53 protein-coding genes, 2 tRNA genes, 1 pseudogene and 1 riboswitch (2 of these 57 only partly in view) are annotated in these 57671 nt (G+C 67.1%); of the genes and pseudogenes, 37 read left to right on the top strand and 19 right to left on the bottom strand.

Translation table 11 applies throughout. The features are described 5' to 3' along the window. Together PW843_17905 and mutL are read left to right on the top strand one after the other, a co-directional pair. Positions 1-389, top strand: the 3' portion of a protein-coding gene (locus tag PW843_17905; GenBank protein ID MDE1148463.1) for a pentapeptide repeat-containing protein. Its footprint begins 967 nt before the window's first position; 389 of the gene's 1356 nt are visible here — the last part of the coding sequence; its start codon lies off the left edge, out of view; its stop codon occupies positions 387-389. A 95-nt stretch (positions 390-484) separates the two neighbouring features. Continuing rightward, positions 485-2410: a DNA mismatch repair endonuclease MutL gene (gene mutL / locus PW843_17900; protein ID MDE1148462.1), complete on the top strand. Its 1926-nt coding sequence runs from the start codon at positions 485-487 to the stop codon at positions 2408-2410. 350 nt (positions 2411-2760) lie between these two features. Here mutL and PW843_17895 read toward each other — a convergent pair whose 3' ends face one another. Further along, entirely contained in the window at positions 2761-3054 is a 294-nt protein-coding gene (locus PW843_17895) for a hypothetical protein (GenBank protein ID MDE1148461.1), read from the bottom strand. 179 nt (positions 3055-3233) lie between these two features. After that, complete coding sequence (apbC, locus tag PW843_17890; protein ID MDE1148460.1) at positions 3234-4367, bottom strand: iron-sulfur cluster carrier protein ApbC; 1134 nt, start codon at positions 4365-4367, stop codon at positions 3234-3236. Positions 4368-4573: 206 nt separating this feature from the next. Between apbC and hflK the strand changes: the two genes are divergently transcribed. The 4 genes from hflK (at position 4574) to PW843_17870 (ending at position 8834) form a co-directional block, all read left to right on the top strand. Further along, positions 4574-5929 (top strand): FtsH protease activity modulator HflK, encoded by a 1356-nt coding sequence (gene hflK / locus PW843_17885; protein ID MDE1148459.1) that lies wholly within the window; start codon positions 4574-4576, stop codon positions 5927-5929. A 15-nt stretch (positions 5930-5944) separates the two neighbouring features. Next, positions 5945-6823, top strand: coding sequence for a protease modulator HflC (locus PW843_17880; GenBank protein MDE1148458.1), 879 nt, complete (start codon positions 5945-5947; stop codon positions 6821-6823). Between the two features lie 22 nt (positions 6824-6845). Continuing rightward, positions 6846-7031: a DUF2065 domain-containing protein gene (locus PW843_17875; GenBank protein ID MDE1148457.1), complete on the top strand. Its 186-nt coding sequence runs from the start codon at positions 6846-6848 to the stop codon at positions 7029-7031. A 324-nt stretch (positions 7032-7355) separates the two neighbouring features. Continuing rightward, on the top strand, positions 7356-8834 hold the full coding sequence (locus tag PW843_17870; protein ID MDE1148456.1) for a DegQ family serine endoprotease: 1479 nt from the start codon (positions 7356-7358) through the stop codon (positions 8832-8834). Between the two features lie 7 nt (positions 8835-8841). On the opposite strand, the gene PW843_17865 is transcribed toward PW843_17870, so the two are convergent. Together PW843_17865 and PW843_17860 are read right to left on the bottom strand one after the other, a co-directional pair. After that, positions 8842-9339 carry a PIN domain-containing protein gene (locus tag PW843_17865; GenBank protein MDE1148455.1) on the bottom strand — a complete coding sequence of 166 codons (498 nt, stop codon included), beginning with the start codon at positions 9337-9339 and terminating at the stop codon, positions 8842-8844. Continuing rightward, positions 9339-9551: a type II toxin-antitoxin system Phd/YefM family antitoxin gene (locus PW843_17860; GenBank protein MDE1148454.1), complete on the bottom strand. Its 213-nt coding sequence runs from the start codon at positions 9549-9551 to the stop codon at positions 9339-9341. The genes PW843_17865 and PW843_17860 overlap by 1 nt, the downstream gene beginning before the upstream one ends. 142 nt (positions 9552-9693) lie before the next feature. Between PW843_17860 and PW843_17855 the strand changes: the two genes are divergently transcribed. From PW843_17855 to PW843_17840, 4 genes are all read left to right on the top strand, one after another. Then, positions 9694-11061 (top strand): cation:proton antiporter, encoded by a 1368-nt coding sequence (locus tag PW843_17855; protein ID MDE1148453.1) that lies wholly within the window; start codon positions 9694-9696, stop codon positions 11059-11061. 7 nt (positions 11062-11068) lie between these two features. Further along, positions 11069-12607 (top strand): tryptophan 7-halogenase, encoded by a 1539-nt coding sequence (locus PW843_17850; GenBank protein ID MDE1148452.1) that lies wholly within the window; start codon positions 11069-11071, stop codon positions 12605-12607. Between the two features lie 131 nt (positions 12608-12738). Continuing rightward, the gene (locus tag PW843_17845) at positions 12739-13332 is read left to right on the top strand and encodes a peptidoglycan recognition family protein (protein MDE1148451.1); all 594 of its coding nucleotides are present in this window, start codon (positions 12739-12741) and stop codon (positions 13330-13332) included. Beyond that, on the top strand, positions 13326-13733 hold the full coding sequence (locus PW843_17840) for a hypothetical protein (protein MDE1148450.1): 408 nt from the start codon (positions 13326-13328) through the stop codon (positions 13731-13733). The genes PW843_17845 and PW843_17840 overlap by 7 nt, the downstream gene beginning before the upstream one ends. A gap of 34 nt (positions 13734-13767) precedes the next feature. Here the strand turns inward: PW843_17840 and serB are convergent, their stop codons facing one another. Beyond that, complete coding sequence (gene serB / locus PW843_17835; GenBank protein MDE1148449.1) at positions 13768-14688, bottom strand: phosphoserine phosphatase SerB; 921 nt, start codon at positions 14686-14688, stop codon at positions 13768-13770. Between the two features lie 156 nt (positions 14689-14844). On the opposite strand from serB, the gene miaA reads away from it, so the two are divergent. The 12 genes from miaA to PW843_17775 all read left to right on the top strand — a co-directional run bounded on the left by miaA (position 14845) and on the right by PW843_17775 (position 28134). Beyond that, positions 14845-15780, top strand: coding sequence for a tRNA (adenosine(37)-N6)-dimethylallyltransferase MiaA (gene miaA / locus PW843_17830; protein MDE1148448.1), 936 nt, complete (start codon positions 14845-14847; stop codon positions 15778-15780). Positions 15781-15911: 131 nt separating this feature from the next. After that, on the top strand, positions 15912-17687 hold the full coding sequence (locus PW843_17825; protein ID MDE1148447.1) for an acetolactate synthase 3 large subunit: 1776 nt from the start codon (positions 15912-15914) through the stop codon (positions 17685-17687). Between the two features lie 61 nt (positions 17688-17748). After that, positions 17749-18276, top strand: coding sequence for an acetolactate synthase small subunit (gene ilvN / locus PW843_17820; GenBank protein MDE1148446.1), 528 nt, complete (start codon positions 17749-17751; stop codon positions 18274-18276). A 51-nt stretch (positions 18277-18327) separates the two neighbouring features. Next, complete coding sequence (ilvC, locus tag PW843_17815; protein ID MDE1148445.1) at positions 18328-19392, top strand: ketol-acid reductoisomerase; 1065 nt, start codon at positions 18328-18330, stop codon at positions 19390-19392. 572 nt (positions 19393-19964) lie between these two features. Then, positions 19965-21518, top strand: a complete 1554-nt coding sequence (locus PW843_17810; GenBank protein ID MDE1148444.1) for a 2-isopropylmalate synthase — start codon at positions 19965-19967, stop codon at positions 21516-21518. Positions 21519-21854: 336 nt separating this feature from the next. Next, positions 21855-22883, top strand: coding sequence for a rod shape-determining protein (locus tag PW843_17805; GenBank protein ID MDE1148443.1), 1029 nt, complete (start codon positions 21855-21857; stop codon positions 22881-22883). Positions 22884-23007: 124 nt separating this feature from the next. Beyond that, positions 23008-23886, top strand: a complete 879-nt coding sequence (mreC, locus tag PW843_17800) for a rod shape-determining protein MreC (GenBank protein MDE1148442.1) — start codon at positions 23008-23010, stop codon at positions 23884-23886. 8 nt (positions 23887-23894) lie between these two features. After that, the gene (gene mreD, locus PW843_17795) at positions 23895-24419 is read left to right on the top strand and encodes a rod shape-determining protein MreD (protein ID MDE1148441.1); all 525 of its coding nucleotides are present in this window, start codon (positions 23895-23897) and stop codon (positions 24417-24419) included. A gap of 119 nt (positions 24420-24538) precedes the next feature. Continuing rightward, positions 24539-26449, top strand: a complete 1911-nt coding sequence (gene mrdA, locus PW843_17790) for a penicillin-binding protein 2 (GenBank protein MDE1148440.1) — start codon at positions 24539-24541, stop codon at positions 26447-26449. Next, positions 26446-27600: a rod shape-determining protein RodA gene (gene rodA / locus PW843_17785; protein MDE1148439.1), complete on the top strand. Its 1155-nt coding sequence runs from the start codon at positions 26446-26448 to the stop codon at positions 27598-27600. Before mrdA ends, rodA begins: the two co-directional genes overlap by 4 nt. 143 nt (positions 27601-27743) lie before the next feature. Continuing rightward, positions 27744-27819: transfer RNA gene (locus tag PW843_17780), tRNA-Lys, on the top strand. A gap of 239 nt (positions 27820-28058) precedes the next feature. Continuing rightward, positions 28059-28134: transfer RNA gene (locus tag PW843_17775), tRNA-Lys, on the top strand. Between the two features lie 39 nt (positions 28135-28173). On the opposite strand, the gene PW843_17770 is transcribed toward PW843_17775, so the two are convergent. Both PW843_17770 and PW843_17765 read right to left on the bottom strand, forming a co-directional pair. Then, positions 28174-29790 (bottom strand): glycosyl hydrolase family 28-related protein, encoded by a 1617-nt coding sequence (locus PW843_17770; GenBank protein MDE1148438.1) that lies wholly within the window; start codon positions 29788-29790, stop codon positions 28174-28176. A 118-nt stretch (positions 29791-29908) separates the two neighbouring features. After that, positions 29909-30442 carry an acyloxyacyl hydrolase gene (locus PW843_17765; GenBank protein ID MDE1148437.1) on the bottom strand — a complete coding sequence of 178 codons (534 nt, stop codon included), beginning with the start codon at positions 30440-30442 and terminating at the stop codon, positions 29909-29911. Positions 30443-30830: 388 nt separating this feature from the next. Between PW843_17765 and PW843_17760 the strand changes: the two genes are divergently transcribed. The 3 genes from PW843_17760 (at position 30831) to PW843_17750 (ending at position 34385) form a co-directional block, all read left to right on the top strand. After that, a complete protein-coding gene (locus tag PW843_17760; GenBank protein MDE1148436.1) occupies positions 30831-32459 on the top strand; it encodes an AAA family ATPase in 1629 nt (542 codons plus the stop codon). Between the two features lie 158 nt (positions 32460-32617). Further along, positions 32618-33487, top strand: coding sequence for a universal stress protein (locus tag PW843_17755; GenBank protein MDE1148435.1), 870 nt, complete (start codon positions 32618-32620; stop codon positions 33485-33487). Between the two features lie 295 nt (positions 33488-33782). Further along, positions 33783-34385 carry a YajG family lipoprotein gene (locus PW843_17750; protein ID MDE1148434.1) on the top strand — a complete coding sequence of 201 codons (603 nt, stop codon included), beginning with the start codon at positions 33783-33785 and terminating at the stop codon, positions 34383-34385. Positions 34386-34619: 234 nt separating this feature from the next. Here PW843_17750 and PW843_17745 read toward each other — a convergent pair whose 3' ends face one another. Together PW843_17745 and pepN are read right to left on the bottom strand one after the other, a co-directional pair. After that, on the bottom strand, positions 34620-34964 hold the full coding sequence (locus PW843_17745; protein MDE1148433.1) for a hypothetical protein: 345 nt from the start codon (positions 34962-34964) through the stop codon (positions 34620-34622). Between the two features lie 170 nt (positions 34965-35134). Continuing rightward, positions 35135-37816, bottom strand: a complete 2682-nt coding sequence (gene pepN, locus PW843_17740) for an aminopeptidase N (GenBank protein MDE1148432.1) — start codon at positions 37814-37816, stop codon at positions 35135-35137. Between the two features lie 195 nt (positions 37817-38011). Between pepN and PW843_17735 the strand changes: the two genes are divergently transcribed. From PW843_17735 to PW843_17725, 3 genes are all read left to right on the top strand, one after another. Further along, a complete protein-coding gene (locus PW843_17735; GenBank protein MDE1148431.1) occupies positions 38012-38647 on the top strand; it encodes a hypothetical protein in 636 nt (211 codons plus the stop codon). Further along, the gene (locus PW843_17730; GenBank protein MDE1148430.1) at positions 38647-39336 is read left to right on the top strand and encodes a hypothetical protein; all 690 of its coding nucleotides are present in this window, start codon (positions 38647-38649) and stop codon (positions 39334-39336) included. The genes PW843_17735 and PW843_17730 overlap by 1 nt, the downstream gene beginning before the upstream one ends. A 66-nt stretch (positions 39337-39402) precedes the next feature. Continuing rightward, a riboswitch (SAM-I-IV-variant riboswitch) is annotated at positions 39403-39515 on the top strand. Positions 39516-39562: 47 nt separating this feature from the next. After that, positions 39563-40651, top strand: coding sequence for a low specificity L-threonine aldolase (locus PW843_17725; GenBank protein MDE1148429.1), 1089 nt, complete (start codon positions 39563-39565; stop codon positions 40649-40651). Between the two features lie 61 nt (positions 40652-40712). On the opposite strand, the gene PW843_17720 is transcribed toward PW843_17725, so the two are convergent. Continuing rightward, complete coding sequence (locus tag PW843_17720; GenBank protein ID MDE1148428.1) at positions 40713-42410, bottom strand: methyl-accepting chemotaxis protein; 1698 nt, start codon at positions 42408-42410, stop codon at positions 40713-40715. Positions 42411-42962: 552 nt separating this feature from the next. Here PW843_17720 and PW843_17715 point away from each other — a divergent pair. Next, the gene (locus PW843_17715) at positions 42963-43682 is read left to right on the top strand and encodes a hypothetical protein (GenBank protein MDE1148427.1); all 720 of its coding nucleotides are present in this window, start codon (positions 42963-42965) and stop codon (positions 43680-43682) included. 13 nt (positions 43683-43695) lie between these two features. Beyond that, complete coding sequence (locus PW843_17710; protein ID MDE1148426.1) at positions 43696-44271, top strand: hypothetical protein; 576 nt, start codon at positions 43696-43698, stop codon at positions 44269-44271. Between the two features lie 190 nt (positions 44272-44461). Here PW843_17710 and PW843_17705 read toward each other — a convergent pair whose 3' ends face one another. From PW843_17705 to PW843_17665, 9 genes are all read right to left on the bottom strand, one after another. Further along, positions 44462-44800, bottom strand: coding sequence for an iron-sulfur cluster assembly accessory protein (locus tag PW843_17705; GenBank protein MDE1148425.1), 339 nt, complete (start codon positions 44798-44800; stop codon positions 44462-44464). Positions 44801-44827: 27 nt separating this feature from the next. Continuing rightward, the gene (locus tag PW843_17700) at positions 44828-45217 is read right to left on the bottom strand and encodes an SUF system Fe-S cluster assembly protein (GenBank protein ID MDE1148424.1); all 390 of its coding nucleotides are present in this window, start codon (positions 45215-45217) and stop codon (positions 44828-44830) included. 5 nt (positions 45218-45222) lie between these two features. Further along, entirely contained in the window at positions 45223-45693 is a 471-nt protein-coding gene (locus tag PW843_17695; GenBank protein ID MDE1148423.1) for an SUF system NifU family Fe-S cluster assembly protein, read from the bottom strand. Continuing rightward, entirely contained in the window at positions 45693-46958 is a 1266-nt protein-coding gene (locus PW843_17690; GenBank protein ID MDE1148422.1) for a cysteine desulfurase, read from the bottom strand. Before PW843_17690 ends, PW843_17695 begins: the two co-directional genes overlap by 1 nt. Positions 46959-46962: 4 nt before the next feature. Then, positions 46963-48336: a Fe-S cluster assembly protein SufD gene (gene sufD / locus PW843_17685; protein ID MDE1148421.1), complete on the bottom strand. Its 1374-nt coding sequence runs from the start codon at positions 48334-48336 to the stop codon at positions 46963-46965. A gap of 14 nt (positions 48337-48350) precedes the next feature. Continuing rightward, positions 48351-49103: a Fe-S cluster assembly ATPase SufC gene (gene sufC / locus PW843_17680; protein MDE1148420.1), complete on the bottom strand. Its 753-nt coding sequence runs from the start codon at positions 49101-49103 to the stop codon at positions 48351-48353. 57 nt (positions 49104-49160) lie between these two features. Beyond that, positions 49161-50645, bottom strand: a complete 1485-nt coding sequence (gene sufB, locus PW843_17675; protein MDE1148419.1) for a Fe-S cluster assembly protein SufB — start codon at positions 50643-50645, stop codon at positions 49161-49163. A gap of 28 nt (positions 50646-50673) precedes the next feature. Further along, positions 50674-51159, bottom strand: coding sequence for an SUF system Fe-S cluster assembly regulator (locus tag PW843_17670; protein ID MDE1148418.1), 486 nt, complete (start codon positions 51157-51159; stop codon positions 50674-50676). A 762-nt stretch (positions 51160-51921) separates the two neighbouring features. After that, positions 51922-52884 carry a LysR family transcriptional regulator gene (locus PW843_17665; GenBank protein ID MDE1148417.1) on the bottom strand — a complete coding sequence of 321 codons (963 nt, stop codon included), beginning with the start codon at positions 52882-52884 and terminating at the stop codon, positions 51922-51924. 158 nt (positions 52885-53042) lie between these two features. Between PW843_17665 and wrbA the strand changes: the two genes are divergently transcribed. The 7 genes and pseudogenes from wrbA to dxs all read left to right on the top strand — a co-directional run. Continuing rightward, positions 53043-53645 carry an NAD(P)H:quinone oxidoreductase gene (gene wrbA, locus PW843_17660; GenBank protein ID MDE1148416.1) on the top strand — a complete coding sequence of 201 codons (603 nt, stop codon included), beginning with the start codon at positions 53043-53045 and terminating at the stop codon, positions 53643-53645. 120 nt (positions 53646-53765) lie between these two features. After that, positions 53766-54152 carry a DUF423 domain-containing protein gene (locus PW843_17655; protein ID MDE1148415.1) on the top strand — a complete coding sequence of 129 codons (387 nt, stop codon included), beginning with the start codon at positions 53766-53768 and terminating at the stop codon, positions 54150-54152. Next, on the top strand, positions 54149-54379 hold the full coding sequence (locus tag PW843_17650; GenBank protein MDE1148414.1) for a sulfurtransferase TusA family protein: 231 nt from the start codon (positions 54149-54151) through the stop codon (positions 54377-54379). The genes PW843_17655 and PW843_17650 overlap by 4 nt, the downstream gene beginning before the upstream one ends. A gap of 111 nt (positions 54380-54490) precedes the next feature. Then, positions 54491-55420, top strand: coding sequence for a histone deacetylase family protein (locus PW843_17645; GenBank protein MDE1148413.1), 930 nt, complete (start codon positions 54491-54493; stop codon positions 55418-55420). 150 nt (positions 55421-55570) lie between these two features. Then, positions 55571-55822: an exodeoxyribonuclease VII small subunit gene (locus PW843_17640; protein ID MDE1148412.1), complete on the top strand. Its 252-nt coding sequence runs from the start codon at positions 55571-55573 to the stop codon at positions 55820-55822. Positions 55823-55862: 40 nt separating this feature from the next. Further along, a pseudogene (locus PW843_17635) lies at positions 55863-56763 on the top strand (polyprenyl synthetase family protein). Between the two features lie 27 nt (positions 56764-56790). Continuing rightward, on the top strand, positions 56791-57671 hold the start of the coding sequence (gene dxs / locus PW843_17630) for a 1-deoxy-D-xylulose-5-phosphate synthase (GenBank protein ID MDE1148411.1). Its footprint extends 1036 nt past the window's final position; only the first 881 of its 1917 coding nucleotides appear in the window; the start codon lies at positions 56791-56793; the stop codon falls past the right edge of the window.

The following is a 57671-nucleotide window of genomic DNA, read 5'->3' as shown; positions in this document are numbered from 1 at the left end:
TCGACAGCGCGGACTTCCGTACCACCACCATGACGGATGCCGATTTGCGCGGCGGCAATTTCGCCGGTGCCCAGTTCAACGCCGCCAATTTGCGCAACGCCAAGCTGGACTATCTTCAGCTGGACGGCGACCGCCATGTGCGCACCAACCTGACCGGTTGCGTGCTGCGCAACGCCGACCTCAGCGGTGCCCGCATGCGCCGCGTGCGCCTGTCCCAGGCCGACCTCAGCCACGCCGATTTGCGCGGCGCCGACCTGCGTGAGGCCGACCTGCGCGGCGCCAACCTCAGCGGCGCCATGCTGCGCGAGGACCAGGTGCAGGCGGCCGACTTCACCGGCGCCCGCGGCCTGCCGCGCAGCTGGCAGGTGCGCTACGTGGTGCAGGACTGATCCGTCCGGTGGTGGCGCCGGCCACTTCCGCACACAATATCCAGTGACCAGCCGCATTGCTCCCCAAGCCATCCAGCGGCTACACTGGAGCCATCATGCCGATCCGTCTCCTCCCTGAAACCCTGGTCAACCGCATCGCCGCCGGCGAGGTGGTGGAGCGTCCCGCCGCCGCCGTCAAGGAGCTGGTGGAGAACGCGCTGGACGCGGGTTCCAAACGCATCGACGTCACCCTGCGGGACGGTGGCAAGGCCCTGATCCAGGTGGTGGACGACGGCTGCGGCATGACGCCGGATGAGCTGTCGCTGGCGGTGGAACGCCATGCCACCTCCAAGCTGCCGGGCGACGACCTGCTGGACATCCGCACCCTGGGCTTCCGGGGGGAGGCCTTGCCCTCCATCGGCGCCGTCAGCCGCCTGACCCTGACCAGCCGCCGCCACGGCGATGACAGCGCCTGGGCCATCACGGTGGAGGGTGGGGCCAAGGGCCGCCCGGTCCCGGCCGCCCATCCGCCCGGCACCCGGCTGGAGGTGCGCGACCTGTTCTACGCCACGCCGGCGCGCCTGAAGTTCCTGAAGACGACGCGCACCGAGACCGACCATGCGGTCGATGTGGTGCAGCGCCTGGCCATGGCCCATGCGGATGTCGCCTTCACCGTGGCGGATGAGGGGCGCACGCCCCTGCGCCTGCCGGCCCAGACGGGTCCCGACGGCCCGCTGGCCCGCCTGGGCGCCATCATGGGGCGGGAGTTCCAGGAGAACGCCTTGCCCATCGACGCCCGGCGTGAGGGTGTGCGCCTGCACGGCCATATCGGCCTGCCGACCTTGAACAAGAACACCACCGCCGGCCAGTACCTGTTCGTGAACGGCCGGCCGGTGCGCGACAAGCTGCTGCTGGGCGCCATCCGTGGCGCCTATGCCGACTTCCTGGCCCGCGACCGCCATCCCCTGCTGGCCCTGTTCCTGGAAATCCCGTGCGAGGACGTGGACGTCAACGTCCACCCGGCCAAGACGGAGGTGCGCTTCCGCGACCAGGGCCTGGTGCGCGGCCTGATCGTCGGCGGCCTGAAGCACGCCCTGGCGGGTGCGGGTCATCGCGCCTCCACCACCGTGGGGCAGGCGGCACTGGCCAGTTTCCGCGCCGACGGGACCAAGCCCATCCCCCAGACGGCCTTTCAATGGCAGCCGCAGCCCCATTCCGGGGGCGGCGCCACGTGGCCCGGCATCACCCGGCCCACGACCGGCCAGGTGGAGGCGGCGCGCGCCTTCCAGGCACCCAGTTATCCGCATGCCGCTGGTGCCCAGCCGGTGGCGTTGAACGAGCCGGTTGCCGCCTGGGAAGGGCCGATGACGGCGGAGGCGTCCGCACCCGGCGCGTTCTCCCCGGGCCTGGTTGCCGCCGTGGCTGCGCTGGCGCAAGGCCATGCCGACGATGTGCCCGACTTCCCGCTGGGCATCGCCCGCGCCCAGGTGCACCAGACCTACATCGTCTCGCAAACCCGCGACGGCATGGTCATCGTCGACCAGCACGCGGCGCACGAACGCCTGGTCTATGAACGCATCAAGCAGGCCATGGTGGCCCAGGGCGTGAAGCGGCAGATGCTGCTGATCCCCGAGGTGGTGGAGGTGGAAGAGGCCGCCGCCGCCCGCCTGGTGGAACGGTCGGATGAGTTGGCCGAACTGGGCCTGTGCCTGGAATCCTTCGGCACGGGTGCGGTGGTGGTGCGGGAAATCCCGGCGCTGCTGGGTGCGAAGGCCGACATCAAGGCCCTGGTCACCGACATCGCGGATGAACTGGCGGAACTGGGCGACCAGCACGCCCTGAAGGAAAGGCTGGAGGAGGTGTGCTCCTCCATGGCCTGCCACGGTTCCGTCCGGGCAGGGCGGGTGCTGACGGTGGGGGAGATGGACGCCCTGCTGCGCGAGATGGAGGCCACGCCCCACAGCGGCCAATGCAACCATGGCCGTCCGACCTATGTGGAACTGAAGCTGGCGGATATCGAAAGGCTGTTCGGGCGGCGGTAAGGCCCTCACAGGCGGCACGAAATTCCGCTTCGTGCCGCTGTAGCCCGCGACTGCGGGCGCCGGAGATTTCCGGGGAGCGTAGCGGACTGGAAATCGAGGATCAGCCAAGGCGGACGGATGTCCGCCGCCCGGCGCCTGAGGGGCATTTGAGCGGTTACGATCAAATGCCGTCGGTATCAAACAACAACGCCCGGAAGGACCAGCCTTCCGGGCGTTTCGCTATCGGTCGCGAACGACCGTGACTGCTTGGTGTTTCCTCTATCCCTGTTCTGTCCGCCCGGTGTTTCCCGGGTTTACGGACGGCACGCGTACTGGGGCGACTCTGGCCGGGGCGCCCGAACCTTAAATCCTCACCGCAGTTCCCAGGCGAATTCCACCTGCACCGGGGCACCAGCGACACTGGCGATGGGGTTCTGGCGCAGCCAGTTGAAGAAATCGGCGAAGGGCAGGGAAGGACGCGCCACGACATGGCGGCCCGACAGGCCGGTGGCCCGTTCCGACAGGGTCTGGGTCACCTGCTCATACGCGATCTCAGGCACGCCGTGGGCTACGGCGATGATGCCCGTGGCCGGATCCTCCACCTGGAAGGAATGGGCCCCGTCGCGGAACGCATATGCAACCTGAACCGTGTCAACCCGACGCATGATCTTTCACTCAAAGTACGCTGAACGGAACTTTATGTATCATGAGGGCGTGACATTGGAAAGGAAAAAACAGCGAAGGCGGAATTGACGCAACAGAACGTCGTTTAGGGAAAATTTGACCCCTGTTCTGCACCCGCGATCCGCTGTTTTTCCAAAGGCTTATCTATAGGTTGATCAATTTATTCGATCACAAACATTGGTGCGGCGCGGGAGCCGCCGGCCTTGATCTTTTCCGCCACCCTTGCCGCGATGGCGCGATAGGTCTGGGCGTGCACCCCGTCCGGCTGGGTCACGGTGATGGGGGTGCCGGCGTCGCTGGTCTCGCGGATGGCGATGTCCAGCGGCACCTCGCCCAGGAACTCGATGCCCAGTTTCTGCGCCTCTTCCCGGGCGCCGCCGTGGCTGAAGATGTCGCTGCGGTGGCCGCAGTTGGGGCAGCAGAAATAGGACATGTTCTCGATGATGCCGAGGACGGGGACGTCCACGCGGCGGAACATGTTCAGGCCCTTGCGCGCGTCCAGCAGGGCGATGTCCTGCGGGGTGGAGACGATGACAGCGCCGGCCAGGGGCACGCTTTGCGCCATGGTCAGCTGGGCGTCGCCGGTGCCGGGCGGCATGTCCACCACCAGCACGTCCAGGGGCGCCCAGGCCACGTCGCGCAGCATCTGGGTCAGGGCGCTCATCACCATGGGGCCGCGCCAGATCATGGGCGTGTCCTCGGCCACCAGGAAGCCCATGGACATGACCTTGACGCCATAATTGACCAGCGGATCCAGGTGCTTGCCGTCGGCGCTGTCGGGCTTGCCGCTGAGGCCCATCATGCGGGGCATGGAGGGGCCGTAGATGTCGGCGTCCAGCAGGCCCACCTTCAGGCCGTTGGCGGCCAGCGCCAGCGCCAGGTTGACGGACGTGGTGGACTTGCCCACCCCGCCCTTGCCCGACGCCACCGCGATGATGGCGCCCACGCCGGGGATGCCGGCCTTGGCGGGCTTGCCCGCACCGGGCGCACCGGTACCGGGCGCACCCTGGCCGGGCTTGGGGCCGCTGACGTTCACCGGCGCCGGGCGGTGGGCGGTCAGCACCGCCGTCACCGACAGCACGCCCGGCAGCGCGTCCACCGCCTTCTCCGCCGCTTGGCGCAGGGGCTCCAGCGCCGCACCCCGCGCGGGATCGACCTCCAGCGTGAAGTGGACGTGGCCTTCCTTCACTGCCACGCCCGAAACCATCTTCAGGCTGACGATGTCGGACCCGCGGTCGGGGTCGGCCACCCGCCGGAGGGCCTCGATCACCTGGGACTCGGTAACCGCCATGATAAACGCCTTCATCTTGTAAAGTGGGGGGCGGGGGATCATATCGCCCGCGTGGGGCTTTCTCGCGAAAGCCCGACTATATACGGTGCCGCCCAGATGGGGGGAAGCCCGGCAAAGGAGGACCGCCATCGGGGCCGCCCTCACCGGTCTTGCCCTATAACTGGGGTGCGGACACCCAAACGAACAGAGCGCGGGGACGAAAGACGAACATGCCCTGGTCCAACAACGGGTCCAATGACGGCAATCACGGTTCGGGTGGCGGTTCGGACGATGGTCCGGACGGGGGATCGAAGAAGGGCAAGGCGCCGCAAGGCCCGGAGAATCCCCCCCACGACAGTCCTTCGCCCAATCCCTGGGGGCAAAGCGCCGGTGTTGGCGGCAGCACCTCTCCCAAATCCGGGGCCGCTTCCGGCCCGGGCGGCGGCAGGCCGGGGAACAAACCCGGCGGGCGTCCGCCGGGCCTGGACGACGCCGTGCGCCAGGGCAGCGAGAAGCTGCGCGTCCTCCTGGGCGGCGGCAATGGCGGCAACCGTGGCGGTGGCGGTCGCCCGGGACCCGGCTCCGGCTGGCCGTCCGCCTTGGGGGGCTGGAGTCCCGGGCAGGTGATCGGCATCGGCGTGGCCGCCGTGGCCGTGCTGTGGCTGGCCACCGGCATCTACCGCGTGGCGGCGGATGAGCAGGGCGTGGTCCTGCGTTTCGGCAAGCCGGTGCGGGTGGAACAGCCGGGCCTGCGTTACCATCTGCCGGTCCCCATCGAGCACGTGTTGCTGCCCCAGGTCACCCGCGTCAACCGCATCGAGATCGGCTACCGCAGCCAGGGTGACGGCCGCCGGTCGGTCGGGAACAGCGACGTCACCGACGAAAGCACCATGCTGACGGGCGACGAGAACATCGTGGCCATCGACTTCACGGTGTTCTGGGTGATCAAGGACCCGGCCAAGTTCCTGTTCAACATCCGCGAGCCGGCGGAAACGGTGAAGAAGGTGGCGGAAAGTGCCATGCGAGAGGTCATCGGCCGGACGGAGATCCAGCCGGCCCTGACCGACGCCCGCCAGCGCATCGAGGCCGACAGCCTGCAACTGCTGCAGACCATCCTGGACCAGTACCAGGCGGGCATCGAGATCACCCAGGTGCAGTTGCAGCGGGTGGAACCCCCGGCCGCGGTGGTGGAGGCGTTCAACGACGTGCAGCGCGCCCGCCAGGACCGCGAGCGCCTGCGCAACGAGGCGGAGACCTACCGCAACGACATCATCCCGCGCGCCCGCGGCGACGCTGAACGCCTGAACCAGGAGGCGCAGGCCTACCGCGACCAGGTGGTCGATCTGGCCCAGGGCGACGCCAAGCGCTTCCAGCAGGTGCTGGAGGCCTACAACCAGGCGCCCGACGCCGCCGGCCGGCGCATGTACCTCGACACGATGGAGCAGATCCTGAAGGGCATGCCCAAGATCCTGCTGGACGACAAAGCCGGGGGCGGAGGGGGGGCTGTGCCCTACCTGCCCCTGAACGACCTGCTGAAACAGCCCCGTTCCACCCAGGCCGCGCCCGGCGCGGCCGCCGGCCAGTAAGGGGGGACGCGGATCATGGAAAAACGCTGGTTCCTCCCCCTGGGGCTGCTGGTCCTGCTGGCCATCGTGCTGCAGGCGACATTCTTCACCCTGGATCAGACGCAACAGGCCCTGGTGCTGCAGTTCGGCGAGCCCAAGCGGGTGATCCGGGAACCGGGCCTGTGGGCCAAGATCCCGTTCGTGCAGAACGTGGTGCTGCTGGAACGCCGGGTGCTGGACGTCGATCCGCCGGTGGAAAGCGCCATCCTGGCCGACCAGAAGCGGCTGGAGGTGGACGCCTACGCCCGCTACCGCATCGCCGACCCGCTGATGTTCTACCAGGCCCTGGGCAATGAGCAGCAGGCTCGCCTGCGCCTGTCGGTCATCGTGAATTCGGCCATGCGCCGCGTCCTGGGCAACGCCAACCTGCCGTCGGTGCTGTCGCAAGGCCGCGAGAAGGTGATGGCCGACATCAAGTCCCAGGTGAACCAGGAGGCGCAGCGCTTAGGGATAGAGATCGTGGACGTGCGCCTGCGCCGCGCCGACCTGCCGGAACAGACCAGCCAGGCGACCTTCGCCCGCATGCGCTCCGAACGTGAGCGTGAGGCGGCGGAGGCCCGCGCCCAGGGCCAGGAACTGTCGCAGCAGATCAAGAGCCGCGCCGACCGCGACCGCACCGTCCTGCTGGCCGAGGCGCAGCGCCAGGCGCAGATCACCCGGGGCGAAGGCGACAATCAGGCGATTCGCATCATGAACGATGCGATCGGCCATAATGTGGAGTTCTACAGCTTCTACCGCAGCCTTCAGGCCTACCGCGACACATTGAAGCCGGACGACACCACCATGGTGCTGTCGCCGGGTGCCGACTTCTTCAAATATCTGGGCGCCGGCGGTGGCCGCCGTCCCGACAAGTGACGGCGCGGAAGGGGCGGCGGTCTTGAACGATCTGTGGACGGGGGCGGCGCTGGCCCTGGTGCTGGAGGGGCTGTGTTATGCCTTGATGCCCAACGGCATGCGGCGCCTGGCCAGCCTGGCGGCCCTGGCGCCGCCGGAGCGGCTGCGCTGGGCGGGCCTGGCGGGGGCTTGCCTGGGTGTCCTGCTGGTGTGGCTGGTGCGGGGCTAGGTCCGACCTAGGCATTTCGGGAAGCCGGTGATGCTGACGGGCTGTATCTAAATTGTTCGATCCGCCTGCGTTATCATCGGCATCCCCCCTTAACAGCGGCGATGACACCCCCCTATAGTGGGGGAACGGTCGTTTCTCCCGGCAGGGGGACATCGGCCGCCCCCGTAAGAGGGGTATCAAGGAATGTGACGGGCGGACGCGGGGCTTATCCGGCGTCCCCCTGCCAGGAGTGGTCCCACAGTGACGTCCCCCGCCTTGTCCGCGCCTTCGCCGTCGTCGCATGCCCGCCAGGGGCGTCCTCCCAAGGGGCGGTCCTTTTCGGCGTTGCGCCGGTCCCTGATGGTGCTGAGCGTCCTGCTGCTGCCCACGGCCTGCGGCGACCCGACGACGGCGCGCGCGGAACCGCCGCCCCACAGCTTCGCCCCCCTGGTGGAAAAGATGCTGCCGGCGGTGGTGAACATTTCCACCACCCAGACGGTGAAGAACAAGAAGCAGGGGCAGTTGCCCATGCCGGAGTTTCCGCCGGGCTCCCCCTTCGGTGACTTCTTCCGTGACTACCAGGAACGGCAGAAGGACAATGGCCAGGACGGCGGCGACAAGGGCGGCACCGCGACATCGCTGGGTTCCGGCTTCATCATCGACGCCTCGGGCTACGTGGTCACCAACAACCATGTGATCGAGGGGGCGGATGAGATCACCGTCCGCCTGCAGGACGACACCCAGCTGAAGGCCACGCTGGTCGGCACCGACAAGGCGACCGATATCGCGCTGCTGAAGGTGGAACCGTCGTCCAAGCTGCCGGCCATGGTGCTGGGCAACAGTGACGGCGTGCGCGTGGGCGACTGGGTGGTGGCCATCGGCAACCCCTTCGGCCTGGGCGGCACGGTCACGGCCGGCATCATCTCCGCCCGCGGGCGCGACATCGGTGCCGGCAAGTACGACGACTTCCTGCAGACCGACGCCTCCATCAACCTGGGCAACTCCGGCGGGCCGCTGATCAACCTCAATGGTGAGGTCATCGGCATGAACACCGCCATCTTCTCCCCCCAGGCCAGCGAGGGTGAGGCCGGGTCGGTGGGCATCGGTTTCGCCATCCCCTCGGTCGTGATCAAGAACGTGGTGCAGCAGTTGCGCGACACCGGCAAGGTGCGGCGCGGCTGGCTGGGCGTGCAGATCCAGGACGTGTCGCCCGACATCGCCGAGACCCTGAACCTGAAGCAGGACCGCGGCGCCCTGGTGGCGGTGGTCAGTCCCGGCGGGCCGGGGGAGCAGGCGGGCCTGCGCCAGGGCGACGTCATCGTCAGCATCGACGGCAAGGACGTCACCAACGGCCGCATCCTGCCCCGCATCGTGGCGGAGGAGCCGGTGGGCCACAAGGCGGCCCTGGTGGTGGTGCGCAAGGGCAGCCGCATGAATGTGACGGTGTCGCTGGGCGAGCTGAAGGAGGATACCGAGGGCGGGGCCACCGCGGCCGCCACTGGCAACACCCCCAGCGAGGCCGAGGGCACCATCGACAGCGTCGGCCTGACGCTGGACAGCCTCAGCCCCAAGATCCGGCAGAAGTTCAGCGTGCGCGACGATGCCGAGGGCGTGGCCGTGGTGCGTGTCGCCCCCGACAGCCCCGCCGCCCGGCGTGAGATCAAGGCCGGCGACCTGATCGTCGAGGTCGGCCAGGAAGAGGTCAGCACCCCCAACGACGTCGCCACCCGCGTGGCCAAGGCCAAGGACAATGGCCAGAAGGCCGTGCTGCTGCTGGTGGAACGCGCCGGCGACCTGCTGTTCGTGGCCCTGCCGCTGGAGTGAGACAGGCCTAGAACCGCAAGAACAGGTTCTTCAGCCAGACGGGGCTGGTCTTGGTGGCCTGGCGCCAGTCGGCGATGTCCTCCACCGTCTCGCCGGCGTATCCCCAGGGGTTGAAGCTCTTCAGGCGCCCGGCGCGGTAGGCCGCCGGGTTGGGCGTCACGATCGTCAGGCCATGGACCAGGGCGGTGGCCGCCACCAGAGCGTCGCGGTTGTCGGCCAGCGCGACCGAGGGCCGCTTGCGCGCCACGGCGGCGTCGACCGGCAGAATGCGGCCCTCGAACGCCACCATGACCCGGTCGTCCAGCCAGGCCCGCGCCAGTGCGCCGCCGGCCTTGTCCGTCCGTTCCAGGCGCATCACCGATTCCTCCAGTTCCACCAGGGTGAGGGCGGAGATGAACAGCTGCTGGCGCGGGATGCCGGCGGCCCAGGTCCGCACACCGGTGTCGGCCCTGTCCGACTTGGCGCCGCGCAGCTCAAGGATGACGGGGGTGTCCAGCAGGAACATCAGCCCAGATCCAGCCGGCTTTTTTCCAGGGCCACATCCTCCGGCATGGCCAGCAGGTCGACGATGCTCTGCCCGTCGCCCGTCAGCCTCAGGAAGGCCTCGAAACTCATCAGCACGTGCGTGGGCTTGCCCCGGTCGGTGACCAGCACCGGTTCGGCCAGGGCGGCGCGCTTGGCACCGCCCACGTCCTGGTTGAAATCCCGGCTGGTCATTGTAGGCATGTTGCTACATTCAAGGTGTTTTCGATGTTGCCACATTCCTACGTTTTTTATCCTTTGACAACCTTTGAAGCCCGCCCCTAAGCCTGTTAGCGATAACAGGCTTAGAGCCCAAAAAACGGGGTGGAATCGCGTCATGGCTTCGGATCTTTTTTCGGCCGAAACACTACAGAACATCGTCGACACGGCGACGCACATGCTGTCGCCCCACGGTCCTAACGGCGCCATGACGCCGACGGACTACAGCGTTCATTTCTTCCTGCAGCTGACCGCCATCATCCTGGCTTGCCGTGTCGTCGGTTGGCTGGGGCAGAAGCTGCTGGCGCAGCCCCAGGTGGTGGGCGAGATGATCGCCGGCGTGGTGCTGGGCCCGTCGCTGCTGGGCCTGCTGTTCCCCGGCTTCGCCGCCGAGCTGTTTCCCAAGGAGACCAAGAACGTCCTGTATGTCGGCGCCCAGTTCGGCGTCGGCCTCTACATGTTCCTGGTCGGCACCAGCTTCCGCGGTGACCATTTCCGCACCAACGGGAAAAGCGCCTTCGCCGTTTCCCTGTCCGGCATCGCCGCCCCCTTCCTGGTGGCCGTGCTGATCGCGCCCATGCTGCTGGGCGTGCCGGGACTGTTCGCCGATGGCCTGCCCCAGACCCAGGCCACCCTGTTCCTGGGCGCCTGCATCGCCCTGACGGCCTTCCCCATGCTGGCCCGCATCATCAATGAGCGGGGCCTGAGCGACTCCTCCCTGGGCACCCTGTCGCTGACGGCGGGCGCCTTCGACGACGCCGCCTCCTGGTGCGTGCTGGCCATCGTGCTGGCCGTGTTCGGCGCCGGCCCCGGCATCGCCGTGCTGGCCATCGGTGGCGGCCTCGCCTTCGCCCTGTTCGTCATCTTCTTCGGCCGCCGCCTGCTGGCGCCGCTGGGCCATGCGGTGGAACGGCGGGGGGAGATGACGCACACCGTGCTGGCCATCACCATGATGGTGTTCTGCCTGTCCGCCTTCATCATGGACGCGGTCGGCATCCACGCCATCTTCGGTGGCTTTATCGTCGGCACCGCCATGCCGCGCGGCAAGTTCGTGGCGGAGCTGAAGCGCAAGGTGGAGCCGCTGGCGGTGGTCCTGCTGCTGCCCATGTTCTTCACCTATTCCGGCCTGAACACCCGCATGGACATGGTGAACTCCGTGCCGCTGCTGCTGATCGCGCTGGGTGTGCTGGTGGCGTCCATCATCGCCAAGGGGGTGGCCTGCTACGCCGCCGCCCGCCTGTGTGGTGAGGACAACAGCACGGCGCTGGGCATCGGTGCGCTGATGAACTCCCGCGGGCTGATGGAACTGATCATCATCAACATCGGCCTGCAGAAGGGCATCATCGGGCCGACGCTGTTCTCTATGCTGGTGCTGATGGCCATCGTCACGACTATGATGGCGTCCCCCCTGTTCGAACTGGTCTACGGCCGCAAGGCCCGGCTGAGCGGTGAGCTGGGGGCCGTCCCGGAGCAAGCCCTGAGCTGACGACCTTATGACACCTAAGCGGACCATCCTGATCGTAGGCGGCGGCACGGCCGGTTGGCTGGCCGCCGCCTACCTCGCCAAGTACCTGGGCGTGCGCCCGGACGGTCCGATCGAGATCACCCTGCTGGAATCGCCGGACATCGGCATCGTCGGCGTGGGGGAGGGAACCTTCCCCACCATCCGTACGACCCTGCAGTTCCTGGGCCTGAACGAGGCCCGGTTCATGCGGGAGACGGCCGCCACCTTCAAGCAGGGCATCCGCTTCAACAATTGGGTGACGGCGCCGGATTCCGGCGCGCCCGACAGCTTCTTCCACCCCTTCGAGGCGCCGTTCCCCGGCGAGGGCACGGGCCTGGTGCCCTACTGGTTGTTGCAGGAGGAGGGCCGGCGCCTGCCTTTCGCCCAGGCCATGACCTTTCAGCCGCGGGTGGCCGACGCCCAGCGCGCGCCCAAGCACGGGCATGAGGGGGATTTCGAGGCGCCGCTGAACTACGCCTATCATTTCGACGCCGCCAAGGTGGCGCGCGTCCTGGGCGAACGGGCCCGGGAGCTGGGCGTGCGCCACCTGTCCGGCACGGTGACCGACGTGGCCCTGGCCGCGGACGGCGCCATCGCCCACCTGACCACGGCCGAGCAGGGCGTGCTCACCGCCGATTTCTACCTGGATTGCAGCGGCTTCCGGGCCGAACTGATCGGCCGCGCCCTGGGTGTGCCGCAGAAATCGGTGCGGCCCATCCTGTTCGCCGACCGGGCCCTGACCTGCAAGGTGCCTTATGAGGCCCCCGACGCCCCGCTGGAAAGCTGCACCGTGGCGACGGCGCACGCCGCCGGCTGGACCTGGGACATCGGTCTGGACGGCGCGCGGGGGGTGGGCTGCGTCTATTCCAGCGATTACCTGTCGGACGAGGGGGTGGAGGCGACGTTGCGGGCTTATCTCGGCCCCGGCGTCGAGGCGTCGGCCCCCCGCAAGATCGCCTTCGACTCAGGCTATCGCGAGACGCCGTGGGTGAAGAACTGCGTGGCCATCGGCCTGTCCGGCGGTTTCCTGGAGCCGCTGGAGTCCACCAGCGTGGTGCTGATCGAGGTGGCCGTCGGCATGCTGGCCGAACTGTTCCCCCATGACGGCCAATGGGACGCGCCGGCCGCCCGTTTCAACGAGCTGATGACCCGGCGGTTCGAGAACATCGTCAATTTCCTGAAGCTGCACTACTGCCTCAGCCGGCGGGAGGAGCCGTTCTGGCGCGACAACCGGGATCCGGAAACCATTCCCGCCAACCTGGCGGACCTGCTGCGGCAGTGGCGCACCCGCCCGCCCAGCCGCTTTGACTTCGCGCTGGATCTGGAGGCGTTCGCCTTCTTCAATTACCAGTACATCCTGTACGGCATGGGCTTCCGCACCGACCTGTCGGCCGCCCGGGGTGCCTATCCCCAGGGTGATGCCGCCGCCAGGACCTTCGCCCGCGTCCAGTCTTATGGCGAGCACGCCACCCGCGACCTGCCGGCCCACCGGGCGCTGGTCCGGCGGATCAACCGGGCGGGGGCCTGAGTCCAGGGCTATCGCTGTTCGTATTCCAGGAATTGGGATAGCGGCTGAAGAGCTATAACCTTCGCAGATATTGCTAGGTTATTGGCCGGGTCTATTTCTCGTACTGATGAAATTGGCTGCGAGATCCGAAGATGATCTTGGATGCGGATGGCTGGGCGGTCGATGGCCGCATTGAGAAGAAGCCGTTTCCAGGCCTGAATCACGGGCGCATGGAGATTATCGACGGTATCGTTGTTCACCAGACCGGCGCAAAAACGATTATGTCGACGTTCAACAGCTATGGATTTGGGAAGGGAGATACCAAGGGGGCCCATTTCCTCATCGATAAGGATGGGAAAATTTACCAGACGGCATCAACCTCCTGGCTGCTTTGGCATGTCGGGCAATTGAAGGCCAGATGTGCCATTGAATACAAATGCTCTCCCGTTGAAGCGAAGCTGGTGCTTGGATTTAAGCACGCAGACATTAATCGTCTGGAAAAGGGAAAATCGTTTCCTGATCGATTTCCAGAGAACAAAGATTCCATAGGTATAGAACTCGTCGGGGCACCCCTCGATCAGAGCGATGATGCGCCTTATGAGACGGTCACGGACCAACAAAACAAGTCGTTATCTTGGCTTGTTTCGGAGTTGCGGCTCAAGTTTGAAGTCCCTTTGCAAGAAGTCTACCGACATCCTCAGCTGTCCTACAAAAACCCACATGAAGCAGAGACGGCGAAATGGTGAAGATAGCCATTCTCATGGCTTCGGCGACGCTCTTCCTGGCATCGCCGGCAGCACAAGCCGGATTGAAGACCATTCAAATCAAGTCGATTGTCGTTGACCGTTCAGGCACATACGGTTCCCCCCAAGATGGACGGGATTATGTTGAGTCCTGCGCGCGCCTCCAAGCAACCTCCGCCACTGTGCTGGCATGGATGAAGAAGGCTCGGGAGGTGTCGCATGAGACCTTCTTGCAAGAGGCCACGGTCACGCAGTGTTCGGCTTCGGGGACACTGACGACGGTTGACGGCAAATCCTACGCCTGGAAGCTGGATGTTGGGGGGGAGGCTGTGCTGTCGAGCCCTTCGGAACCTTCGATATTCCTGCTTGGGTCCGATTTGAATATCCCCGACGCGCCCAAATGAGGGGGGATCGCCTAGCGACATTCCGAGCAGGCCATTAGCCTTCCACGATCTCCGACGCGCGATAGCCCTGGACGTACAACAGGGCGGTCAGGTCGGCGTGGTCGACTTTGGCGCGGGCCGCGGCCGCCACGGCGGGCTTGGCGTGGAAGGCCAGGCCCAGGCCGGCGGCCAGCAGCATGGGCAGGTCGTTGGCGCCGTCCCCTACCGTCAGGGCGGCGGTCAGGGGTACCCGCTGCTGGGTGCAGATGCGGGTCAGGGCAGCGGCCTTGGCGTCCTTGTCCAGGATGGGCTCGGTCGGCTGGCCGGTCAGCTTGCCGTCGGCGATCACCAGGTCGTTGGCCTGGTCCTCGTCAAAGCCCAGCAGGTCGCGCACATAAGCGGTGAAGGGCTTGAAGCCGCCCGACACCAGGGCGCAGTAGGACCCGTGCTTGCGCATGGTGGCGACCAGGGCGCGCGCACCCGGCATCAGGGTGACGGCACCCTTCATCGTCTCGATCACCTGGGCGTCCATGCCGGCCAGCAGGGCCACGCGCTCGCGCAGCGCGCCCTTGAAGTCGATCTCGCCATTCATGGCGCGGCGGGTGATCTCCGCGATGGTGTCGCGCCGGCCGATCAGGCCGCCCAACTCATCCAGCATTTCCTGGTGGATGATGGTCGATTCCATGTCGGCCACCAGCACGGCCCGGCGGCGACCTTCCAGCCCTTGGGTGATGGCGTCCACCGGCTGGCCCAGCAGCGCCTGGGCGCAGGCCGCCTGGGCCTGGTCGGCATGCAGGCCGGAAAAGACGATGTCGCAGGCCTTGCCCTCGGCCAGCCAATCGGGGGCCGCCGTTTCCGCACCCAGCGCCTGCAGGGCGGCGCGCGCGGCGCGGACCATGCTATCGTCAAGCGTCGCGGGCGCCCCGGCCTCGGGGGTCAGGGGGGCGCCGGCGATCAGGGTCACCACATGGGTCATGGCATGTCCGAAGGGTTTGAAAGGGGTTCCGCTGGTCTTGATACGGGCGGCGGCGATGGCAGGCAAGACGCAGTCGGGCAACCGGCCCCTGCGATCAGCAATGTTGCGCACCCCGGTTTTGTAACAAACGTACCCCAGGGGGCGCCCAGGACGGTTGTGGTCATTGGGGGGCCGACGGCCTCGGGCAAGTCGCGCCTAGCGCTTGATTTGGCCGTGCGCCTGGGGGGCACGGTCATCAACGCCGACAGCATGCAGGTCTACCAGGGCCTGGCCCTGCTGACGGCCCAGCCGGGCCCGGGCGATTTGACACAGGCGCCCCACCGGCTTTACGGCACCGTGGCGCCGACGCAGCGCATGTCGGCGGCCCATTGGCGTGACCTGGCGCTGGCGGAGATTCGCGGCTGCGGTGACCGCCTGCCCATCCTGGTGGGCGGCACCGGCCTTTACCTGCGCACCCTGATGCACGGCATCGCTGAGGTTCCGGTGATTCCGGATGACGTGCGGGCGGCGGCCAAGGCCCTGCATGCGCATCTGGGTGGCCCGGGCCTCCACCAGGATCTGGCGGCCCGCGATCCCGAGGGGGCGGCCCGCCTGGCCCCCGGTGACACCCAGCGCCTGGTGCGCGCGTGGGAGGTGGTGGTGGCCACCGGCCGGCCCCTGGGCGACTGGCACCGCGTCGCCGCCGATACCGGGCCGGCGGACCTGTCCTTCCACACCCTGGTGGTGGAACCGCCGCGTGACCGCCTGTACGCCAATGGCGACGCGCGCTTTGTTGCCATGATGGGGCAGGGCGCGCTGGAGGAAGTGCGGGCCTTCCTGGACCTGGGCCTCGATCCCGACCTGCCGGCCATGAAGGCGCTGGGCGTGCCGGAACTGGCGGCCCACATCGCCGGCCACCTGCCGCTGATTGAGGCGGTGGCCCTGGCCCAGCGGCACACCCGCAATTACGCCAAACGCCAGAGCACCTGGTTCCGCAACCAGATGCCGGATGCGGTTCGCGTCGACCCTGGCGCAGATCCGCATAGCGGTTATGAGAAATTAATCGAAAGTCTTTCCTCCGAAATCTTTGCGATAATTCGCAAAACGGGTTGACCCTGGATAAACTTCCGTCTAGGGTCCCGTTCCGCCGCCTTTCGCGTCTGCGAAGGGGGGCTATTGGTGTCCCCAGCCATGGGTCCGGTGAGCGGGCTTCGCGGGGCTAATTGAACCAGGATTTTCGGGAAATGAGTGCTGCCACGAACGAGACCAGTCTGACCGGTGCCGACATCGTCCTGAAGGCGTTGCGGGACCAGGGCGTAGAGGTCATTTTCGGCTATCCCGGCGGTGCGGTACTTCCCATCTACGACGCGCTTTTCCAGCAGAACGACATCCGCCACATCCTGGTGCGCCATGAACAGGCGGCCCTGCATGCGGCCGAAGGTTATGCGCGCTCCACCGGCAAGGTCGGCGTCGTCCTGGTCACCAGCGGCCCCGGTGCCACCAACGCCGTCACCGGCCTGGCCGACGCCCTGATGGACAGCATCCCCATCGTCTGCCTGTCGGGCCAGGTCGCCACCCACCTGATCGGCAACGACGCCTTCCAGGAATGCGACACCACGGGCATCACCCGCCCCTGCACCAAGCACAACTACCTGGTGAAGGATGTCAACAACCTGGCGCGCACCCTGCACGAGGCCTTTTACGTGGCCAAGAACGGCCGCCCGGGTCCCGTCGTCATCGACATCCCCAAGGACGTGCAGTTCGCCGAGGGCAGCTACCGCAGCCCGGCGGACAGCATGCCCAAGAGCTACCGCCCGCAGATCAAGCCCGACCTGAACAAGGTGGAGCAGGCGGTGGAACTGCTGGCCAATGCCAAGCGCCCCATCTTCTACGTCGGCGGCGGTGTCATCAACGCCGGCCCCATCGCCAGCCAGCTGCTGACGCAGTTCGTGCGCATGACCGGTTATCCCTGCACCACCACCCTGATGGGCCTGGGGGCCTATCCGGCGTCGGACCGGCAGTGGCTGGGCATGCTGGGCATGCACGGCACGTACGAGGCCAACCTGGCCATGCACGGCTGCGACGTCATGGTTTGCATCGGCGCCCGGTTTGACGACCGCGTCACCGGCAAGGTGTCGGAATTCGCGCCCAACTCCATCAAGATCCACGTCGATATCGACCCGTCCAGCATCAACAAGAACGTGCGCGTGGACGTGCCCATCATCGGCGATGCCGCCCATGTGCTGGAAGACATGATCCGCATCTGGAAGGCGCGCGGCAAGCAGGCCGACAAGGCGGCGCTGGCCCAGTGGTGGGACCAGATCGAGACGTGGCGGGCACGCGACTGCCTGAAGTATGAAAAGACGTCCAAGGTGATCAAGCCGCAGTTCGCGTTGGAACGCCTGCGCGCCGCCATCGCTGGCCGCGACGACGTCTACATCACGACCGAGGTCGGCCAGCACCAGATGTGGGCCGCCCAGTTCATGCCCTTCGACAAGCCCAACCACTGGATGACCTCCGGCGGCCTGGGCACCATGGGCTATGGCCTGCCGGCCGCCATCGGCGCCCAGGTGGCCCACCCCGACGCGTTGTGCATCGACATCGCCGGTGAGGCCAGCATCCAGATGAACATCCAGGAGATGTCCACGGCCTTGCAGTACCGTCTGCCGGTCAAGGTCTTCATCCTGAACAACCAGTACATGGGCATGGTCCGCCAGTGGCAGGAACTGCTGCACGGTGGCCGCTACTCGGAAAGCTATTCCGAGGCGCTGCCCGACTTCGTGAAGCTGGCCGACGCCTTCGGCGGCGTGGGCCTGCGGGCGAACCAGGTGAGCGAGGTTGACGACGTCATCGCCGAGATGATCAAGGTCAAGCGGCCGGTCATCGTCGACATGTGCGTGGACCAGAAGGAAAACTGCTTCCCCATGATCCCCGGCGGCCGCGCCCATAATGAGATGCTGCTGGGCCCGGATGAGAAGGTGGAGAACGCGACGCCGGAAGACGGCATGGTGCTGGTGTGAGCGCCGTGACCGTCCTGCCCGCCGCCTTCTTCCCCGTTTCGTCCGACCGGAGCCCCCAATCGTGAACGCCCTGAACAAAGCCGCCGGCCCCGCCATCGAGCGCCACACCATCTCCATCCTGGTGGATAATGAGCCGGGCGTGCTCGCCCGCGTCATCGGCCTGTTCTCCGGCCGTGGCTACAACATCGAAAGCCTGACGGTGGCGGAGGTCGACCGCGACGCCACCCTGTCGCGCATCACCATCGTCACCAGCGGCACGCCCATGATCATCGAGCAGATCAAGGCGCAGCTGGGTCGCCTGGTGCCGGTGCACCGCGTGCACGACCTGACCCTGGAAGGCCCCTTCGTGGAGCGGGAGACCGCCCTGGTGAAGGTGTCCGGCACGGGTGAGAAGCGGGTGGAGGCCCTGCGCCTGGCCGATGTCTTCAAGGCCCGGGTGGTGGACGCCACCATCACCAGCTTCGTGTTCGAGGTCACGGGGCAGGGTGAGGATCTGGACCGCTTCATCGGTTTGATGAGCGAGCTGGGCCTGGTGGGCGTGTCGCGCACCGGCGTGGTGGCCATGTCCCGCGGCCCCGGCGGCATCTGAACCGTTTTCAATCAACCGTCCTTCCCCGGCGGGAAGGGCGCATTCTTAAAGATGGGGCCCCCGGGTTTGGGGGCACAGCAACAAAAGGCCAAGACCATGCGCGTTTATTATGATCGTGATGCCGACGTTAACCTGATCAAGGGCAAGAAGGTCGCCATCGTCGGCTACGGCAGCCAGGGCCACGCCCATGCCCTGAACCTGCGTGACAGCGGCGTGAAGGATATCGTGGTGGCGCTGCGCGCCGGCTCGGCCACGATCAAGAAGGCCGAGGCCGCCGGCTTCAAGGTCGTCACCCCGGCCGAGGCCGCCGCCTGGGCCGACGTCGTCATGATCCTGACGCCGGATGAGCTGCAGGCCGACCTGTACCGCGATGAGCTGGCCGCCAACCTGCGCCAGGGTGCGGCCATCGCCTTCGGCCACGGCCTGAACGTGCACTTCCGCCTGATCGAGCCGCGCCCGGACCTGGACGTGTTCATGATCGCCCCGAAGGGACCCGGCCACACCGTGCGTGGCGAATACCAGAAGGGCGGCGGCGTCCCCTGCCTGGTGGCCGTGCACCAGAACGCCTCGGGCAACGCCCTGGAAGTGGCGCTGTCCTACGCCTCCGCCGTTGGCGGCGGCCGCTCGGGCGTCATCGAGACCACCTTCAAGGAAGAGTGCGAGACCGACCTGTTCGGTGAGCAGGCCGTGCTGTGCGGCGGCCTGACCAAGCTGATCCAGGCCGGTTTCGAGACCCTGGTCGAGGCGGGCTACGCCCCTGAGATGGCCTACTTCGAGTGCCTGCACGAAGTGAAGCTGATCGTGGACCTGATCTACGAAGGCGGCATCGCCAACATGCGCTACTCCATCTCCAACACCGCGGAATACGGCGACTACGTCACCGGTCCGCGCATCGTCACCGATGAGACCAAGGCCGAGATGAAGCGCGTGCTGGATGACATCCAGTCCGGCCGCTTCACCCGCGACTGGATGCTGGAGAACAAGGCTGGCCAGCCCAGCTTCAAGGCCACCCGCCGTCGCCAGGCCGAACACCCGATCGAGGACGTGGGCGCCAAGCTGCGCGCCATGATGCCCTGGATCGCCAGCAACAAGCTGGTCGACAAGGCCCGCAACTAAGCGGCCTTGCACCCTCGGTGCCGGTCCGCTCTTTGGAGCGTGGCGACAAGGACGCGACCGCGTCCGCCGCAGGTTTCTGGGAAGCGTAGCGGACTGGAAACCGAGGATAGCCCAAGGGTGCGGATGCGCCCGCCCGGCACCTGAGGGCGCGCGAAACAAGATCAAGGCCGGCCCCGTGAGGTGCCGGCCTTTTTCTTTGCGGTTCTGTCGACCGTGCCGGCCCGTTGGCAATAAACGACCAAATAGGCGTTGCCAGGAATGGCGGCCGGGGTTTAGAGAAGTCAGATGGGTCGGTTTCCCCCCGCATCGGGAAGCGGCCGCACGCAACCGCAGGACAGCCCCAAAGTGATCGGTCCGACGATCCGTTTCGGCTTGATCCCCGCCCGCGACGTCCGCCGTCGCGGCCCGGCCCTGCGTCGCCTTCTTCCGCTTATCGGCCCCTGATCGTTCGCGATCGGGGGGAAAGCCCAGCCCTTGGCGGCTGGCATGCCTGTCTTTAGGACCGTCACACGATCCGTTCCGGCTTCGGCGGCGACCAGCCCCGGCGGAACGGCAGCCGCAGGATTTCCGCCATGAGCAACGCTTCCGACCGCGTCATCATTTTCGACACCACCCTGCGCGACGGCGAACAGTCGCCCGGCGCCTCGATGAACCTGGAAGAGAAGATCCGCATCGCCCAGACCCTGGAGGAAATGGGCGTGGATGTGATCGAGGCCGGCTTCCCCGCCGCCTCCAATGGCGATTTCGAGGCGGTGCGCGAGGTCGGCCGCGTGGTGCGCAACGCCACCATCGCCGGCTTGGCCCGCGCCCACCGCAACGATATCGAACGCGCGGCGGAAGCGCTGAAGGGCGCGGCCCGCAAGCGCATCCACACCTTCATTTCCACCAGCCCGCTGCACATGAAGTACAAGCTGCAGATGGAGCCGGACAGGGTCGTGCAGGCCATCTGGGACAGCGTGACCCTGGCGCGGGGCCATGTCGATGACGTGGAGTGGTCGGCCGAAGATGGCTCGCGCACCGAGTTGGATTTCCTGTGCCGCTGCGTGGAAACCGCCATCAAGGCCGGCGCCACCACCATCAACATTCCCGACACGGTGGGCTACGCCGTGCCGGAGGAATACGGCGCCCTGATCCGCGCCGTGCGGGAAAAGACGCCCAACAGCGACCAGGCCATCTTCTCCGTCCATTGCCATAACGATCTGGGCCTGGCCGTCGCCAACTCGCTGGCCGGTGTCGCCGGTGGTGCCCGCCAGGTGGAATGCACCATCAACGGCCTGGGCGAGCGCGCGGGCAACGCGGCATTGGAAGAGATCGTGATGGCGCTACGCACCCGCGCCAACACCCTGCCGTACAAGACCGGCATCAAGACCGAGGCCATCACCCGCGCCTCGCGCCTGGTGTCCACCATCACCGGCTTCGTGGTGCAGCCCAACAAGGCCATCGTCGGCGCCAACGCCTTCGCGCATGAGTCGGGCATCCACCAGGACGGCATGCTGAAGCACGCCGGCACCTATGAGATCATGACCCCGGAATCGGTGGGCCTGAACCGGTCCACCCTGGTGATGGGCAAGCATTCCGGCCGCGCCGCCTTCCGCGCCAAGCTGAAGGAGCTGGGCTATGAGGACATGGGCGACAACGCGGTGAACGAGGCGTTCCGCCGCTTCAAGGATCTGGCCGACCGCAAGAAGGACGTGTTCGACGAGGACATCATCGCCCTGATCGATGATGAGGTCGGCCGGCAGCACGACCACATCCAGTTCGTCTCCCTGCAGGTGGTCGCGGGCTCGCGCGGGCCGCAGCACGCGGTGCTGGAGGTGACGGTGGGCGGCCAGCCGGTGCCGCCGGTGGTCAGCTTCGGCAACGGCCCGGTGGATGCCGTCTTCAACGCCATCAAGCAGGTGTTCCCGCACGAGGCGCGGTTGCAGCTGTACCAGGTGCACGCCGTCACCGCCGGCACCGACGCCCAGGCGGAGGTGACCGTGCGCCTGGAGGAGGGCGGCAAGACCGTCAACGGCCAGGGGGCTGACGCCGACACCCTGGTCTCCTCCTGCCGGGCCTACCTGCACGCGCTGAACAAGCTGCTGGTGAAGCGGCAGAAGACGGCACCGGCCACGCTGAGTGCTTGAGTCCCTTCCATTAACCGGGCGTTTGCCCCGAGTCCCGCCCACCCACCCCGGTGGTGCGGGAAGGGGGCCGTGATACCGCCGTCGTTGCGCGTCCGAAAGTTGCGGCGGCGGGCTGGATGAGCGGGGTGGGTGCCCGGCTGGCCCGGAACCGCGCCCGTGACCCGCGTCGCAATGCCGTGCTGCGAAAAATCGGCGACCCTTGGCCTTTCTAGGCTTGAGCGGCCTAGCGATTCTGTTCTATGCAACCCCTATGGCGGTGCGATGGTCGCTTCCTTAGCGAAGCGGCACGGTACGCAGGGCCACTTCCCGCAACCCACTAACCGATGTCCTACGAACTTGCTTGGCATTTTCTCCGCCGATATGGCGATCGACCTCGGCACGGCCAATACGCTGGTCTACGTCAAGGGTCGCGGTATTGTCCTGAACGAACCGTCCGTCGTCGCGATTGCGAACGTGCGCGGCAAGAAGCAGGTCTTGGCTGTCGGTGACGAGGCCAAGCTGATGCTTGGCCGCACGCCGGGCAACATTCAGGCCATCCGTCCGTTGCGCGATGGCGTCATCGCCGACTTCGAAGTTGCGGAAGAAATGATCAAGCATTTCATCCGCAAGGTGCACAACCGTCGCAGCTTCGCCAGCCCGCAGGTCATCATCTGCGTGCCGTCGGGCTCCACCGCCGTTGAGCGCCGGGCCATCCAGGAATCGGCCGAGGCTGCCGGTGCGCGCCGGGTCTTCCTGATCGAGGAACCCATGGCCGCCGCCATCGGCGCCGGCCTGCCGGTGACGGAACCGACGGGCAGCATGGTGGTGGACATCGGTGGCGGCACCACCGAGGTGGCCGTCCTGTCGCTGGGCGGCATCGTCTATTCCCGCTCCGTCCGCGTGGGCGGCGACAAGATGGATGAGGCCATCATTGGCTACATCCGTCGCAACCATAACCTTCTGGTGGGCGAAGGCTCGGCCGAGCGCATCAAGAAGGAAATCGGGTCCGCTTGCCCGCCGGAAGACGGTGAGGGCCGGGTGATGGAGATAAAGGGCCGCGACCTGATGAACGGGGTTCCCAAGGAACTCATCATCAGCGAACGCCAGATCGCCGAGAGTTTGGCGGAACCCGTGAGCCAGATCATTGAAGCGGTGAAGGTGGCGTTGGAGCATACGGCTCCGGAACTGGCCGCCGACATCGTGGACAAGGGCATCGTGCTGACCGGCGGCGGCGCCCTGCTGTCCAATTTGGATTTCGTGCTGCGTCATGCGACCGGGTTGCCGGTGTCCATCGCCGACGATCCGCTGTCCTGCGTGGCACTGGGTACCGGCCGTGCGCTGGAAGAGATGAAGACCCTGCGTAACGTGCTGATCAGCATGTATTGACCAAGGCCCCCGGGACGCCCACATGGCGTCCTGGGTATGTTGGGTAGGGACCGGTGCGCTTTCGTAACGAAAGTTGTCGTGACGAAACGGGTGCCGGCTTCCTGTAGCGGGATGGGGACTGCCTGTGAAGACGCGCAGCGGCGGCACCGCTCTCAGGATCGCGGCACCCATGAGGGCGCTGCTACAGCGATTCTCGTTCCTGCTGATGGTGCTGGCCGCCATCGGGCTGATGATGATGGCCCGGGTCGACCCGGTGTTCATCGACAGCGCCCGCGCCCGTGTCACCGACGCCTTCGCCCCCATCCTGGGTTTCATCGCCCGCCCCGCCGGGGCCGTGGCCAGCGTGCTGGAATCCGCCCGCCAGCTCAGTTCCGTCTATGCCGAGAATGAGCGCCTGCGCGAGGACAACGCCCGCCTGCGGCAGTGGCAGCAGACGGCCCTGCGGCTTGAGGCCGAGAACAACTCCCTGCGCGGCCTGCTGGCCTACAAGCCCGACCCTGCGGCCTCCTACATCACCGCCCGTGTCATCGCCGATCCCGGCGGTGCCTTCGTCCGTACCCTGGTGGTGATGGCGGGGCAGCGCGACGGCGTGCGCCGGGGCCAGGCCGCCATGGCCGGCCAGGGCGTCATCGGCCGCGTGGTGCAGGTGGGCGAATGGTCGTCCCGCATCCTGCTGGTCACCGACCTGAACGCCCGCATCCCGGTGGTGCTGGAAACCACGCGCCAGCGCGCCATGCTGTCGGGCGACAACTCCGACCAGCCGCGGCTGATGTACATCCCGCGCGGGGTGGAGCCGACGGTGGGTGAGCGCGTGTTCACCTCCGGCCACGGCGGGCTGTTCCCCGCTGGCCTGCCGGTGGGCATCGTCGCCGCCACCCATGATGGGGAGACGCGGGTGACGCCCATCGTCGATCTGTCGCGCATCGAGTATGTGCAGCTGGTCGATTTCGGTATTCCCGGCGGACTGGCGGCCGAGGCGGCCCAGCCCGGCGCGATGCAGTGAAATCCGCCATGGCGGTTGGCGGTTGGCAACGGCTGGACCAGGCCGGACGGCATCTGGTGCCCTTCTGCGCCACGGTCGCGTCCATGCTGCTGGGCATGACGCCCCTGCAATTGCCTGATTATTCCTTCGTGGCGCCGCCCCTCACCTTGATGTCGATCTACTACTGGGCGATATATCGGCCGGACCTGTTGCGGCCGCTGCTGGTGTTCGGCATCGGCGTGCTGCAGGATCTGCTGGGCGGGTCGCCCCTGGGCATGAGCGCGCTGGTCTTCATCCTGGCCTATTGGCTGGTTTTGACGCAGCGGCGGTATTTCCTGGGGAATTCCTTCCTGTTCCTGTGGTTTGGATTCGCCCTGGTGGCGGTCGGGGCCGGCGTGGTGCAGTGGCTGGCCTACAGCCTGATGACCGTGCATCTGGTCGGGGCCATGAGTGCGGCGGCCCAGGCCGGCCTGGCCATCGTGGTGTTTCCCATTCCGGCCTGGTGCTTCAGCAAGCTGCACCGCGGCCTGCTGAGCGGCGGGACAGCCACGTAATTCCAGCGGCATGGGCCAGCGTATGCCGCTGCAGGCTGCGACCGCAGCCGCCGGATGTCGGCGTCCGGCGATTGAGGGGGCATTTGAGAATGCCCCGCGTTTAAGAGGTTTCTTAGGGCATGTTCAACGCGATCGACAGGGACGCCGAGCGCCAGCGCGTCATGAACCGCCGCACCCTGGTGCTGGGCGGGCTGAAGGCGGCGGCGCTGTCCACCCTGGCGGCGCGCCTGTATTACCTCCAGGTCATTGAGGGCGATCACTACACCACCCTGGCCGAGGACAACCGCATCTCGCTGCGGCTGCTGGCGCCGTCGCGCGGCATCATCGTGGACCGCAGCGGCGTGCCCCTGGCGGTGAATGAGCAGAACTTCCGCGCCGTGCTGGTGTCGGAACGCACCGACGACGTGGACGAGACGCTGGACAAGGTGGTGAAGCTGCTGCCGATCAGCGACGCCGACCGCCGCCGCGTGCTGCGCGACGTGGACCGCCTGCGTTCCTTCGCGCCGGTGACCTTGCGTGAGAACCTGACCTGGGACCAGGTGTCGGCCATCGAGGTCAACCTGCCCGACCTGCCCGGCGTGTCCATCGAGGTGGGGCAGGTGCGCTCCTACCCCTTCGGGGAGCAGGCGGCCCACATCCTGGGTTATGTCGGCGTGGTGTCGGAGACGGAGTTGCAGAACGCCCGTGACCCGCTGCTGTCGCTGCCGGGCTTCCGCATCGGCAAGAGCGGCGTCGAACGGTCGCACGACATGGCGCTGCGCGGCACCGCCGGCACCAGCCAGCTGGAGGTCAACGCCGTGGGCCGCGTGGTGCGCGAACTGGCCCGCAACGATGGCCAGCCCGGGCACCAGGTGACCCTGACCATCGATGCCAAGCTGCAGTACTACGCCCAGCAGCGTCTGTCGGAACACCCCAGCGCCGCCGCCGTGGTGCTGGACGTGAACACCGGCGGCATCCTGGCGCTGGCCTCGCACCCCAGCTTCGACCCCAACCAGTTCGCCATGGGCATCCCGCAGGATGTGTACGACGGCCTGATCAAGAATGAGGCCTCGCCACTGACCAACAAGGTGGTGGCCGGCCATTACGCCCCGGGCTCCACCTTCAAGCCCATGACGGCGCTGGCGGGGCTGGAGGCGGGGGTGGACCCGACGCACCGGGTGTTCTGCTCTGGGTCCTACGATTTCGGCGGCCATACCTTCCACTGCTACAAGAAGGGCGGCCACGGCTCCGTCGACATGTTCGACGCCATCCGCTGGTCCTGCGACGTCTATTTCTACGACCTGTCGCGGCGCATCGGTGTTGATCGCATCGCCGACATGGCGCGCCGCTTCGGCCTGGGCGACAAGACCGGCCTGGACCTGCCCGGCGAAAAGGGCGGCATCATCCCCGACACCAAGTGGAAGCGCCGCACCTATAAGGAAAATTGGTACGATGGCGAAACGTTGAGCGTCGCCATTGGCCAGGGTTATGTCCTGGCCACGCCTATCCAGCTGGCGGTGATGTGCGCGCGCCTGGCCAACGGCGGCAAGGCGGTGCAGCCCCACCTGACCAAGGCGGTGGAACAGGAATCCGCCGAACAGACCAACTGGCCCGACATCGGCGTGAAGCCGGAATTCATCCAGCGCGTCCTGGCCGGCATGGCGGGGGTGACGTCGGCCGGCGGCACGGCCTACGCCGCCCGCATCACCCAGCCAGGCATGGAGATGGGCGGCAAGTCGGGTACCGCCCAGGTGCGCCGCATCACCATGGCGGAGCGCAACGCCGGCCTGCTGAAGGCCGAACGGCCGTGGAAGGACCGCGACAACGCCCTGTTCATCGCCTTCGCCCCGGTGCAGGCGCCGAAATATGCCGTCGCCGTCATCGTGGAACATGGTGTCGCCGGCGGTGCCGTGGCCGGTCCCATCGCCCGCGACCTCCTGCTGGAGGTGCAGCTGATGGAGGCCGCGCGGGCCCAGCAGGCCGATGCCGGCACGGCGGCGCCCGCCGACGGCACTCAGACCACTTCTGCCCCCAGGGGAACCCCGCGATGATCAATCTCGACATGGGATTGGACCCCCAGTCCAACATGAGCCTGGGGGAAAAGCTGGGGCAGATCAGCTGGAGCCTGGTGCTGCTGATCACCCTGGTCGCCTGCGTCGGCTTCGCCATGCTCTATTCGGCGGCCAACGGCAATTTCGACCCCTGGGCCACACGCCAGATCATGCGCTTCGGCGTCGGCCTGGTGGTGATGCTGGTGGTGGCGCTGATCGACATCCGCATCTGGCTCAAATTCTCCTATTTCCTGTACGGCATCGCCTTCTTCCTGCTGATCGTGGTGGAGGTGATGGGCCATGTCGGCATGGGCGCGCAGCGCTGGATCGACCTGGGCTTCATGCAATTGCAGCCGTCGGAACTGATGAAGGTGACGCTGGTGATGGCGCTGGCGCGCTATTTCCACGGCGCCACGCTGGAGGACAGCGGGCGCATCACCTTCCTGATCCCGGCGCTGGTCATGATCATCGCCCCGGTGTGCCTGGTGCTGTTGCAGCCCAACCTGGGCACCTCGCTCATGCTGCTGATGGTGTCGGGCGCCATCTTCTGGCTGGTGGGCGTGCGGCTATGGAAATTCGCGCTGGTCATCGGCAGCGTGCTGGCCGCCATCCCCATCATCTGGCGCTTCATGCACGACTATCAGAAGAACCGGGTGATGACCTTCCTGAACCCGGAGAACGACCCCCTGGGCCACGGCTACCACATCATGCAGTCCAAGATCGCCTTGGGCTCCGGCGGCATGTTCGGCAAGGGTTTCCTGATGGGCTCGCAAAGCCATCTGAACTTCCTGCCGGAAAAGCAGACCGACTTCATCTTCACCATGCTGGCGGAGGAGATGGGCATGGTGGGCGCCCTGGTGTTCCTGGCCATGTACACGCTGCTGCTGGTCTACGGCTATGTCATCGCCATGCGTTGCCGCCACCAGTACGGCCGGCTGGTGGCCATGGGCCTGACCGTGAACCTGTTCCTCTACATGTTCATCAACATCGCCATGGTGATGGGCCTGATCCCGGTGGTGGGCGTGCCCCTGCCGCTGATCTCCTACGGCGGGTCCTCCGCCCTGACGGTGATGACCGGCTTCGGCCTGCTGCTGTGCGTCCATGTGCACCGCGACGTGCGCATGTCGCGCCGGGGCATGAGCGACTTCTGATGCGTGTGCGGACGGGCAGGGGCGCTATGTCGGGCGCCTTTGCATTTTTCTGTCGACAAGCGCGTTCCAGGGCCGTATGAAACCGCCCTCACCGGGACGCAAGATCCGGCGGCCGGCGCTCTCGGGCGGCGGCATTGAGGGGCGGGTGCATAGCTCAGTTGGTAGAGCAGCTGACTCTTAATCAGCGGGCCCAAGGTTCGAGTCCTTGTGCACCCACCACTCCTCTTCCCCCTGGAAATTCGACGTGATCGCCCTAGCCCTCGGCTGGGGTTTTTGTCATTGGCTGGTCTCGTGTCGGGCGCGCGCGGCCGCATGGGTGCTATTCGACCCGGCGTCGCGCCAACGCGTTTTTCCTGTCATTTTTCTGTCGACAAGGCCGGCCCGGAACGCTAAAAAGCCGCCCTCACCGGGACGCAAGACCCGGCGGCCGGCGCCCTCGGGCGGCGGCATTGAGGGGCGGGTGCATAGCTCAGTTGGTAGAGCAGCTGACTCTTAATCAGCGGGCCCAAGGTTCGAGTCCTTGTGCACCCACCACTCCTCTTCCCCTGAAAATCTGAACGCCTGAGGCGCCCGTCAGTTCTCGACGGTGGAAACCTGCGCCGTGCAGGTGACGCTTAGGCCCTTTGATCCCGCCATGGTGAAGGCCATGCCGCCGTTGCGGCTGTCGTTGCCGATGCCCAGCGTCCAGCCCTGGCCCACGGGGCTGGCGGCCATTTGGCCGTGGCGGCCCGTGCCGCCGTTGTCGGTGGTGTGGCGGATGGCGAAGCTGGCCGGCCCCTTGGCCCGGGTGGCGTAGCCGCCCACGTGCCAATAGGCGAAGTCCGCCGTGGTGGCCGACCGGCAATTCACCTGGATATCGTAGGACAGCGACGCCTCATCCGGCAGCCAGATCATGGTCGCCGGGGTGGGTTTGCCTTTGCCGTCCACGGTCATCGCGGCGGTGGCGCCATCAATGCTTTTCCCCACCATGGTCAGCGTCTTGTTGTAGGGGAAGTTGGTGTTGGCGATCTGGTTGCCGCGCACCTCGCCCAGGGTCCACAGCGTGTCCGTCGAGATCGTGACCGGGTTGGGATAGGCGCGCGGATAGGTCTGTTCGATGCCGTAGGCGGTGTTGGCCGTGATGGCCGTATGGCCGTTGATGACGATCTGGGCGCTGGGATCATCGATGCGGATGCCGGAATGGGTGCCGGCCGACGTGCTGCCGATGAAGGTGTTGGTGAACACCAGGACCGAACTGTTGGGGGCGGAGACGACGTGGACCGCGTTGCCGCCCTGGGTGGCGATACTGGATCCCACCCATTGCCATTGGTTCAGGCCGCCCAGCGGCGTGTCGATGACGATGTTGTCGGCGGTGCTGGTGTCAAAATAACAGCCTTCGCCGAAGGTGGCGCCCTTGTTGGGGGTCGCGGGGTCGTCGTTATTGTCCACCCGGAAATTGTTGAGACTTTCCGACATGGTGGATTGGGAGCAGGTGAAGCCCGCCACGCCGCCGGCGAAATGCAGCGCCGTGCGGCTGAAGCGTAGATTGGTCAGGTGGATCAGCGTATCGACGCTGTGGGCCAGGCGCAGCCCGTCCTGTTGCGCGCGAACCTGCACGTTTTCCAGATGCAGGTTCGAATGGTCCGCGAAAACGCCGTTGTAGTGCCGGTTGCCGCCGCCATAGGCGTAGAGCAGGTCGTTGTTGGTATCCACATTCTCAAACAGCACATCCAGGACGTTCTGGAGGTGGAACGTGTAGCCGCTGGTCTTGGTCACCGCGGGGAAGATGGTGAAGTCGCGGAAGACATAGTTGTAGGTGGCGACCGTCGTTTCCGGCTTGGCATCATCGCCGACGAAGACCTCATCCCCGGTGGCCGAGGTGGGCTCCAGGAAGGTGACCATGCGGCCCTGGCCGATCCACTGGGTCCCCGTCCCCTTCAGGGTGATGGTGCCGCTCCACCGGCAATGGCCGGCGGGCCAGATCATGGCGGTGCCGGGGCGGGCCGTGATCGCCCGGGCGATGGCGCTGGCATTGTCCGTCGCGCCGTCGCACACGACCCCGTAATCGGCAAGGTAGGTGTAGGGCAGGCGCCGGCTCATCATCGCGGCCGCACTTTCCTCGACCCGTTTGTCATCTCCCCGGGCGGGAAGGGCGGATTGCAGGGCCATGACCAGGACGGCGGCGGCAAACGCGACACGAGATGACTTCACAGGGCGACCTCCATGATGCTTCCGCCCCGCTACTGTACCCGCCGCGCGACGCGGTACGCCGAAATGCAAAAGGGCGCCCGAAGGCGCCCTTTCGTATAATCGGTCGCGGCGTCGCCGCTTACCAGCCGCCGAACAGCCAGCCGGTCGGGATGTGGTAGTACAGGGTCACGATCTCGGAACCGGGGTTCACGTCGCCGATGCCGGCGTTGGAGATGTGGCCGAACGACAGGCCCAGGCGGCTCTGGTTCTCGAACTTGTACGAGATTTCGGCGGTGGAGCGGAATTCCACCCAGCTGCCCTGGTTCTTGCCGGCACCGGTGCCGAAGACGCCAACGCCGATATTGGGCGTCAGGGCGAAGGAAGAACCCAGCGGGATGTCGAACAGGATGCCGCCGACGCCGTACGCGGCACCCTGGCCGGTGAACTCACCGCCCACCCAGGGGCTGATCCGCATCCAGCTCAGCGAGAAGATGGAGGTGTTGGGACGATACTCGACACGGTAGTCGGTCGTGTTGTGCTTCGGACCGGTCCGCAGCACGTCATACTCCCCGATGCCAAGGCTCAGGAAGCTGGGAGTGTCCTCGGCGAAGGCCGGTGCCGCGGCTGAAATCAGCCCCAACGCCAATACCGTGGACTTCAAGAGACGCCGCATCACGACCGCAATCCTTATTAAGAGTTTCGAGGATGATTCCCGAATAGCTCAGGCAACTCAACGTCCAAAGCGGTAGGCGCTACCTTTTGCCTCGCATATCCGCCCACTGTTGCGAATAAGCGACAAGTTCGACGCATGGGCGCCAAAACGGGCATCCTGCACACGCATAAGGAATCCCGCGCCGGGCCAGGCCGCCGTCTTATGGCCCCAGGCCGGTTACAATTTCATGAAGAAGGCGCCGAAAGGCGCAATGCCCGCCAATCATATGGTTTCGCGCCTGCACAATTATCAAGGGCATAGGACACAAGGCAGGGAGCCTGACGCGGGACGTATCGAAAAAGCGCCGGGGAAGTGATCGCCTGTCACAAAGCGCCGCTAGAATAAGGACATGGATGTCTGTCCGGCGCCCGCGACCCAGTCCCTGGTGGACCAGGCCGCCGTGATCGCCCTGCTGGGTGATCCGGCGACCCATCAGGGTTTGCCGGTGGATCGAATCGACACCGACGGCGCCATCATCTTCCTGGCGGGGGACCGGGCCTACAAGCTGCGGCGTGCCGTCCGCTTCCCCCATCTCGACCTGTCCACCCCCGACCGCCGCCGCCGTGCCGCCCTGGCGGAGGTGTCGGTCAACCGGCGCATCGCGCCGGGCCTGTATGAAGGGGTGCTGGCCGTCGTGCCGGGGCCCCACGGCCGTCTGACGCTGGCGGCGTGGGATGCCGGCAGTGGTGCCGTGGCCCTGGACTGGGTGGTGGTGATGCGCCGCTTCACCGAATCCGGCCTGTTCGACCGCCAGGCGGAGGCGGGCCTGCTGACCCGTGATGCCATGCGCGTGGTGGCTGACGCCGTGGCCGCCCTGCATGAGGGGGCGCAAGCCGAGGGTGTCTTGGCACCGGTGCCCGGCCGTTCGCCCGCCGGGGGCACGGATGCCGTGCGCGCCACCGTCGTCGGCTGCCTGGGCGCGCTACGCCAGCATCCCGACCTGTTCGAGGCCGTCCTTCTGGATCGGCTGGAACGCGGCCTGATGGCCACCATCACCCGCCAGGAGTGGCTGATCGAGCGCCGCCGCCGTTCCGGCTATGTGCGGCCCTGCCACGGCGATTTGCATCTGGGCAGCGTCTGCCTGTGGAACGGCCGGCCCACGCTGTTCGGCGCCAGCATCCTGCTGGACGGCGGCGCCGCTGCGGAGGGTCAGGCCGGGGACGGCGACTTCGTCGGCAGCCCGCCGGTGATCGATGTCTTCCACGATCTGGCCTTCCTGCTGATGGATCTGGAACATCGCCGGTTGCGGCCCTTCGCCACCCTGGTGCTGAACCGTTATCTGGAACAGACGGACGATTTCGCCGGCCTGGCCCTGCTGCCCCTGTTCATCAGCCTGTGCGCCGCCACCCGCGCCCACGTGACGGCCAGCACCGCCGTCAGCCGCCGCACCGCCGGCGCGTCGCTGCGGCGGGAGGCCGCCTCCTACCTGGACCTGGCGCTGGCGGCCCTGGCACCGCGCGCGCCGCGCCTGATCGCCATCGGCGGCCTGTCGGGCACGGGCAAGTCCACCCTGGCCCGCATGCTGGCGCCGGATGTCGGCCCCCTGCCGGGCGCCGTCATCTTGCAGTCCGAGGCGCTGCGCCGCCGCCTGCTGGACGCGCCGGAGGAGGGCGAACTGGGCCAGGACGGCTACAGCGAAACCGTTACCGCCCGTGTCTATGGCGAAATGGCGGGCCGCGCCGGCCTGGTGCTGGAGGCCGGGCACGCCGTCGTGGCCGATGCCGTTTATGCCCGTGCCGACCAGCGCCACGCGCTGGAGGCGGTGGCCCACGGTGCCCAGGTGCCCTTCCTGGGCCTGTGGCTGGTGGCCGACCAGGATCAGGACGGCGGTCCGGCCCCGGTCCGCACCGGCGCCGACGTCATGGCCATCCGTGGCCTGGGTGAGATGCGCTGGGACATCCTGTCGGTGCGGGGCGCCGTGGCGGACGTCGCCCGCCGCCTGCTGAGCCAACTGGCCGGGTGGCGGACGGACGCGTGACTTGCCCCGGGGCGATGACGGGGCGCAGACTTGAGCCACCTCAATGCGGGCGGCCGCCCAAATGGTGAAGCTTCTCCACGATGTGCCGGCCGTCCTGGCCGATGCCGCCCGCGCCGCCCCCGGCGGCGGGCCTTGAGAGATGACGGGAGAACCAGGCCATGTCCTACCGGAAAATCCTGACGGTGCTGACCGGCGGCGCCGGTGACCGTGCGGCGCTGGACGGCGCTTTCGCCCTGGCCCGGCCGGCCGGCCACGTCGTGGGCCTGGTGCCCAACCCCGACCCGCGCGACGCCGTGCCCGCCCTGGGCGAGGGCGTCTCCGGCGCCCTGGTCGAGCAGATCATGACCATGGTGGAGCAGGAATCGGTCGCCCATACCGCCAAGGCCCAGCGCGCGTTCGATGCCGCCGCCGCGGCGGCCGGGGCGGTTCCGGCGGAAGCGGCGCCGGGGCCCGGGGGGCTCAGCTGCCGGTTCCTGGAGGATATCGGCGATCAGGAGGATGTGGCCGTCACCCAGGCGCGCCTGGCCGACGTGACCGTCATGGCCCAGGTGAGCGAGGCCAACGGTGGTGAGGCCCTGCTGATGCTGGAGGCCATCCTGCTGGACAGCGCGCGGCCCCTGCTGGTGGTGCCGCCCGCCTTCCAGGCCGGCGCCTCTTTGGGGCGCCGCATCGCCATCGCCTGGAACGGCAGCCGCGAATCGACCCAGGCCGTGGTCCAGGCCCTGCCGTTGCTGAAGGCGGCGGACAGCGTGCACATCATCGCCTGCCAGACGGCCAAGACCGACGGGGCCGTGGGCCGCGAACTGGCGGACTACCTGGCCTGGCAGGGCGTGCATGCCCAGGTGCGGCAGCCGGCGGCCAATGGCCAGGCCGTGGGCGCCGTGCTGTTGGCGACCGCCGCGGCGGTGGAGGCCGACACGCTGGTGCTGGGTGGTTACGGCCACAGCCGCCTGCGCGAGATGATCCTGGGCGGCGTCACCCGTCATGTGCTGAACAACGCCACCATCCCGGTGCTGCTGGCGCACTGACAGTGCCAAAGGAGGCATGACCCTAGGTCGGATGCGCCACATGTGGCGTTTTGTCGCAATCTGTCGCGGTAGGCCGTCCGGCTAGGGGGCAGGCCACGATTTCCCGGAAAATCCATAGGGCTAAGGGGGGATCGACCTGTTGCGGCCCCGGATTTCGGAAGATTCCCCCGGTGCGCCGTTAACGCATTAATGTATCAGAACATTGCAACTGAACTGCGCGGGATCCATACCCCTTGGGTCGGCCTTTCCAGAGGCCGGCGCTATCAAACGAGGGGGTTAAATGTATAGGTCCGTCATGGCGTTGGCCGTTGTATCCCTGCTGGGTGGCTGCGCGCTCAGTGAAGACGTCGCGACCATCAAATACGCGCCGACCCAGGCTGAGGCGGTGGCCGGGGCGAAGCCTGTCGGGCTGACGGTGGTTGACGGCCGTACCGCCGACCGCAACCGCATTTCCGCGAAGATCAACGGCTTCGGCACGGAAATGGCGGCCATCCGCTCCGACAAGGATGTGCCGAGCGTGGTGAAGGATGCCCTGACGGCGGAATTCGAGGAGCGGGGCTTCCACGTCGAAGCCCATGGTCTGGCCGTTACCGTGACCATCAACCAGTTCTACAACCAGTACGGTGCCGGCCTGATGTCCGGCACGGCCAATGGTGACGTCAACCTGACGGTCGCGGTCGCTGACGCGGGCGGCGCCAGCCTGTTCAGCCAGGCCTATGACGGCACGGTCAAGAACACCATCATGATGGCCAATGGTTCCAACGCCGCCGAATCCCTGGTTGGCGCCATGAACGACGCCGTGAAGAAGATGTTCGCGGATCCGGCTTTCGTCGCCACCATCACCGGCAAGAAGGCCCCGGTCACCGCCGGTGCGTCTCCGGCGTCGCCCACCAGCTGAGGCGGCACCATCCGGTGGGGCGCCAGGTTGTCGCCCCACCGGATCATGGCTGGTTAGCGTCCCGGTTAACGTTTGGGCTGGACGGCGGCGGGGAAGGCCTGCCGGCAGGTCTGGTCGGCGAAAGCCTCGGCCATCTGTCCCACGGCGCCGCTCAGCCCCGCCGCTGCCAGAACGCCACCGCCGCCGACGGATCGGTTGATGTCATAGTCGCCGACCAGGGCGCCGGAGGTGGGATCATACAGTTGTACGGAACCACGGACGACCTCGGCGTCGCCCAGAAAGATGGTCCTGGCCGCGTTCTTGGTCCTTGAAGCGGGCCACGCGGGCCTCCAACCGAAGGGGATGGGTTCCCGTGGCGCATTTCTTCAGATCCGTTTGCAGGGCCTTTTGCAGTGCGTCCTTGAACTCCGGCGGGCTGTCGGGAGGAAGCGCCTTGATCTCTATGTCGGAAATGAAGGCACCCGTCGCGATGTCGGCCGACAAGGGTTTCACCGCCTCGCTTGAACTGTAGGGAACGCAAGCGGAAAGGGAGGCCATGGTAATTGATAAAATAAGTGCGTTAACGTATTTGTGATTCATGAATTCCTCTGCGTTTAATTATTAAATATAACTCTCATATGTTCCGCATATTTCCAAGTTAAATTACAATCGACGTCTTATTTCTGTGAAAGTGGCGCACAAATTAAAACAGGCACCCATGATTACTTCATGGATGCCTGCTTATTTCAGTGCTTTGACCCAGTGTGCCTTCAGCCGGCCAAGCTCTTGGACGCGATCTCATAGACATCGGGCGACAGGCCCTTGCTGCCGATGATGCGTTCCAGGGCGGCCTTGGCATGGGCCTGGCGTCCGGCATCGTAGGGGCGCCAGCGGGCCAGCGGTTTCACCATGCGGCTGGCCACCTGCGGGTTCAGCCGGTCCAGGGTCAGCACCGTGTCGGCCAGGAAGGCGTAGCCGCTGCCGTCGGCCGCGTGGAACTTGGACTGGTTGGCGGTGAAGCTGCCCACCAGGGCGTAGACCTTGTTGGGGTTGCGGATGGCGAAGGACGGGTGGTCCAGCAGGGCCCGCACCCGGTCCAGCGTGTCCGCCCGGTCGCTCAGGGCCTGCACCGCGAACCACTTGTCCATCACCAGCGGCTCGCCCTTCCAGCGGTCGGCGAAATGGGCCAGGCAATCGGCCCGTTCGGCCATGTCGCTGTCGGCGATCAAGGCCAGGGCGGCGATGGCGTCGGTCATGGCGGTCGCCCCCTGGTACTGCGCCAGGCACAGGGACCGCGCCGGCGCGTCGTCCAGGGCCATCAGATAAGCCAGGGCCGCGTTCTTGCACGCGCGGCGGCCCATGGCGTCGGCGCTGATGGTGAAGGCGCCGTCGGTGCGGTTGCCGTCGTAGGTCTTGCGGAAAGCGCCGTTCAGTTCCCGCGCCAGGGTGTGGCGCAGGGCCAGGCGGGCGGCGTGGATGCCGTCTACGTCGATCAGGGGCCGTTGCTGGCCCAGATAGGCCTCCGTCGGCAGGGCCAGCGCCAGGGCCGCGAACAGCCGGTCATCCGCCGCCCTGGCCAGGGTCTGGCCCACGGCGTCGATATAGGCCCGGGGCGCCTGGGCCGTGCCGCTCTGGGCGCGGGCATCGACATCCGCCAGGATCAGGCGCGTGGCCAGGGTCTGCCCCGCTTCCCACCGGTTGAACGGGTCGCTGTCGTGGGCCATCAGGAAGGTGAGGGCCGAATCGTCGTGCGGGAAGGACAGGCGCACCGGGGCGGAGAAGCCGCGCAGCAGCGACGGCACCGGCGGCTGCGTCACCCCGGTGAAGGTGAAGGTCTGCTCGGCCTCGGTCAGGGCCAAGGTGCGGGTGGTTCCGCCCGGCGCCGCTTCGCCCTCCAGGGTCAGGGGCAGGTCGGCCCCGCCGGGCCCCACCAGGCCCAGGGCCACGGGGATCACCATGGGCTGCTTGTCCGGCTGGCCGGGTGTGGCCGGCACCGTCTGGCGCAGGGTCAGGGCGTAGGTGGCGGTGGCCGGATCGTGGCGGCCTTCGCCGGTCACCACCGGCGTGCCGGCCTGGGCGTACCAGCGGCGGAACTGTGCCCATAGCGGGTCGGCCGGCGTGGCGCCGTTGGCCTCCACCATCGCGGCCAGGAAATCGTCGGTGGTCACCGCCTGGCCGTCATGGCGGGCGAAGTACAGGTCGATGCCCTTGCGATAGCCCGCGGTGCCCAGCAGGGTGCGGTACATGCGCAGCACCTCCGCCCCCTTCTCATAGACGGTGGGGGTGTAGAAGTTGCTGATCTCGATATAGCTCTCAGGCCGCACGGGATGGGCGGTGGGGCCGGCATCCTCGATGAACTGCCCCTGGCGCAGGCGCTGCACATCCTGGATGCGCTTCACCGGGGCGGAGTTCATGTCGGCGGAGAATTCCTGGTCGCGGAAGACGGTCAGGCCTTCCTTCAGGCTCAGCTGGAACCAGTCGCGGCAGGTGACGCGGTTGCCCGTCCAGTTATGGAAGTACTCATGCGCCACCACCGTCTCGATACCGAGGAAGTCGGTGTCGGTGGCGGTTTCCGGCTGCGCCAGGATGTACTTGGTGTTGAAGACGTTCAGGCTCTTGTTCTCCATCGCGCCCATGTTGAAGTCGGACACGGCGACGATGTTGAAGATGTCCAGGTCATATTCCAGGCCGTAGACGTCCTCGTCCCACTTCATGGATTTCTTCAGCGATTCCATGGCGTGGCCGCACTTGGCCTCGTTGCCCGGCTCGACATAGATGCGTAGCGCCACGTCGCGGCCGGACCGGGTGGTGAAGCGGTCCTCAATGTGCACCAGGTCGCCCGCCACCAGGGCGAACAGGTAACAGGGCTTGGGCCACGGATCCTCCCACCGCGCCCAATGGCGGGCGGGGTCGGCGTTGGTCGCACCGCTGGCCACCAGGTTGCCGTTGGACAGCAGCACCGGATAGCGGGCCTTTTCCGCCTCGATGGTGGTGGTGTAGCGGGCCATCACGTCCGGACGGTCCAGGAAATAGGTGATCTTGCGGAAGCCCTCGGCTTCGCACTGGGTGCAGTAGTTGCCGGAGGATTTGTACAGCCCCTCCAGCGCCGTGTTGTCCTGCGGCCGGGTGCGGGTGGTGATCTCCACCGTGGCGGCGTCGGGCAGGCCGGTCAGGGTCAGATGGTCGGGCGTCAGGGTGTAATCGTCGGGGCCCAGCAGGCGGTTGTCCACCCGCACGGCCAGCAGCTCCAGCTCCTGCCCATCCAGGGCCAGGGCGGCCGTACCCTGGGCGGCGGGGTTGCGGCGCACCGCCAGGGTGGCGCGGATGGTCGCCGCCTCTTCCCGCAGATCGACATGCAGGTCCACGGTGTCGATCAGCCACGCCGGCGGCGTGTAGTCGGCAAGGTGGATGGCGTTGGGCGGGGTGGGGGCCGTATCCAGGCGGCTGTCCATGGCGATGTTCCTGACGGGGGAAAACAGGGGCGGCCGCCAGGATAATGGCCGGTGACCGGGGCTTTCCAGGCATTTCCGGAGGGCGGGCCTGCCCAGACGGCTTACAGGGGTATTTTGCCGCTGAGTTCCTGGTTTATTGAATGTACTATCGGGGGTTGAGGCGTGGGGCCTCGGGAAGAGCCGGGACGGGGCAGGGTGCAGGTCGCGCAATCGGATATGGTGGTGCTGTCCATCGCGGGCGCGGTGCTGGCCGCCGTTGGCCTGCTGGAAGTGCTGCGCCTGGTCATCACCGACATCTATGAGTGGGCGGCCAAGTACCGCAGCATCCAGTACGAGACCCAGCAGGCCCGCCGCACCACGGAAAAGCTGTGGTCGCAGAACCGCGCCGCCACCATCCTGCGTGAGCGCCAGAATTCCGAACGCTTCCGCCTGAACACCATCCTGCACCGCATGGAACAGGAGTGTGAGGATCTGGAACGCCGCCGGGTGGAGGTGTGGCATGAGGTGGGGGAGGCCACGCTGGACGACCAGCTTTACCTGGCCGACCTGTACAACCGCACCCTGACCGACCGCGCGGCGGCGGGGGTGGAGGAGATCTGCCCCCTGTGGCGCTATACCCACCGGGTGCGCATCTGGGGCGGCAATGAGCGGCAGGCCCGGTCGCGGCTGCTGCTGGCCTTCAATCCCAAGGATGGCTTCAGCATCGGCAATCTGCGCGCGGCCCAGGGCTTCAAGGCGGTGGCGGAGGCCGCGGCGGCAGGGCCCGGTGCCGCCCAGGCGCGGCTGGTGCGGCCCCACACGGCGGGCACCCATCGCCGCCTGGTGCGCTGATGCTGGGCGGCTATACCAACCTGAACTTCGCGGTGTTCATGGTGCTGGCCATCGGCGGCGCCTTCCTGGCCTTTTCCGTCCGCCGCATCCTGAACCAAATCCGCCGGACCGAACGGCGCATCGCCGCCGCGGTGGATGAAAAGAACGCCGCCGCCGCCGACCTGCGCGTCGCCCGCCAGCAGGAGGAACAGTTGGCCGCGGCCCTGGCGGAAGGGGGGACGGCCCTGCGCGACATCGCCCAGAAGACCGATGAGGTGCAGGCCCGCATGGCGGTGCTGCGCCAGGCGGTGCCCCGGCCGCTGAACCTGATCTCGCCGGCCTGGGTCCAGGGCGACCAGCTGTTCGAGGCCCATCTGCGCGCCCAGGGGCCGCGCGCCCTGGACCGCCGGTCGGGCGGCCCGCTGCGGGGCTTGGGCGAGGCCGGCATCGTCCACGGCTATGCGGCCAACGAGGCCGATTTCCGCACCCTGGTCACCCACCGCCTGGCCGCCGCCGGCTACACCATCAGCGGCGTCCTGCCCATCGCCTTGGCGGACACGGCGGCGGCATTGCCGCTGGCCCTACCATCCCCGGCGCAGGCGGACGCGGGCGACGCGCCGCCGTCGGAAGCGGTGGAACCACCGCCCGCCCGCAAGTCTCTGCCGGTGCGCCCGCCGGCGGTGGTCGCCGGGCCAGCGCCGACCGGCTGACCCTTGGCAACGCTGCCCTGTCTTTCACCGGCCTTGCGTCCGCATCGGCCGTGGGGTATCACGCCGGCCATGCATCAAGAGTTGGGCGGACGCCCAACGCCAACCTGCCAAACCCGGCAAGGTGGCGCTTCCCCCCGTGGGGGAAGGATGTGGCCGATCCGGCAATGAACGGGATACAGCCACCTCGTCCGTCCGCTCTTGAGAGAGACCACGAGGGGTTGCCTTCATGAGCATCGATCAGTCGTCCGCCGGCCACCAGAATGCGGCCCGCCAATTCGCCGAGCAGCAATTCGCCAGCGACAATTATTCCGGCGTCTGTCCGGAGGCCTGGGCCGCCATGGCGGAGGCCAACGTGGGCCACGCGGCCGCCTATGGCGAGGATGTGTGGACGGCGCGCGCGGCCGACGCCTTCCGCGACCTGTTCGGCACCGCCTGCGACGTCTTTTTCGCCTTCAACGGCACGGCGGCCAATTCCCTGGCCCTGGCCTCGCTCTGCCAGTCCTATCACAGCGTCATCTGCTCGGCTTCCGCCCATGTGGAGACGGATGAATGCGGCGCGCCGGAGTTCTTCTCCAACGGGTCCAAGCTGCTGGTGGCGCAGACGGCGGACGGCAAGCTGACGCCGGACGCCATCCGGGCGCTGGCCACCGGCCGGTCCGACATCCATTTCCCCAAGCCGCGCGCCGTCACCATCACCCAGCCCACGGAAACGGGGCAGGTCTACAGCCTGGAAGAGATCCGGGCGATCTCCGCCGTGTGCCGTGAGCTGGGCCTGCGCCTGCACATGGACGGGGCCCGCTTCGCCAACGCCTGCGCCAGCCTGGACTGCACCCCGGCGGCGATGACCTGGGAGGCCGGCGTGGATGTGCTGTGCTTCGGCGGCACCAAGAACGGCATGGCGGTGGGCGAGGCCATCCTGTTCTTCGACAAGGCGCTGGCCGAGGATTTCGATTACCGCTGCAAGCAGGCGGGGCAGCTGGCGTCCAAGATGCGTTTCCTGTCCGCCCCCTGGGTGCGGGTGCTGGGCAACGGCGCCTGGCTGCGCAACGCCCGCCACGCCAACGCCTGCGCCCAGCGCCTGCTGGCGGGGTTGGCGGGGGTGGCCGGCGTCAACCCGATGTTCCCGGTCGAGGCCAACGGCGTGTTCCTGCAGGCGCCGGCCCCTGTGCTGGACGCGCTGCGGGCGCGCGGCTGGCGCTTCTACACCTTCATCGGCGGCGGCGCCCGCTTCATGTTCGCCTGGGACAGCGATCCCGCCCGCGTCGACCAGCTGATCGCCGACATCCGCGCGGTCGCGGTGGCGCAAGCCGCCTGATGAAACGATGACGCCCGGCCTTTGTGGGGCCGGGCGTTCGGGTCGTTATCGGGTGAAGGGGTCAGGCAGTCCGCAGCACTTTCAGGAACTCATCCACCTGGGTGCGCAGGGCGCCGGCGTCGCCCGCCAGGCGGCCGGCGGTGCCCAGCATCTGGGTGGCGGCCCCGCCGGTGTGGGTCGCGGCCTCCGTCACGCCGGCGATGTTGGTGGAAATCTCACTGGTGCCGGCGGCCGCCTGCTGGACGTTGCTGGCGATTTCCCGTGTCGCGGCACCCTGTTCCTCCACGGCGGAGGCGATGCCGGCCGCGATCTCGTTGATGCGGGTGATGATGCCCGCGATGCTGCCGATGGACGCGGCGGCATCGCCGGTCGCCGCCTGGATGGCGCCGATCTGGGCGGCGATCTCGTCCGTCGCCTTGGCGGTCTGGTTGGCCAGGCCCTTCACCTCCGCCGCGACCACGGCGAAACCCTTGCCAGCTTCACCCGCCCGTGCCGCCTCGATGGTGGCGTTCAGGGCCAGCAGGTTGGTCTGGCCGGCGATGGTGGAAATCAGGGTCATCACCTCGCCGATGCGGTTGGCGGCATCCACCAGCGAGGCCACCTGCGCCTGGCTGCGCTCAGCCTCCACCACCGCCTCGCCGGCGATGCGGCTGGAATGGGCCACCTGCTGGCCGATCTCATTGATCGACGCGGTCAACTCCTCCGCCGCGGCGGCGACGGTGTGGACGTTCTGCGAGGCCTGCTCCACCGCGGCGGCGGCGGACGTCACCTGCACCGAGGTCTGTTCGGCGGTGGCGGACAGGGACTGGGCCGCCTGTTGCATCTCGGTGGACGATGCGGTGACCCCATCGACCACGCCCAGCACGGTGCGTTCGAAATCGCCCGCCAGCCGCGCCATCGCCTGGCGTTTCTCCACCTCGGCCCGGGCCTTGGCCTCGGCCTGTTCGGCCTCCAGCCGGCGGACGGCCAGGGCGTTGTCCTTGAACACCAGCAGGGCACGGGCGAGATCGCCCACCTCATCCTTGCGGTCGCCGCCGGCGACGGCCGTTTCCAGCTGGCCGTCGGCGATGGCGGTCATGGCGTGGGTGACGCGGCCGATGGGACGCACGGTCAGGAAGATGACGATGGCGCCCATCAGGCCGGTGGCGGCACCCAGGCCCGCGATCGCCATCCAGATCAGGGTCGCGCCCAGCTTGTCCGCCAGGTCGGCGGCATCCGCCTTGCCCTTGTCCATTTCCACCCGGTTATGCTCCACGCGCGCCTTGAATGCGGCCAGCGCCGCCTGCCGGGCATCGCGGGCGGCACCCATGGAGATTTTGCTGCCTGTGGCACTGTCGCCCTTCAGGGCGGCCTGGATGGAGGCTTCGTTCGCCGTGGCGTAATCCTGCACCAGCTGCTTCAATTGCTCATTGGTGGCGCGGCGCTCGGCAGCGTCGGACAGCGCGATCAGCTTGTCGGCGTCGCTGATGGCGATCGCCAGCTCGGCGCGATAGGTCTGTTCGTATCGAGCTTTATCAGCGGCCGTTTCCACCAGCAGGATGTTCTTGGCGGCGACGGAACTGGCGTTCAGCGCGCTTTGCGCGTCCAGGATGGTGGTCAGTCGCGCGGCGGTCGCGTCCACCAGGTGCGCCGTGTTCCGCTCCAGCCGGCGCAGGCCCGTCTCGGCGAGTGCCACGAGGCCGATCGCCACCGCGATCATCAGGGCCACGGGCAGGGCAAGCTTGTGCACAAGCTTGAGGTTGGCGAACCAGCGGATCATCGGTATCTCCACATTCGGATAGGGCGGTCTATGTGCGACACTGTGTCGCGACCCCCTTAACCGATCCTTAACATGTGGAAATGTGACAAAATATTAATGGAAACCGATCTTACATATCTTTCGTATAGGATCGGCCATTGTGAGAAATTGTGGGAATGCTCCACCTTGCGGGCACAATCATGGCCCGATTAGATTGCATGTGACTTAAGTGGATCCTAAAGGGGACTCCCAGGGGTTTGAAGCGTAACTCAAACTACTGTGCGGTCAGCGCGCCAATAAGATTGGTGCCTTCTGATGTCTTCTGACTTCCATGGATGCGTCGCGGGCGCCGGGCTTCGCGCCCGCTGTGGCTGGGGGCGGGCCTGAGGTTGGCACATTCGTTGCTGTGGCCTTCACCGATGCATCCAGGGTAAGGCGCGGGTTTGCGTGTGGGGCAGGTGCGGGTACGGATATTTTCGCGCCCCTCCTTGCCGCCGGCCCCGTCTAACCGGAAGCGCGATATTCATTTCTGACCGATCCGGGGGCCTGGTGCAGTTGGATAAATCAGACCTTGTGGTTCTGGCCATCGTGGGCGCCGTCGTGGCGGCCATGGTGCTGCTGGAATTGCTGCGCCTCATCATCGGCGACCTCTATGAGTGGATGGCCAGCCACGCCAAGGTCAAGGGCGAGATCCAGGAGATCAAGCGGACCACGGAAAAGCTGGTGGCGGCCAACCGGGAGAACGGGCGGCTGCGCGATCAGCGCACCGCCGTGCGCTTCCGCCAGTCCACCGACCTGCAGCGCCTGGAAAAGGAGTGTGAGCAGTTCGAGCAGCGGCGGGTGGAGGTGTGGCACCGCCTGGGCGAGGCGCCGGCCAAAGGCCTGTCGCTGTACGTCGCCGAGATCAACAACAACGCCTTGAGAAACGGCGTGGTGTCCGGAATCAACGCCATCTGCCCACTTTGGCGGCACGTCAACCGGGCGCGGATCTGGGCCCGCAACGACCGGGATGCGCGCACCAGTTTGCAGCAGGAATTCGCCCTGGCCGACGGTTTCTCCATCGACAATCTGCGCCAGGCCGCCCAGCCCACGGCCGCACCGGCGGCTGGAAAAGCCACGCTGGGCCAGACCGTGCCGGCACCGGGCCCCGCCTTCGAGGCCGGGCTTGGCATGCCGTCCACGCCGCCCACCCCCTCTGACGGCCGCTTCACCGCTGCGCCCCCGGCGGGTGCGGATGTTTCCAAGGCGGGTGCGCGCCCTGTGCCCGGTCTCACCCGGCCCACTTCGCGATGAGGGAGATGCGACCATGCTGTTGATGGACGCCTTCGCCGACGCCTATGCCAACCCCAGCCCGCTGCATGTCGGTGCCTTGGCCCTGGGCGGGGCGGCGATGATCTATTCCCTGAACCGGGTGATCACGGAAATCCGCAAGACCGAGCGGCGCGTCACCGCCGTGGTCGAGGAAAGGAACAAGGCCGCCGCCGCCCTGCGCGCCGCACGCCAGCAGGAAGGCCAGATCAAATCCGCCCTGAAGGAAGTGGAAGAGGAGTTGGTGGAAATGACCGCCCGGACCAGCGAGATCGAGACGCGCAAGAACACGCTGCAGCAGGTGATTCCCCGCCGTTTGAACCTGGTGTCACAGGCGTGGTCGTCGGGCGATACGCTGTTCGAGGCGCGCGTCAGCCCCATCAGCGGGGCGACGGATGGCGGCGGCGGGGGCACCAGCCTGGTCCATGGCTACGCCGGCAGCGCGCGGGAATTCAATAACCGGGTCATCGCCCGCTTTCCCAGCACGACCCACGTGGTGCTGGATGTCACCGCCATCGACCTGGATGCGCTGGACATGGCGGTCACCAACCTGGATGCCGCCAACGCTTCCTGAGGGGGCGGAAGAACCTTTACATCAGCGGCACGAAATTTTGATCGTGCCGCCGTAGGCCCCGACTGGGGCCGCCGGAGCTTTCCGGGGAGCCAAAGGCGGACCGGGAAGCGAGGAAGCCCAAGCGACCGGATGGTCGCGCCCGGCGCCTGAGGGACGGTATTTGAACGGTCACGTTCAAATACCGTGCGTATTAAACCGTGAAGCTTTCGCCGCAGCCGCAGCGGCCCTTCTCGTTCGGATTGGTGAAGACGAAGCCCGACTGGAACTTGTCTTCCACGTAATCCATCTGCGTGCCCAGCAGGAACATGGTGGAGGCGGGGTCCAGCAGCAGGGTGACGCCCTTCTCTTCCACCACCTCCTCGAACGGCTTCTTGGCGTCGGCATATTCGACGAAGTAGCTGAGGCCGGAGCAGCCGCGTGCCTTCACGCCGACGCGCAGGCCCACGGCCGGCGTCTCGCGCTGGCCCATGATCTCCTTCACGCGCTCCGCGGCGGCGTCGGTCAGGCTCATCGCCTTGGGGCGTTCCATCTTGCTCATGACTTCCGTCTCCACCGATTAGAACATGTTGAGGGCGACGCGCGCCTCATCCGACATCAGGCTGGGGTTCCAGGCCGGTTCCCACACCAGGTTCACGGTGACGTCCTTGACGCCATCGACCGACCCGACGACGCCCTGCACCTGGCCCGGCATCTCCCCTGCCACCGGGCAGCCGGGGGCGGTCAGGGTCATGTCGATCTGCACCTGGCCTTCCGCGTCGATGTCACAGCGGTAGATCAGGCCCAGTTCATAGATGTTCACCGGGATTTCCGGATCGTAGACGGTGCGCAGGGCTTCCGTCACCCGGTCGGCCAAGGGCGCGTCGGGGGGCAGCCGTTCATCCTCGGGGATGATGGCGGGTTCCTGCAAGGTCACATCCGGCGCGATGGGGCGTTCGGCTCCAGACATCTCGCTTACTCCGTCGTCGTCTTTTCGTCGCCATGGATGGCGGCGTGCATGGTGTGCCAGGCCAGGGTCGCGCACTTCACGCGCATGGGGAATTCCCGCACGCCCGACAGCACGTCCAGCTTTTCCACCGCTTCCGGGTCCAGCGGCCCATGGTCAGTGTGCTCATGGTCGTCCTTGGTGCACATGTCGTGGAAGTGGCCGAACAGGGCCTCGGCCTCCACCTCGGTCTTGCCCTTCAGCGTCTCCGTCATCAGCGACGCGCTGGCCTGGCTGATGGCGCAGCCGCGCCCGTCGAAAGCCGCGTCCTGGACCAGGCCGTCCGGCCCGATCAGCAGGTAGACGTTGATCTTGTCGCCGCACAGCGGGTTTTCGCCCCGGGCCAGCCGGTTGAAGGCTGCCGGCTTGCCGAAGTTCCGCGGGTTCTTGCCATGGTCCAGGATCACTTCCTGGTACAGGTCGCGCAGGTCGTCGAACATCAGTTGAAGAACTCCCTCACGGCGCGGACGGCATCCACCAGGGCGTCGGCCTCGGCCTCCGTGTTGTACAGGGCGAAGCTGGCGCGGGCGGTGGCGCCCACGCCGAAACGCTCCATCAGCGGTTCGGCACAGTGGCGACCCACGCGCACGGCCACGCCCGCCCGGTCCACCAGGGTGCCGATGTCGTGCGGGTGCACGCCATCGATGGTGAAGGACAGGATGGCCGCCTTGTTGGGCGAGGTGCCGATGAGGCGCAGGCCGTCGATGGCCTGCAGCTTTTCCGTGGCATAGGCCAGCAGGCGCTGCTCATGCGCGTGCACCGCGTCCATGCCGATGGCGGTGACGTAGTCGATGGCTGCACCGAAGCCGATGCCCTCCACGATGGGCGGCGTCCCGGCCTCGAACCGGTGCGGCACCTCGCGGAAGGTGGTCTCCTCGAAGGTCACGGTCTGGATCATGTCGCCGCCGCCCTGGTAGGGGGGCATGGACTCCAGGATGTCGGCCTTGCCGTACAGCACGCCGAAACCGGTGGGGCCATACAGCTTATGCCCGGTCATGACGTAGAAGTCGGCGTCGATCGCCTGCACGTCCACCGGCATGTGCACGGCGGCCTGGCTGCCGTCGAACAGCACCCTGGCGCCGGCGGCATGGGCCATACGGGCGATCTGCGCCGCCGGCGTCACCGTGCCCAGGACATTGGACCCATGGGTGACGGCCACCAGCTTGACCTTGCCGCTTTTCAGCATGCCTTCCAGCGCGTCCAGATCCAGGGTGCCGTCGTCCAGCACCGGCGCCACCTTGATGACGATGCCGGTGCGGCCGCGCAGCAACTGCCACGGCACGATGTTGGCGTGATGCTCCATCACGCTCAGGATGATCTCATCCCCCGCCTTCAGGTGGGCGCCGCCCCAGCTGCTGGCCACCAAATTGATGGCCTCGGTGGCGCTGCGGGTGAAGACGATGGTGTCGGGCGAGGGCGCGTTGAAGAATTTGGCAGTCTTGACGCGCGTGGCTTCATACAGGTTGGTTGCCACCTGCGACAGGTAATGCACACCGCGATGCACATTGCTGTAGTCGTGCGCCATGAAGTTGGCCATGGCGTCGATCACGGCGCGCGGCTTCTGCGCGCTGGCGGCGTTGTCCAGATAGACCAGCGGCTTGCCCGGACGGCCCGGCTTCTCATGCACCAGGCGCGTCAGGATGGGGAAGTCCTGGCGGACTTTCTCCACATCATACGGGGCGTTGCTCAAGACGCGGGTGTCCATGGGATCACTCCTCCGTTGCCGCCGTATCGACGGCGATACCGGTCAGGCGGCCGATGCGGTCCTGGATGCGGGCGGTGGCGAAGGCGCGCAGGGTCGCGTCGCTGATCTCGTCCGCCACCTCATCCAGGAAAGCGGCGATCAGCAAGGCGCGGGCGGTGTCGGCGGGGATGCCGCGGGCCCGCAGGTAGAACAGCGCCTCCTCGTCCAGCTCGCCGGCGGTGGCGCCGTGGCTGCACTTGACGTCGTCGGCGTAGATCTCCAGTTCCGGCTTGGCGTCGATCTCGGCGGTGTCGGACAGCAGCAGGGCGCGGTTCAGCTGGTGGCCGTCCGTCTTCTGCGCGTCGGGCCGCACGATGATCTTGCCCTGGAACACGGCGCGGCCACGGCCGTCGATGACGCCCTTCACCACCTCACGGCTGGTGCAGTTGGCGGCGACATGGTCGATCAGGCTGGTGAAGTCGGCCAGCCGGCTGCCGTCCACGCCATAGGCGCCGGAAACGCGGGTGCGGGCGTTCGACCCTTCCAGGCGGACCTGCACGTCGGTGCGGGCCAGCCGCGCGCCGGTGGTCAGCACGAAGGTCTCATAAACGGCGGACGCCGCCACCGTGGCGGTGATGGATGCCAGGTGCAGGGCGCTCTCGCCCTCTTCCTGGAACTTGGCGTGGCGCAGGGTGGCCCCTTCGCCGACACGGATGGCGGTCACCAGGTTGGCGAAGGTGGCGCCGCCACCCCGGGCCACGTGATGCTCCGCCACCGTCACCTCGGCGCCGGCGGCCACGTCGACCAGCACGCGCGGGTGCCAGGCGCCGTCGGTCGCGGTGGCGACGAAGACCAGTTCCACCGGCTGCGCCAGCTTCACGCCCTCATCGACCGTCAGCACGGCCCCTTCCGCCAGGAAAGCGCTGTTCAGGCCGACCAGGCCGCCGGACTGGCCACGGCCGGGATTGGGGCCGACGCGCAGGCCGGTGTCGGCCTTGGGGACCGGGAACCGGTCCAGCACTTCCGCCGCGTAGGCCGGGGAGGCCTCGATCTGGCCGCGCAGGCTGTCCAGGGTCACACCCTCGGGCAATTCACCCACGGCGGACAGGGCGGCGCTGAACACGCCGTCCACGAACACCAGGCGATGGGTCTTGCCCGGCGCCACGCTGGGCAGGTCGAAGTCGGTGTTGGCGGCGCTCTGGGCGGGCGCCAGGCTGACGCCGGCCAGGTCGCGCAGGTTGGTGTACTTCCAGCCTTCCACCTTGGGCGTGGGCACGCCGTCGGCGACGAAGCGGGCGTAGCCGTCGGCCCGCAGGCGGTCGATGCCGGCGGCACCGGCACCCGGCAGCGCGGGGCTCAGCGTCTCGTACAAGTCTTTCAGGGTGGCGATGGCGGCCATGGCATCGATCCCTTTCAGGCGGCTTCGGGGGAGCCGAATTCGGCGTAGCCCTTGGCTTCCAGTTCCAGCGCCAGCTCCTTGCCGCCGCTGCGCACGATTTTGCCATAGGCCAGCACGTGCACATGGTCCGGCACGATGTAGCTCAGCAGGCGCTGGTAATGGGTGATGACCAGCATGGACCGGTCGGGGCCGCGCAGGCTGTTCACGCCATCGGCCACCAGCTTCAGGGCGTCGATGTCCAGGCCGCTGTCGGTCTCGTCCAGGATGGCGAAGCTGGGCTCCAGCATGGCCATCTGCAGGATGTCGTTGCGCTTCTTCTCACCACCGGAGAAGCCGACGTTGACGGCGCGCTTGATCATGTCGTCGTTCATGTTCAGCGACTTGGCCTTGGCGCGGATCAGCTTCAGGAACTGCATGGCGTCCAGCTCGGGCAGGCCCTTGTGCTTGCGCACCGCGTTCAGCGCGGTCTTCAGGAAGGTGGTGTTGGACACGCCGGGGATTTCCACCGGGTACTGGAAGGCCAGGAACACGCCCTCGGCGGCGCGCTCCTCCGCCTCCATGGCCAGCAGGTCCTTGCCCTGGAAGGTCACGGAACCGCCGGTCACCTCATAGCCGTCGCGGCCCGACAGCACGTAGGACAGCGTGCTCTTGCCGGAGCCGTTGGGGCCCATGATGGCGTGCACTTCGCCGGGGTTGATGGTCAGGTTGATCCCTTTCAGGATTTCCTTGCCGTCGACGGTGGCGTGCAGGTTCTTGATTTCCAGCATCGTGTAATTCCTTGAAACCGAATTTCGTAAGGGCAGGGGCTTGAGAGGATTGCGGCCTCAGCCCACGCTGCCTTCCAGACTGATGGCGACCAGCTTCTGCGCCTCGACCGCGAATTCCATGGGCAGTTCCTTCAGGACCTCCCGGCAGAAGCCGTTGACGATCAGGCCGACCGCGTCCTCTTCCGACAGCCCGCGGGCGCGGCAGTAGAACAGCTGGTCCTCGCTGATCTTGGCGGTGGTGGCCTCATGCTCCACCCGGGCGGTGCGGTTGCGGCTTTCGATGTAGGGCACCGTGTGGGCGCCGCACTTGTCACCGATCAGCAGGCTGTCGCACTGGGTGTAGTTACGTGCCCCTTCCGCCTTGGGCAGGATGCGCACCAGGCCGCGATAGGTGCTCTGCGCCTTGCCGGCGGAGATGCCCTTGGCCACGATGGTCGACCGGGTGTTCTTCCCGATGTGGATCATCTTCGTGCCGGTATCGGCCTGCTGGTAGTTGTTGGTGATGGCGACGGAATAGAACTCGCCCACCGAATTGTCGCCCTGCAGGATGCAGCTGGGATACTTCCAGGTGATGGCGGAACCCGTTTCCACCTGCGTCCAGCTGATCTTGGAGTTCCGGCCACGGCAGGCGCCGCGCTTGGTCACGAAGTTGTAGATGCCGCCCTTGCCGTTCTCATCACCGGGGTACCAGTTCTGGACGGTGGAATATTTGATGGTGGCGTCATCCATGGCCACCAGCTCCACCACGGCGGCGTGCAGCTGGTTCTCGTCGCGCATGGGGGCGGTACAGCCCTCCAGATAGCTGACGTAGCTGCCTTCGTCGGCGATGATCAGCGTGCGTTCGAACTGGCCGGTATTGGACGCGTTGATGCGGAAATAGGTCGACAGCTCCATCGGGCAGCGCACGCCCTTGGGGATGTAGACGAACGACCCGTCGGTGAACACGGCCGAATTCAGCGTGGCGTAGTAGTTGTCGGAATAGGGCACGACCGAGCCCATGTACTTGCGCACCAGCTCCGGATGCTCCCGCACCGCTTCGGAGATGGAACAGAAGATGATGCCCTTCTCCTCCAGCTTCTTCTTGAAGGTGGTGGCGACCGACACGCTGTCGAACACGGCGTCCACCGCGATGGCCGGCATGTCGCCGGCACCGGCGACGCCGGCCAGGATGGCCTGTTCCTTCAGCGGGATGCCCAGCTTCTCATAGGTCTTCAGCAGCTCGGGATCGACCTCGTCCAGCGACTGCGGCTTGTCCTTGGCGGCCTTGGGTGCCGCGTAATAGTGGCTGTCCTGGTAGTCGATCTTGGGGAAATCGACCATGGCCCAGGTCGGCTCCTCCATCGTCAGCCAGTGGCGATAGGCTTGCAGGCGCCATTCCAGCAGCCACTCCGGCTCCCCCTTCTTGGCGGAGATGAAGCGGACGATGTCCTCGTTCAGGCCCTTGGGCGCCAGGTCGGACTCGATCTCGGTCGTGAAGCCGTACTTGTACTTCTGCTCCGTGACGGCGCGGACCTGTTCGACGGTCTGTTCGGTGGCGGCCATGTTCTTGCTCTTCCTCGAATTCGATACGTCAGCGCGCGACCGGCAGGGCCGGCGCGCTGTGCGGTGCCGCCGGCGCGGCGGAATTTGCGGGCAGGGGGGTATCCATGAAGACGGGCCGGGCCATGTCGGCCAGGCTGACGCTTTCCAGCGCGCCGCGGACGGCGCGGTTCACCCGGTCCCAGTTGCCACGCCGGGGGCACAGGCTTTCCACCCCGCATGCGCCGGCCGAGCCCTCGACACAGTCGGTCAGGGCGATGGGGCCGTCGATGGCGGCGATGATCTGGGCCACGTTGATGGCCTCGGGGCTCCGTGCCAGGCGGTAACCGCCGGTGGCGCCGCGGTGCGATGCCATCAGCCCGTCCCGGGCCAGCAGCTTCAGGATCTTGGCCACGGTCGGGGCGGGCAGGCCGGTACGCTCCGCCAGCGAGGTGGCGTTGTGCGATCCGCCCTCGCCCTGCATCATCGCGGTCATGACCACGACGGCGTAGTCCGTCAATTTGCTCAACCGGATCAATGCGATAATCCTGTCGCGTCGGGTTTGCACCTTAAGGTCCCGGCGACTGCCGGAACCGGGGGCGGAAGACCGGCCCGTCAATCCGGACCAAATCAGTACCCTTTAAGTAGCGACTCCCCCCGGCATGTCAAGCGACGAAGATTTGCGGCATATGACGGGTTTGGGGGGGCGGGTTGCGGTAAAAGCGGGTTGTGACAGGATTATGAAAATCGTTCGCAATTGGCCGCCGCCAAGTCATCGTGGGCCATTTCGCGTTGTCTGGACTCTGCCCAACTGCTTTCTCGCCCCTTCCGGGTGCGTGTTAACCCGGTATGACGACAGCGGGTAGCCGCTGCTTTGCGGCATGAGGGATCGTCGTTTGACCCGGCCCGCCGGGGGGCGCACGCTTTGTTTCAGGAGGCGGGCGTCACAGCCCGCGCTTGAACCGGACGAAACCCCCTGCATGGTGGGACATCCGGAAACACGGTCGGATCTATCGTGGCAAAGCGGCCGCCCTAGCGCGGATTCAAGGCTTTTTGCCCATCCGACTGAGAATGGACGGCGGACCAGGCTGTACAGTCACCGGGGATGGCGGCTCAATACGGGGCTGCCGCCTGTCGGGACAACGCCTGATCCGCCGTCTTTAATTGTGCTGTTCCCTCAGACGGCGGGCGGGCCCATCCGGGCCCTTGCCTCATCCTCCCTTTCCAGTCCACTTCGTTCCCCGGAAAGGTCCGGCGGACGTGGTCGCGTCCTTGTCGCTTCGCTCCTTTTCCAGGTGCGCTATCCCAACTTCAATCCCGCATCCCAATAGGGGTTGGGGCCGAAGCGGTCGGCCAGGAAATCCACGAACACCCGCACCTTGGACGACAGGTGGCGGTTGGCGGGGAAGACGGCGTTGATGGCGCTGCGGCTGACCGACCATTCCTGCAGGATGGGCACGACGCGGCCGTCGGCCACGGCGTCGCCGCAGATGAAGGTGGGCAGCGACACGATGCCGACGCCGGCGCAGGCCGCCTCCAGCAGCACGTCGCCGTTGTTGGCGCGCAGGCGCGCATTCACCTTCACCAGGCGGGTGGCCGCGTCGATGTCGTGGTTGCCGCCGCGCGCCGCCCCCGGCGTCAACGGCGTGACGCGGAACGGCCATTGCGCCCCCTGCGGCGCGTTGGTGTAGATCAGGCAGTCATGCTGGGCCAAATCATCCGGCGCGCGGGGGATGCCCCGGCGGGTCAGGTAGGCCGGGCTGGCGGCGTGCACCACCCGCGTGGGGCAGATGCGCTTGGCCACCAATGAGCTGTCCTTCAACTGGCCGATGCGCACGGCCACGTCGTAGCCCTCATCCACCAGATCCACGAAGCGGTCGTTCAGGTCCATCTCCACCTCGATATCGGGGAAGGCGGACAGGAAGTCGGCGATGGCCGGCCCTAAGTGCTTCATGCCGAAGCTCATGGGGGCCGCCACCTTCAGCACGCCACGGGGGGCGGCCTGCAAACTGGCGACGGAGCGGTCGGCTTCATCCACGTCGGCCAGGATCTGCTGCACCCGGGCCAGGTAGGTCTCCCCCGCCTCGGTCAGGCTGATGCGCCGAGTGGTGCGGTTCAGCAGCCGGGCGCCCAGCCGCGCCTCCAGTTCCGTCATGCGGCGGCTGGCGGCGGAGCGCGACAGGCCCAGCTTGTCCGCCGCCACCGTGAAGCTGCGGCTTTCCACCACGCGGGCGAACAGGGCCATGTCGTCCAGGCGATCCATGTCGGGGTCCTTTTGTCGGGCCGCATTGTTGCGGGGCGCGGAACAATTTTATGCCCAGGCACCGGATTATCCGCAATGCGTAACGCGGTTATGGTCCGTCCATCCAATCGGCCCCGCCCCGAACGCCCGGCCCGAACCCTGAGATGGAGTGTCAAGCAATGGCCAAGGTCCTCGTCCTCTACTACAGCAGCTACGGCCACATCGAGACCATGGCCAAGGCCGTGGCCGAGGGTGCGGCGTCGGTCGCCGGCACCGAGGTGGTGGTGAAGCGCGTGCCGGAGACGGTGCCGACCGAGATCGCCACCAAGGCCGGCTTCAAGCTGGCGCAGGACGCCCCGGTCGCCACGGTGGATGAACTGCCGCAGTACGACGCCATCATCTTCGGCACCCCCACCCGCTTCGGCATGATGGCGGCGCCCATGCGCAACTTCCTGGACCAGACCGGCGGCCTGTGGTTCACCGGCGCCCTGATCGGCAAGGTGGGCAGCGTCTTCGCCTCCTCCGCCACCCAGCACGGCGGGCAGGAGGCCACCATCCTGTCCTTCCACACCAGCCTGCTGCATCACGGCATGGTGATCGCCGGCCTGCCCTACAGCTTCCAGGGCCAGACCAACAATGCCGAGGTGACGGGCGGCAGCCCCTACGGCGCCACCACCATCGCCAATGGCGACGGCTCGCGCCAGCCCAGCGAGAACGAGTTGGCCGGCGCCCGCTTCCAGGGCGCCCACGTTGCCGGCATCGCCGCCAAGCTGGCCGGTTGAGGTTTTGTGATTGATGACGCGACGGGCCGTCCCCATGCCGGGGGCGGCCCGTTCGCGTTTGCCTGGCGCGCGGCGGGCCCATATCCTGGCACGGTCTTACGATGTGAAAGGATTTGGGGGATGTTGACGCAGGATGCGCGGGCCCGGCTGGCCGTGGCGGGATTGATCGGCGCCATCGCCGTGGCGGCCGGCGCCTATGCCGTGCACGGACTGGCGCTGGTGCGCGACGCCCATGCCGTCGGCCTGTGGCAGACGGCCAGCCAGTACCAGCTGATGCACATGGCCGCCGCCGTGGCCGCCACGCTGGGTGGTTCGCTGTTGCACCGCCGCCTGGCCGCCATCGCCGGCTGGCTGTTCATCATTGGCGCCGTGCTGTTCGGCGCCGCACTCTATGGCCTGGGCTGGTGGGGGCCCAGCGCCTTGGGTGCGGTGGCGCCGGTGGGTGGTTCCAGCTTCATCCTGGGCTGGCTGGTGCTGGCGGCGTCCGCCCTGAAGGCGCCGCGATGAGTGAAGGGGATCGCACGCTGGATGCGCGGGGGCTGATCTGCCCCCTGCCGGTGCTGCGTGCCCGCAAGGCGTTGATGGCCATGCCGGCGGGGGCGGTGCTAACCCTGCTGGCCACCGACCAGGGCGCGCGCCGCGACGTGCCGGCCTTCTGCGAGGCCACGGGCCATGCCTTGCTGGCGGCTGATGAGGCGGACGGGGTGCTGACCTTCACCCTGCGCCGGGCTTGAGACCACGAAGGCACTGGCGGCTGGGGGGCGGCTTCGGTGATGATGGCCGATCGCCCGGACGTCATCCGTGCCGGGCCATAACAATGAATGCAGGGTTCGAGGAAGCGGCATATGGCGACGGCGTTGTTCACCCATTGGGCCTGCCTGGAACATGAGACGGGGCCGGGGCATCCGGAGAATGCGGCGCGCCTGTCGGCCATCATGCGCGCCCTGGATGCGGAACGGTTCCAATACCTGGACCGCCGCCAGGCGCCGGCCGCGACCTTCGACCAGATCGAACGGGTGCACACCCCCGACATGGTGCAGCGCCTGCTGGCCGCGGTACCCGTCACCGGCGTGGTGGCGCTGGACGGCGACACCATGCTGTCCCCGGGCAGCATCGAGGCGGCCCTGCGCGCCGCCGGTGCCGTCTGCGCCGCCGTGGATGCCGTGATGGCGGGGGAGGTGCGCAACGCCTTCTGCGCCATCCGCCCGCCCGGCCACCATGCCGAACCGGGCCAGGCCATGGGTTTCTGCCTGTTCAACAATGTCGGCGTGGCGGCGGAGCATGCCCGCGCCGTCCACGGCCTGCGCCGCATTGCCATCGTCGATTTCGACGTCCACCACGGCAACGGCAGCCAGACCCTGGCCCAGCACGACCCGGAGCTGTTCTACGGCTCCACCCATGAATGGCCGCTCTACCCCGGCACCGGCGCCCTGGGCGACCGGGGGGATTTCGACACGGTGGTCAACGTGCTACTGCGCGCCGGCTCCGGTGGGGCGGAATTCCGCGAGGGCATGCGGTCCAGCCTGTTGCCGGCCCTGGACGCCTTCGCCCCGGAACTTATCTTCATCTCCGCCGGTTTCGATGCGCACCGCGCCGACCCGCTGGCCGACCTGGCCCTGGTCGAGGATGACTTCGTCTGGGCGACGGCGGAGATCGCGGCCATCGCCGACCGCCACTGTGGCGGCCGCTTGGTCTCGTCCCTGGAAGGGGGCTATGATCCCCTGGCGTTGGCATCCTGCGTCGCCGCCCATGTGGGCACGTTGATGGAGGTGTGATGCATCAAGGTTACGGTCGCTGGGCGTATGCCTCCCGACACCGCCACGCCGGGCCGGGATGCTTGCGGCGGGCAGCGGCGGGTCCTAAAGTCCCCGGCCTTGAGATGATGCGCCTGTCGTTCAAGCATGGCGCGGAGATTTGGACGATCCATGACTGAGCTGACCCTGCCGGCAGACATCAAGGCCATGAGTTTCGAGGATGCCCTGGGCGAGTTGGAACGCATCGTGCGCCAGCTTGAGGACGGCAAGGCCAAGCTGGACGACGCCATCGGTTTTTATGAGCGTGGTACCCTGCTGAAGCGCCATTGCGAGGGCAAGCTGCGGGAGGCCCAGGAAAAGGTCGATCGCATCACCCTGGGCAGTGACGGCCAGGTGGGCGTGGAACCGGCCCGCATCGACTGAGTCCCCTATCGGTTGGCCCTTATCGATTGAGTAGCCCCTGATGCCCAGCCTGCCCAAATCCCTGACCGTCGCCATGGCGGACACCGTCGAACAGGTGGAAACCGCCATCGACATCCTGCTGCCGCGCAGCAGCATGGCGGAGGCCAAGCTGTATGAGGCCATGCGCTACAGCTGCCTGGGCGGGGGCAAGCGGCTGCGGCCCTTCCTGGTGATGGAAAGCGCCCGGATGTTCAACGTCAGCCCGGCCTGCGCGCTGCGCGTCGCGGCGGCGATCGAGTTCGTGCACTGCTATTCCCTGGTTCATGACGACCTGCCGGCCATGGATGACGCCCGGCTGCGCCGGGGCCGCCCCACCGTTCACCGCCAGTTCGACGAGGCCACGGCCATCCTGGCCGGCGACGCCCTGCTGACGGCGGCGTTCGAGGTGCTGACCGACCATGAGACGCATGAGGATCCACGCGTGCGCTGCGCACTGGTGTCGGCGCTGGCCAAGGCGTCGGGTGCCCGCGGCATGGTGGGCGGCCAGATGCTGGACCTGATCGCGGAAACCCAGGCGCTGGACATCGGCGCCATCACGCGGTTGCAGCGGCTGAAGACCGGTGAACTGATCGCCTTCTCGGCCACGGCCGGCGCCATCCTGGGCCGCGCCTCGCCGCCGCAGTTCCATGCCCTTCAGGCCTACGCCCACGATCTGGGCCTGGCCTTTCAAATCGCCGACGACCTGCTGGATGTCGAGGGGACGGAGGCCGAGACCGGCAAATCCGTCGGCCGCGACCGCCCGGCCGGCAAGGCGACTTTCGTGTCCATCCTGGGCCTGGAGCGGGCCCGCGATCAGGCGGGCCGCCTGGCCGACCAGGCCACGCGGCCATCTTGAGATTTTCGAGGGACGGGCCTCCATGTTGCAGGCGGTGGCGCGCTTCGTTGTGGATCGGCGTTCTTAATAAAAGAGTATGATTGGGAGCCGATGAATGGCGACGAAGACCCCGCTGTTGGACCTGTGTCCGACGCCTGACCGCCTGCGCGAGCTGCGTCCGGAGCAGTTGGTCCAGCTGGCGGATGAGCTGCGGTCCGAGACGATCGACGCGGTGTCGGTGACGGGTGGCCACCTGGGCGCCGGCCTGGGCGTGGTGGAATTGACGGTGGCGCTGCATTACGTGTTCGACACGCCGGCGGACCGCATCATCTGGGACGTGGGCCACCAGGCCTACCCGCACAAGATCCTGACCGGTCGTCGCGACCGCATCCGCACCCTGCGCACGGGCGGCGGCCTGTCCGGCTTCACCCGCCGGGCGGAGAGCGAGTACGACCCGTTTGGTGCCGCCCACAGCTCCACCTCCATTTCCGCCGGCCTGGGCATGGCGCTGGCGCGCGACCTGTCGGGTGCGAAGAACCATGTCATCGCGGTGATCGGCGACGGTTCCATCTCCGCCGGCATGGCGTATGAGGCGATGAACAACGCTGGCGCCCTGGGCTCCCGCCTGGTGGTGATCCTGAACGACAACGACATGTCGATCGCCCCGCCGGTGGGTGCCGTGTCCGGCTACCTGGCCCGCCTGGTCAGCAGCAGCCAGTACCGCAACCTGCGGGACATCGGCCGTCAGGTGGCGGAACGCCTGCCGCGTCCCCTGCAGAACGCCGCCCGCCGGGTTGAGGAATACGCCCGTGGCATGGTGATGGGCGGGACGCTGTTCGAGGAACTGGGCTTCTATTACGTGGGCCCGATCGACGGCCACGACCTGGACCAGCTGGTTCCCATCCTGGAGAACATCCGGGATGAGCCGAACGGCCGTCCGGTGCTGATCCACGCGGTGACGCAGAAGGGCAAGGGCTACGCGCCGGCGGAGGCCTC

The sequence above is a fragment of the Azospirillaceae bacterium genome, from assembly GCA_028283825.1.
Taxonomy (GTDB): domain Bacteria; phylum Pseudomonadota; class Alphaproteobacteria; order Azospirillales; family Azospirillaceae; genus Nitrospirillum.
Note: the sequence above shows the minus strand (reverse complement) of the source record. Positions and strands in the feature narration are given on the sequence as shown.

Bases quoted from the DNA above. Each gene is read 5' to 3' on its own strand.
- PW843_17750 (MDE1148434.1), top strand. From the start codon at position 33,783: ATGGCGTTGGCCGTTGTATCCCTGCTGGGTGGCTGCGCGCTCAGTGAA.
- PW843_17880 (MDE1148458.1), top strand. From the start codon at position 5,945: ATGGAAAAACGCTGGTTCCTCCCCCTGGGGCTGCTGGTCCTGCTGGCC.
- sufC (MDE1148420.1), bottom strand. From the start codon at position 49,103: ATGCTGGAAATCAAGAACCTGCACGCCACCGTCGACGGCAAGGAAATC.
- mreD (MDE1148441.1), top strand. From the start codon at position 23,895: ATGGCGGTTGGCGGTTGGCAACGGCTGGACCAGGCCGGACGGCATCTG.
- serB (MDE1148449.1), bottom strand. From the start codon at position 14,688: ATGACCCATGTGGTGACCCTGATCGCCGGCGCCCCCCTGACCCCCGAG.
- pepN (MDE1148432.1), bottom strand. From the start codon at position 37,816: ATGGACAGCCGCCTGGATACGGCCCCCACCCCGCCCAACGCCATCCAC.
- PW843_17845 (MDE1148451.1), top strand. From the start codon at position 12,739: ATGATCTTGGATGCGGATGGCTGGGCGGTCGATGGCCGCATTGAGAAG.
- PW843_17860 (MDE1148454.1), bottom strand. From the start codon at position 9,551: ATGACCAGCCGGGATTTCAACCAGGACGTGGGCGGTGCCAAGCGCGCC.
- PW843_17705 (MDE1148425.1), bottom strand. From the start codon at position 44,800: ATGGAACGCCCCAAGGCGATGAGCCTGACCGACGCCGCCGCGGAGCGC.
- PW843_17745 (MDE1148433.1), bottom strand. From the start codon at position 34,964: ATGAATCACAAATACGTTAACGCACTTATTTTATCAATTACCATGGCC.
- PW843_17865 (MDE1148455.1), bottom strand. From the start codon at position 9,339: ATGTTCCTGCTGGACACCCCCGTCATCCTTGAGCTGCGCGGCGCCAAG.
- PW843_17810 (MDE1148444.1), top strand. From the start codon at position 19,965: ATGAGCAACGCTTCCGACCGCGTCATCATTTTCGACACCACCCTGCGC.
- PW843_17710 (MDE1148426.1), top strand. From the start codon at position 43,696: ATGCTGTTGATGGACGCCTTCGCCGACGCCTATGCCAACCCCAGCCCG.
- PW843_17895 (MDE1148461.1), bottom strand. From the start codon at position 3,054: ATGCGTCGGGTTGACACGGTTCAGGTTGCATATGCGTTCCGCGACGGG.
- PW843_17690 (MDE1148422.1), bottom strand. From the start codon at position 46,958: ATGGACACCCGCGTCTTGAGCAACGCCCCGTATGATGTGGAGAAAGTC.
- mrdA (MDE1148440.1), top strand. From the start codon at position 24,539: ATGTTCAACGCGATCGACAGGGACGCCGAGCGCCAGCGCGTCATGAAC.
- PW843_17700 (MDE1148424.1), bottom strand. From the start codon at position 45,217: ATGTCTGGAGCCGAACGCCCCATCGCGCCGGATGTGACCTTGCAGGAA.
- ilvC (MDE1148445.1), top strand. From the start codon at position 18,328: ATGGGGCCCCCGGGTTTGGGGGCACAGCAACAAAAGGCCAAGACCATG.
- PW843_17655 (MDE1148415.1), top strand. From the start codon at position 53,766: ATGTTGACGCAGGATGCGCGGGCCCGGCTGGCCGTGGCGGGATTGATC.
- PW843_17825 (MDE1148447.1), top strand. From the start codon at position 15,912: ATGAGTGCTGCCACGAACGAGACCAGTCTGACCGGTGCCGACATCGTC.
- PW843_17650 (MDE1148414.1), top strand. From the start codon at position 54,149: ATGAGTGAAGGGGATCGCACGCTGGATGCGCGGGGGCTGATCTGCCCC.
- PW843_17720 (MDE1148428.1), bottom strand. From the start codon at position 42,410: ATGATCCGCTGGTTCGCCAACCTCAAGCTTGTGCACAAGCTTGCCCTG.
- PW843_17645 (MDE1148413.1), top strand. From the start codon at position 54,491: ATGGCGACGGCGTTGTTCACCCATTGGGCCTGCCTGGAACATGAGACG.
- sufB (MDE1148419.1), bottom strand. From the start codon at position 50,645: ATGGCCGCCACCGAACAGACCGTCGAACAGGTCCGCGCCGTCACGGAG.
- PW843_17640 (MDE1148412.1), top strand. From the start codon at position 55,571: ATGACTGAGCTGACCCTGCCGGCAGACATCAAGGCCATGAGTTTCGAG.
- PW843_17730 (MDE1148430.1), top strand. From the start codon at position 38,647: ATGCTGGGCGGCTATACCAACCTGAACTTCGCGGTGTTCATGGTGCTG.
- PW843_17850 (MDE1148452.1), top strand. From the start codon at position 11,069: ATGACACCTAAGCGGACCATCCTGATCGTAGGCGGCGGCACGGCCGGT.
- PW843_17665 (MDE1148417.1), bottom strand. From the start codon at position 52,884: ATGGATCGCCTGGACGACATGGCCCTGTTCGCCCGCGTGGTGGAAAGC.
- sufD (MDE1148421.1), bottom strand. From the start codon at position 48,336: ATGGCCGCCATCGCCACCCTGAAAGACTTGTACGAGACGCTGAGCCCC.
- hflK (MDE1148459.1), top strand. From the start codon at position 4,574: ATGCCCTGGTCCAACAACGGGTCCAATGACGGCAATCACGGTTCGGGT.
- PW843_17760 (MDE1148436.1), top strand. From the start codon at position 30,831: ATGGATGTCTGTCCGGCGCCCGCGACCCAGTCCCTGGTGGACCAGGCC.
- PW843_17755 (MDE1148435.1), top strand. From the start codon at position 32,618: ATGTCCTACCGGAAAATCCTGACGGTGCTGACCGGCGGCGCCGGTGAC.
- rodA (MDE1148439.1), top strand. From the start codon at position 26,446: ATGATCAATCTCGACATGGGATTGGACCCCCAGTCCAACATGAGCCTG.
- PW843_17695 (MDE1148423.1), bottom strand. From the start codon at position 45,693: ATGTTCGACGACCTGCGCGACCTGTACCAGGAAGTGATCCTGGACCAT.
- mutL (MDE1148462.1), top strand. From the start codon at position 485: ATGCCGATCCGTCTCCTCCCTGAAACCCTGGTCAACCGCATCGCCGCC.
- PW843_17855 (MDE1148453.1), top strand. From the start codon at position 9,694: ATGGCTTCGGATCTTTTTTCGGCCGAAACACTACAGAACATCGTCGAC.
- PW843_17725 (MDE1148429.1), top strand. From the start codon at position 39,563: ATGAGCATCGATCAGTCGTCCGCCGGCCACCAGAATGCGGCCCGCCAA.
- wrbA (MDE1148416.1), top strand. From the start codon at position 53,043: ATGGCCAAGGTCCTCGTCCTCTACTACAGCAGCTACGGCCACATCGAG.
- PW843_17840 (MDE1148450.1), top strand. From the start codon at position 13,326: ATGGTGAAGATAGCCATTCTCATGGCTTCGGCGACGCTCTTCCTGGCA.
- PW843_17765 (MDE1148437.1), bottom strand. From the start codon at position 30,442: ATGCGGCGTCTCTTGAAGTCCACGGTATTGGCGTTGGGGCTGATTTCA.